The sequence below is a fragment of the Pusillimonas sp. ANT_WB101 genome (genome assembly GCF_008369125.1).
Lineage (GTDB): Bacteria > Pseudomonadota > Gammaproteobacteria > Burkholderiales > Burkholderiaceae_B > Allopusillimonas.
Genome location: NZ_VOAY01000004.1, coordinates 403,700 through 461,370, shown reverse-complemented (window position 1 = coordinate 461,370; position 57,671 = coordinate 403,700). Strand labels below are relative to the sequence as shown.

The following is a 57,671-nucleotide window of genomic DNA, read 5'->3' as shown; positions in this document are numbered from 1 at the left end:
ACGCAGGGCTTCTGGGAATTGGCAGCGGCTACATGAGCACTTTCGGCAATAAGGTCGGCAAGTTGACTTTAGGCCAGCCTATCGGGTCAGACATCGCCTTTGCTACGATCGAGAACACGACATCCTCTGCGGAGGTAGGTTTGGAAACCGCACTAAACGTATTCACCGCCGTATTAGGAGGGGGGACGAATCAGACGCGTGAATTCGTATTTCATGCGGACCCGGATAAATATGCTCTGGCAGCGATTGATGCCTTGGACAAAGCGAATGCCGCCTTGGTGAGCAAGATGGCCGAATTACGCTAAGCGATCTCTTGTGGAGGATGCCGCATGAGGGTCTTGTACCTGTGCGGTTGGGATGGTGTAATCAACCGCTTCAACTGTCCAACTAATTGGGGTCAGTTCAATTTTGGGATAGAGCCAGACTTTCAGGAAAGAAAAAGGGCTAGAGCATTTCTGCGCTAACCCTTTGAATTCTTTGGCGGAGCGGACGGGACTGTTCAAAAACAGCACCCATAAAACCGCTTTCGCTTTGAAATCAATAGGTTAGTAGCGATTGATTAAAAAAACCTGCTACCAAAATCGATACCAGTGGTAGCAAGTTGATCGTACTACGTGAGATAGCAGTTGTACAGTTCTATGATTTATGCAAAAATCACAAAGCATTGTGCATAAATAAAAAAGGAACATAGATATGATGAGCGCTGAAATAACAGAGGCTATTAAGAAAGCACTGAATGAGGCTCCACGAAATGGATATGTTGGCGAGTTGCATCTTCAAATTTTGAAGTATGCACAAGAGTTGCAGGCAGTCGGAGGAAAAGAATTTTGTGAAGAGTTGGGTATTGGAATTGCCTACGGAACAGAATTTAAGAAAATGCTGAAAATATGGCCTAGGTTAAAATCTGCCGGTTTAATTGAAAATAAAATCTAATTTATTTCTTGATAAGACTTGACGTCCAGTCTTTTTTTTGTATATTAAATAATGTCAATGTGGTGGCGTAGCACTACTCAAAAATCCTCGACAGATTTAGACAACATATGTACTACGAATTAAAAGCAACCGAAAGGTTGCTTTTTCTATTGGTCTTGACAATTCAACTTTTTCTATTAATTTGAATAGCACATATGTTGTATACGTCGAAATCTAGTAGTAAGAAAAAAAAACTACACAAGTATTTTCCCGGTTCTAACATATCAAGCAATGTATATTTTTTGTTGTAATGCAGAAGGCACATTAAATTAAAACTGACTGCGAAGGATTAAACCCCTTAATGTTAATTCAACAGAATATAGTAAGGTTGCAACCAGCAAATTAGCGACTAAATAATATGGATAATTAGCGACGGTCAGAATGACTTAATAAATAATTGACGAAATGTGAATGCTGGTAAAGTGGTTAGAACGGATTAGTAGCAAAGCCACAAGGAAGACAATCAGGAGGACCCTGCTACTGTATCAGCAAACGATACGAACCTCCAAAATAGATAAAGTTGCTTTATATCTATCTGGTGCTATGTGGATTAAATCTAATATAGTGGTTCCAGTAAAGTCCAAACTCATAGATTATTTATGATCTACTGGGTAGGGTAAAACTTTGCTGGAACCGTGTGGAACACATGGTTCCCTAACGTCTCCATTATTATAGATAGATAAGTTCTATTATTGATTTAATTTAAAAGTCTGTTAGTTTAATAGTAGTGAAGTAACATTGTTTATAACGAAGGTCTAACAAACTAGGCATACACTCACTATACCTTTCCTACGGAAAAGTGTTCGCCCTTCGGGACAACAAGCCTTTGGCTTGTATGGTGTTACCACCAAAAATAAATATAATAATAAAGGTGGATTTATGACTAATTTATATGTAAGTTTAAGATGTGGGAAAATAAATCAATCCACAGAAACGGCAATGCATAATCATAATATGCGAGTTAGTGAAACGAAAAAAGAAAATAATGTGGATTACTCACGAAGCCATTTAAATAAATTAATTATGGGTAGGTCGGATACAGTCAAAGCAGTCAATGAACGAATAGAAGAAATTGTGCCTAGGAAAGTAAGAGCAGACGCCAATAGAATCTTGGAGTTTGTAATATCAGCAAGCCCTGAATATTTTTATGATTTTGAAAAGTTAAATATTACTCGCAAGCAATGGGATAGCCTTACTCCTGTAAATGATAAAAATTATCATAATAAAGTAAAAAAGGTTTTTGAGACTTTAGATCAAAAAAAACTAGATCAATTTACAGAAAAGGTAAAAGAATTTTGTAAGCAAGAATTTGGAGAAAACCTAATAAATTGTGTTTTACATTTAGACGAAAAAACTCCTCATTTTCATATAGCAATAACCCCGATTGTAAAAAACAGTCTTACAGCTAAAAAATACTTTACACCAATAACAGCAAAAGGTTGGCAAGATAAAATTGGCGATTTATGTGCCCCGCTTGGTTTGTTGCGCGGTGAAGAGAATGACAAAAAGCACGAAAGTTTAAAAGATAATCGTTTAAAACAAGCAGTAAAAAATGGCTATAGAAAAGGGTATAAGGCGGGATATAAAAAAGCATTAGCGAATAGTGATCGATTTGCTAATAAAGTAGAAAATTTTATGAGGCCTGGACAATTAGAAGCAAACCAAGTAGAAATTGAAAATCTGAAAAAAAATGAAATAAAGCTTAAAGAAACATTAAAAGAGGCACAGCAAGATCGCTATCGAGTTATTGATAAAAATAGAAATTTACAAAGAGAGTTAAGAAAGTATGAGCCAATAGAAAAATTAAAGCCTAGTGTGCTAGAACCTCAAAAAGCAACCAAAGAGGCATTATCTACTATCAAGCCCCAGACAACAGCACCAATAATAGTAACCCCAAGCTCTGATAGCGTGGCAGGGGCAGAGGCCTCATTAAACGAGGCTTTAAGTAACTTGAAAAATGCAGAGTTAAAACACGGGATAAATAGCCCTCAGGCAATTAATGCAAGGGTAGCCGTTCAGAGAGCCAAGGAAGCATTAAATAGAGCCAATGAAGCCCGTAGCAAGCCAAAGATATAGGCAATATTGCCTAGCCTTACTTATTAAGCCATAGGCTTAATCAGCAAGGTTAAAATTTGGTCCTAATTATTCCCGTAGTCAGTAATAATTTAAACTGTATCGGACTTACATTTTTCGCTAAATGATCAACACTAAATTTTTTAGCATAGGTTGCTATATTGACGTTTTCTATTTCATGTCCGAAAAATTGACAACGTGGTTCAAATTCGATGCCATTTTTTAGGAAGTGGTCATTAAGAAATTTCCGCAAAGAATGAAAGACTAACTTCCCTCTGTTTATTTTTAGTTCAGCTAAGTGCCTAGCAAATTTTTTGCCAACGGCATTACCTGAACCTTTTCCGTCACGCGACACATACTTGAAAACATTGTCGCCTGAGTTTTTTTCCTTTCGTGATTTAACGAAGGCTATAAACTCGTTATTCATAATTTCTTTGGGAATAGGAACCTCTCGTTTTCCTGCCAGAGTTTTGGAGTCGCGGATAACGATTAGATTATTTCCTTCTTCAGTTTCTTGAAATTGGTCAAATTTCAAGGTAGTAATTTCATTGACACGGCACCCCGTCACCAATCCCAATAAAAGCACATAGTAATAATCTGGGTCTGTTTCTTTTTGGCTCTTGAAATACTCGCTATCAAAAATTTGCTTGATTTCGTTCAGTTCAAAAATACCATAACCATCTGTTAGCTTTTGCTTTTTTGTCATTAATGACATATTTTCAGCAGGGTTTTTCCCCATTAGATAACCTTGCTTGATAGCAAAGTTGAGCAGGGTCTTGATGTAGCCAACCTTGCCGTCTATGGTTCGTGGGACATTCCCTTTGTTTGCCAAAAACTCTTGATACCGTGTCACATCACTAACCATGATGTCAGCAATAAAGCACTTGCTTTGAAAGAAGGCGGTAAATTCTTTGCTGGTATTTCGTAATGCTGTGACTGTGGCTGGCTTAACTTGTCTAAGCAGTATGTATTTGTCGAGTAATTCCAGCAATGTCAGCCCGTGGTGCGTAGCGGGGCGTATGCCCATATTCTCTACAACAGCCCCCTGTGGGGGTGGGGGGGTAGTAGCAGGTGGGCTAGGTTGCTGTTCCTGGACCTTCTTAACCAATGCCAAGGCATCCATAAGCCTACCGTGGTCGTCGGGACCGTCGGCTTTGGCAATGCCTCTAGACAGGTCTAATTCGTATTTTATGAATTTTGAAGGGTCAAGGTCATAGGTCATATCAGCAAGTGTTTTTAGTAATTCACAGGCTCTAATCATAGCCGTATGACGGTCTGCTGTGGCTAACGACCGCTTTACTTGCTTACCTTGTATGCGGGTGTGTAGGTAGTAGAACCTTCCCCGTAGATATACTGGCAAATTTAGCATAGATTGCTACCAAATTTGCTACCACCCAAAAAGACAAAAGCCTTGTAACTCATTGAATTACAAGGCTTTTTTAATCTTGGCGGAGCGGACGGGACTCGAACCCGCGACCCCCGGCGTGACAGGCCGGTATTCTAACCAACTGAACTACCGCTCCGCAGCGGTATTGACTGCCAGATTAACTGGCGTCCCCTAGGGGATTCGAACCCCTGTACCCACCGTGAAAGGGTGGTGTCCTAGGCCTCTAGACGAAGGGGACAGGACAAGCAAGTTGCGAATTCTAGCACAGAGTTAAACTTTCTGCTGTGCGAGTAATCGCGTTTCTTCGTTTTGACTGGTGGAGGTAAGCGGGATCGAACCGCTGACCTCTTGCATGCCATGCAAGCGCTCTCCCAGCTGAGCTATACCCCCGTACTGGCTTGTCTAGCGAAGAAGCGAGATTATGCACGATATTCTCAATGTGTGCAAGTCAGTGTGCGGTTTTTGTTGGTCAAGAGTGAAAATAGTTGGTGGTTGTTGAGTGAGAATGCCTGGCTGGGTGGGAATTTGCGGGCTATGTGAGCGAATACTAAGCATTTTGATGGTATTCCATGGGCGATGAGGGCCTCTTGCCTGGCGCAAGGTGCTCAATGCTCAACCGGGTAGCGCTGATCTTGCACACGTGTGGCCCGGCATGGGTCTAGCGGGGCAGCTTGATCGCGTTCTGGATCGATGTATGGTGATGTGCTGATGTCTTGCATGGTACAGGCTTCATTCGCCCTGAATGCGAGCTTATTCAATGGCAACAATGACAAAGAGCGACGGCAGCACGAAAATGCGCCTCACTGCCCGTTCAGAGGCCGTGAGGCGCATTTAAAACCCGTGTTGCTTGTTGGGTTCTGTGAACGGCTTAACGCGTCGGGCTGGGCTTCTGGGGGCGTCGGCGGGCAGATGCTGCACCCAACCAGAACAACGCCCAGCCCAGTATTAAGGTGTTGCCCCAGCGCACATAGGGGGTCAAACCGCTGGCACCCTGCACTTCGACGTCGAGTACGCCCTTGCTCATGGGCTCTAGCACAGCACGAACTTTGCCATTGGGGTCAATGGCAGCCGTCATGCCGGTATTGGTGCTGCGCAGCATGGGGCGTGCGGTTTCGAGGGCACGCATACGTGAGATTTGAAGATGCTGGCGTAGGGCCCAGGAGTCTCCAAACCACCCCAGGTTGCTCATATTCAGTAATATGGTGGCGCCCGAGCCGTGGTCAGCGCTGGGCTTTACCGATTGGATGATTTCTTCACCAAAAACGTCTTCAAAGCAGATGTCGGGCGCAATGGTCTGGCCGTCTGTCGTAAATAGGGTCTGCCGTACCTGGCCGCGATCGAAGTCACCTAGAGGGATATTCATGGCATCAACAAACCATTGAAAACCGGTGGGAATGAATTCGCCAAATGGGACGAGGTGGTGTTTGTCGTAACGGTCGGCCACCTGCGCTGACATGATGGCGTCAATGGGGGTGTCGGCGTTAAAGGCGATGGCGCTGTTGGTATAGCGGTCGCGGCCATTTACTTGGTCGTGCAGTGGCACGCCCATAATGATGGTGGCATTGCGTTCGCGCGCGACGTTCTGCCATTGTTGCCACAATTCGGGTGCGATGCGGTCTTGCAATAGGGGTATGACGGTTTCGGGCAAGACGATGAGATCAGGCGCGCCGTCAGGCTCGCGCGGTGCCAGCGTTGCCAGTTGCAGATAATCTTTTTGGCTTTGCTGCAAAAACTGTGGGTTGAACTTCATGGACTGGGGCGTGTTGCCCTGAACCAGTCTTACTATTATGGGGTTGCCATGAGGCTGCCACCATGTAGCGTGTGAGAGAACAATGCCCACCAACCCGGCCACCACGGCAAGCCCTACTCCCATGGCCGATTTTGCGCTGTTTTCGTTGCCTTGATCTTTGTCTTTGGCATTGGCATTGGCGAACAGGCCTATGGCGGCAGCTGCAAAGGCGGCCAGCCAGGTTAGCCCATAGACGCCTATTACAGGCGCCCAGCCTGCCAGCAACCCTTCTACGTGCGCATAGCCTAAGTTTAGCCAGGGTAGCCCGGTAAACAGCGTGCCGCGCAGCCATTCAAAAAGTGTCCAGCTCGAGGCCCATATGACTGCCATCATCAATTGGCCGCGGTGGCTGGAAACTGCGTGCCTGTGGCCTTCTGAAAGCCACCATGCCAGGCTAACGGCCAAGGCGGAATAAATGGCCATTGCGGCCGCAAGCAGAAGCACAGCGAAGCCTGCCAGCGGGGCGGCCAGGCCACCATACTCGTGCATGCTGATAAACAGCCAGTACAGGCCGACCGCAAAGTTGCTTATGCCAAACAGATAGACCTTGAGAGCGGCCTGCCAGCCAGAGCTTGAACGGAAAGTGTGATGCGCCAGAAAGGCAAGGCTGAATATCTGCACAAATGGCAGTGCCCACGGCGGCAGCGGCCCTGGCGCGAACGACAGCGCATGAAAGGCACCTAATGCCAGCAGTATGGCTACCAGCGGGGGGCTCAGGTGCCAGAAGCGTGGCGGCTTAGTCACTGCTGTTCAGTGGAGCCGGCGGGGCTGCACGGTTGTGCTGTATATGCAACCAAAGTGCACGTTTGGCGTCAGCGCCCACTACGGTAATGTTGAGCCCTTCATAGTTGATGCTGTCGCCACGCCGGGGTATGCGGCCCAGTTCAGCGGCCAGCCACCCCCCTAGCGTGTCGTAATCATCGTTGGGCAGGTGGGTGTGGAAGGTTTCGTTGAATACATCGATTTCGGTGATGCCCATGGCCCGCCAGCTGTTGGTGCCGGTCTGGAAAATGGTTTTTTCGGCGTCTTCATCGTATTCGTCTTCGATTTCGCCCACGATTTGCTCGAGCACGTCTTCCATGGAAACCAGGCCTGATATGCCGCCATGCTCGTCCACGACAATGGCAAGGTGGTTGCGGCTGACCCGAAAATCATGCAACAACACATTGAGACGTTTGGTTTCGGGGATGAATACGGCGGGTCGCACGAGTGGCCGCAAGTCAATGGACGGGTTGTTGATGGACAGCAGCAAGTCTTTGGCCAGCAAAATGCCGACGATGTTGTCGCGGTCGTCTTCAAACACTGGAAAGCGTGAATGGCCGGTTTCGATGATTTCAGGCAGTATCTCGGCAAGGGGCCGCTCAATGTCGAGCATATCCATTTTTGAACGCGGCACCATGATGTCTGCGACAGTTTGGTCGGCAACATCGAGCGCTCCCGAAATCATGGCATAGGCTTCGGCGTCGAGCACGTGCCGCTCGTGGGCGGCTTCGAGCACCGCCTTGATGCCTTCGCGGTCGACCGGTTCATTAGGCTGCATGAATGCAGTGAGCCTTCTGAACAGGGATTTCGATGAGTTTTTCGCCGGTCGAGGCTCGGCGTCTGGTGAGCTTGGTTCTGACATTGTCCAGGGGACTGGTTTAACGAATCTTTAGGATAACCGATATTGCCGGGTGAGGCGTAGGGCGGCTTATGAGATATATGGGTTTGCAAGCCCCATTTTATGCAGTACAGAGATTTCGAGAGACTCCATGTACTGTGCTTCGTCGGGCTCGATGTGATCGTAGCCCAGCGCGTGCAGTACACCGTGTACTGTCAGGTGTGCCGCATGGGCAAGCAGGGTTTTTTTTTGTTCTGCCGCTTCGCGCAACAGCACGGGCATACAGAGTACGATGTCGCCGCTGGCGGTGCCATCGGGATCTACGCCGTACTCGAACGTCAGCACATTGGTGGCGTAGTCTTTGCCGCGAAAGTCGCGGTTAAGCTGGCGGCCCTCGTCGGTATCGACCAGGCGTATGGTAAGCGTGACAGCGCAGAACACCTCTTGGCCGGCTTCGGCCTGAGCGCGCGCGACGCCCGCAACGGCGTGGCTTGCCCATCGGCGCAGGCGCCAGCGGGGTAGTTCATCAGCCTGTACGGCGTACTGAACTGCCAGCGAAAGCGCTGGGGGCCCTGCTGGCTTGGTACGGCTATGCGACTCAGGCTCCATGGTCGTCTGCCTTTTCGTAGGCGTCTACGATACGCGCAACCAGGGGGTGGCGCACCACGTCACGGCTAGTGAAGCGTGTGGTGGCGATACCCTGTACATCTTCCAGAATGTTTACCGCGTGAACAAGACCGCTGGCGCTGCCACGAGGCAGGTCGACCTGTGAGGGGTCACCGTTGATCACAGCCTTGCTGCCAAACCCTATGCGTGTCAGAAACATTTTCATCTGTTCAGGGGTGGTGTTCTGGGCTTCATCAAGGATGACAAAAGCATGGTTGAGCGTACGGCCACGCATGTAGGCGAGCGGGGCGATTTCTATGGTTTGTTTCTCGAACATGCGTTGAACACGGTCAAACCCCATTAAATCGTACAGCGCGTCGTAAAGAGGGCGCAGATAGGGGTCGACTTTTTGCACCAAATCGCCGGGCAGAAAGCCTAGCCGCTCGCCGGCCTCGACAGCCGGACGCGTTAGCACCAGGCGTTGTACGGACTCGCGCTCGAGTGCGTCAATGGCGCAGGCAACGGCCAGCCAGGTTTTACCGGTGCCTGCAGGCCCAACACCAAAGGTGATGTCATGGCGCAGAATATTGTTGAGATAATCACGCTGGCGTGGGGTGCGTGGCCGCAGGTCAGACTTGCGGGTGCGCAGGTTCAGGCTAAGGTCGTCAACGGGCGGCAGTTCAGGCAGGCTTTCCTGCACAGGAAGCGTCTCTTGCTCTGCTTCGGTTAGCCTACCGGCCCCAAGTTCGACCATGCCCAACTGAATGTCATCCACTGATAACGGTGTGTGGGTAGCGCGTCGGTGGAATAAGTTGAGCGCGTTGGCGGCAGCATCAGCCTGGTCGCCAGTAATGGACAGGCGATTGCCCCGTCGGTTGATTTCTACATCCCACCCTGTGGCGATTTGCTGCAGATTGGCATCCAGTGGCCCCAGCAAGTTGGCAAGGTGCGTATTGTCACCGTCCAGCAACACGATAACGGGCTTTTTTTTGCGTACCGTCTGGCTCATGCAGCGCCCGTTTCAGCGGAGTCGCGCGTGATAATTTCGCCGCGCAACGAGTTGGTCATGGTATGGGTAATACGCACGTCGATCATTTGCCCGATGAGGCGTGGCTGGCCAACAAAGTTAACGATACGGTTGTTTTCGGTTCGGCCTGACAGTTCGCTGTCTGGGTCTCGACGCGAGGGTTTTTCGACCAGGACGCGCTGTGTCGTGCCAACCATGGCGTCGTTGATGGCGGTGGCCTGCTCATTTATGAGTGCCTGCAGACGGTGCAGCCGATCAAGCTTGAGCTCTTTGGGTGTTGTGTCATCAAGATCGGCGGCGGGAGTGCCAGGTCGGCGAGAATAAATAAATGAGAACGACGTGTCAAAACCAACGTCGCGAATGAGCTTCATGGTTTTTTCGAAATCGTCTTCAGTTTCGCCGGGAAAGCCGATAATAAAGTCGGACGACAGTGTCAGGCCAGGCCTCGCGGCGCGCAGGCGACGCACAATGGACTTGAACTCTAGCGTGGTGTAGCCGCGCTTCATGGCAGCCAGTATGCGGTCACTGCCGGCCTGAACGGGCAGGTGCAGAAAAGGCACCAGTTTGCTGAGTGTGCCGTGAGCCTCAATAAGGCGCGTGGTCATTTCTTTGGGGTGCGACGTGGTGTAGCGTATGCGCTCAATGCCCGGAATTTCGTGTACGTATTCGAGCAGCATGGCGAAGTCAGCGATTTCATCAGTGTCGCCCAGCGGCCCGCGGTAGGCGTTGACGTTCTGGCCCAGCAGGGTAATTTCTTTGACCCCCTGGTCTGCCAGGTCAGCGACCTCTGTCAGTACGTCTTCAAAGGGGCGCGACACTTCAGCGCCGCGCGTGTAGGGCACCACACAGAAGCTGCAGTATTTGCTGCAGCCTTCCATGATGGATACAAATGCGGTTGGTCCGTCAACGCGGGCAGGTGGCAGTGCGTCAAATTTTTCAATTTCAGGGAAGCTGATATCTACCTGCGAACGCCCAGTCTGTTGCCGGCGGGCAATTAACTGGGGCAGCCGATGCAGGGTTTGTGGGCCAAATACCACATCGACATAAGGCGCACGCTTGACGATGGCCTCGCCTTCTTGGCTGGCCACACAGCCACCCACACCGATAATGAGACCAGGGCGGGTCTGCCGAAGATGCTGTACTCGGCCCAAGTCTGAAAATACCTTTTCTTGCGCTTTTTCGCGTACCGAACAGGTGTTGAACAGAATGATGTCAGCTTCTTCAGGGTTTTGCGTTAGCTCGGCACCGCCATGTTCACGTAGTACGTCAACCATTTTGTCGGAGTCGTACTCGTTCATCTGGCAGCCGAATGTGCGTATGAACAGTTTGCGTGTGGGTGTGGCGGGCTGGGCCGACTGCTCTGGCTCCTGTGTGACATCAGGTGCTGTGACGCGTATGGTTGCGTTAGAGGCATCGACGGCTGCAGGGGTAGGCGCGGTGGCCGCGTGTCGTTTGAGGGTGGTTTCTTGCATGGTGTGAGCCGTGACGGGTTTATATCCCGGGGGCAATGAGAAATAAAGCAGCTATTGTACCTTCAAGTCCAGCAGGGTAGTGGCCAGCCTTGAGGTGGCGGTTGGCAGGCCCGGGCTGTGGATATTAGCGTGAGGCAGCGGAGGGCGTAGCGAAATCTCGTTTATTGCTTTAAGTATGAATGTTACTGACATCATATATACAAATCAGTAATAATTATATATAAACAGATCATGCGATTACTGACGGAGTGTGCGGTGGTTGAAAAGCAATCAGAGCAATAGAGCGCGATCAGATAGCATAAGGCTTGATCAGCCTGTTGCGAAGCATACGTAGCGAAAGCGAATCCAGGCAGAGTGCTTGCTGGATGCAGTTGGTAAAGATAAACGGCAGGTAACGAGCAGGAGCGAAGTCACTGGTTGTCCAGTGATCCACGCACTGGCTCGATTTTTTTAAGGAGTGGATAAATATGGAACAACTTAATAACCCCGGTCGCCGACGAGTGCTGGCCACGACGGGCGGCCTGGTGGCGATGGCGGGTCTGGGCGGCACACTGTCGGCTAAGGCGCAAGCTGCGGCTGCCAGTGACGCGGCTGCTGCCGCGAAGCCACTTCCCGCCTACGCGGCCTGGAAAAACGCTGACAGCCTGACTGTACACAGCGCAAACACAATGGAAACGCACCGCTGGGCAGTCGGTTCGGGCGGTCTTACGCCGCTCAACAGCTTGTTCGTCCGTAACAATCTCAACCCACCAAGTGAACAGATTACCGAGAAGCCTGATGAATGGGTGCTCGAAGTAACAGGTGTCAAGAATCCGCGCAGTTTCACTGTGGCTGAACTCAAGACGATGGGGCTGACATCAGTGCCCATGGTGTTGCAGTGCTCCGGCAACGGGCGGGCCTGGTTTCCGCACAAGCCTAGCGGCACCCAGTGGACAGTCGGCGCTGCTGGCTGTGTGGTGTTTACGGGCGTACCCGTCAAGGCGATTATCGAGGCGACAGGCGGTGTGGCTGATGGCATGAAGTTCATGACCAGTACGGGTGGCGAAGAAATCCCGGCGGGTCTTGATCCCAACACGGTCAAAGTTGAGCGCTCTGTACCTGTCGACGGCATCGAGGACGCGCTGCTGGCATGGGAAGTGAATGGCGAGGCCTTGCCCCTGGCCCATGGCGGGCCTTTGCGCGTCATTATGCCGGGCTATCTTGGCGTAAATAACGTTAAGTACGTCAAACATCTGGCATTTACCGAAGAACAATCCAAGGCCAAGATCCAACAGGGTAGCTATCGGATGTCGCCGGTTGGCACCAAGGGCGATCCAACCTTTGAGCCAGTATGGGAAATGCCTGTCAAGTCGTGGGTGACGTCTCCGTCCAACCCTGATGAAACCGTAAAGGCCGGCAAAGTGCTGGTTCGCGGTGTGGCTTTCGGGGGCATGACCGAAGCCGAGTCCGTGGAAGTATCGCTGAACGGTGGCAAAGATTGGGAAAAAGCTACGTTCGTAGGTCCTGATTTGGGGAAATACGCATGGCGCGAGTTTGTGCTGGCAACAACCCTGAAGCCAGGCACGTATGAAATCGCAAGCCGTGCCAAAAATGCAGCCGGTGATGTTCAGCCTGAAGAACGCGTGGACAACAATCGCGGCTATCTGAACACCAGTTGGCGTGACCATATGGTTACGATCAAGGTCGCGTAACAGCCGTTGTTTCTGGAGCGGGCCGGTGCGGTGTTGATCGCCCGGCCTGTTTCCATGGTGCCCGGTACTACGTGTTTATGAGGTAGCCGGGTGTCTTCTCTGAATAAGACAGTTTTGTCGGAATTTTTATGAACCAATCAGTAAAGAAGTATGTGGTGATGGCGGGCTCAACGAGCGCTCGTAGGGTGGTGGCGATGTCGCTGGCGGCCGTTGCGCTGGCGGTTGCTCCATGCGTAGGCAGTGCATCTGACATCGATGAGGCCAAACTCGAACAGGGGAAGGCGTTGTTCATGAAAGACGCAGTACCTGCCTGTGCCGTATGCCATACGCTGAAAGACGCGGGTTCTGCGGGCGCGATTGGCCCAAACCTCGACGACCTGAAGCCGTCGTACTCGCATGTTAAAGACATGGTTACACAGGGTGCCGGTATCATGCCGTCGTTTGGTGAAAGCCTGACCGATGAGCAAATCGAAGCGGTCGCGGCCTATGTGTCGCACGTTACGGGTGGTGATCCATCGTAAGTGGTATGCCGTCTTTGCTGTGGAGCATTTTGTAATCAGGCCGTCCCACTTTGGTTGTTAGTCAGTGCCCTACACCAAAAAAAAAGCCGCTGTAGCGGCTTTTTTGTGGCCTGGCCACATTGCAGTCGGCCAGGGTAAGGTGTGTTTATCGATCAGGCGATTTCGGCGCTGGGGTCGTCTTTTTTGGCGGGCTTTACCAGGTCTTCGCGTTTGACACCCAGCCACATGGCGATGGCGGCAGCTACAAATACCGAGGAATAAATACCAAACCAGATGCCGATGGTTAGTGCCAGCGCGAAGTAATGCAGGGTAGGGCCGCCAAAGAAGAACATGGACATGACGACCATTTGCGTGGAGCCGTGTGTAATCATCGTACGCGAGATGGTTTGCGTAATGGCGCTGTTGATGACTTCTTCTGTGGGTGCTTTACGCATCTTGCGGAAGTTTTCGCGGATCCGGTCCATGATGACGACGGATTCGTTGACCGAATACCCCAGCACGGCCAGCACACCCGCCAGTACCGAGAGTGAAAATTCCCACTGGAAGAAGGCGAAGAAGCCCAGAATGATCACCACGTCGTGCAGGTTGGCCACGACCCCTGCGACGGCGAACTTCCACTCAAACCGCATGGCCAGGTACAGCATGATGCCCACGACCACAAAGAGCAGCGCCATGAGCCCGTTGTGCACGAGCTCTTGCCCGACCTGCGGCCCCACAAACTCAACCCGTCGCAGCTCAACGTTGGAGGTTTGTGCTTTGAGGGCCTTTAGAACCGAATCACTTTGTGCGGCCGAGCTTTCGCCTTTGCGCACGGGCAGCCGGATCATAATGTCTTGCGACGTGCCGAAGTTGGTTACCTGATAGTCGGTGTAGCCCAGTGTGTTGATGGCTGAGCGCACTTCTTCGATCTGTGCGGTTTCTTGATAGTGCACCTCCATGACCGTGCCACCGGTAAACTCGATGGAGAGATGAAAGCCTCGCGAAGCGATGAAGAACACCGCCAGAATGAACGTGACGAGGCTGATCAGGTTGAGCACCAGCGCGTGGCGCATGAAGGGGATGGTGCGATGTATGCGGAAAAATTCCATGTGCTTGTCTTGTCTTTGTAGGGTAGGCGGGCGGCGCCCGGGGCGCCGCGCGTAAGTGCTTAGTCTTCTTTCGGTTTCCAGATCTGGCCGATGGATACGGATTTCAGTTTGCGCTTGCGCCCATACCACAGGTTGACGACGGCCCGTACACCGACAATAGAGGAGAACATTGAGGTGAGAATGCCGATGACATGCACCACGGCAAAGCCACGGATGGGCCCAGTGCCAAATGCCAGCAATGCCACGCCAACGATAAGGGTTGTGAGGTTGGAGTCAACAATGGTGCCCCAGGCACGCTCAAAGCCGAGATGGATGGCCTGTTGAGGTGGTAGCCCGGCGCGCAGTTCTTCACGTATGCGCTCGTTGATCAGTACGTTGGCGTCAATGGCCATGCCCAGTGTGAGGGCGATGGCGGCGATGCCGGGTAGCGTCAGCGTAGCCTGCAGCATGGACAATACGGCCATGAGCAACAGAATGTTAAAGAGCAGCCCGGCAGTGGAGAAAACGCCGAACAGCCGGTAGTACGCAATAATGAAGATGGCGATGGCGAGAAAGCCATACAGCGTGGAGTTAAAGCCTTTGGCGATGTTGTCGGCACCCAGGCTTGGGCCTATGGTGCGCTCTTCGATGATTTCCATGGGCGCGGCCAGTGAGCCGGCGCGCAGCAACAGGGAGGTGTCAGCGGCTTCTTGGGCAGTCATGCTGCCGGTGATTTGTACTTGCCCACCTGGGATTTCACTGCGGATAACCGGGGCAGTAACCACCTGACCCTTGCCCTGCTCGAACAGCAGAATGGCCATGCGTTTGTTGATATTGTCGCGGGTAACGTCGCGGAAAATACGCGCGCCCTTGGCGTCGAGCGTAAGGTTGACCGAAGGCTGCTGGGTTTGCTGGTCGCGACCGGGCTGCGCATCTTGCAGGTTTTCGCCGGTCAGGATGACCTGACGGCGTAACAGCAGTGGGCGGCCATCACGATCGGTGTAGCGCTCGAGCCCAAACGGAACTGTGCCTGCCGCCAGCGCAGCCTGTGCCTGGGGCGAATCATCGACCATGCGAATTTCAAGCGTTGCTGTGCGGCCGAGAATTTCTTTGGCCTTGGCAACGTCTTGTACGCCGGGCAGTTGCACAATAATGCGGTCTGAACCCTGCTGCTGGATAATTGGCTCGGCCACACCCAGTTCGTTAATTCGATTGTGCAGGGTCGTGATGTTTTGCTTGAGCGCGTGCGTTTGCACTTGCGTAACAGCAGTCTCGGTCAGCTGGCCTTTCAGGCTGTAGCGGCCGCCGCTGTCACCCGAATTAACGAAGGTCATGTCGGGGTGGCTGCGGCGCAACACGGTTGCTGCTTCGTTGCGGATGTCTTCACTGTTGAACGAGGCGGTAATGGACAAGCCACTGCGTTCTACGCCGCCGGCATCGATTTTTTCGTTACGCAGGTTGCTGCGTACGTCATTGGCGATGGAGTCGTAGCGGCCCGTGAGAGCCCCTTGCATGTCGACTTGCAGCAGAAAGTGCACCCCCCCGCGCAGGTCCAGCCCCAGGTACATGGGGTGTGCCCCCAGGCTGGACAGCCAGTTGGGTGACGCCGAAAGCAGGTTCAGCGCCACCGTGTAATCAGCGTCTTCAGGGTTGGGGTTGAGCGTTTTCTCGATGAGGTCTTTGGCCTTCAACTGAACATCGGTGTTGTCAAAGCGCACGCGTATAGTGCCAACGGGGCCGTTCATGTCAAAACGGTTACCGGTGGATGTAATGTGGGCTTTCGCGAGAATTTCTTCAACCCTACCCAACGTGGCGTGATCAACCTTGATGGTGGATTTGGCGGCGGACACCTGTACCGCGGGCGACTCTCCGAAAAAATTAGGTAACGTGTACAGAAGGCCCAAAATTAGGGCAGCCAGTACGGTCAGGTACTTCCAGAGAGGGTAGCGGTTCATGGTCGGTCAGGTGGCTGAAGCAGGAAAAAAAACCGGAACAACGCGCGGAGAACGCGCGCGTGCCGGTATCAGAGCGCCTTGATCGTGCCCTTGGGCAGGATGGCAGTGACGGCGGAGCGCTGGAAAATGGCTTCGACAGGCTTTTCTGCCAGCGAGCTGACTTCTACGGTGATGTAGCTGTCGGTAATTTTGGTAACTTTACCCAACAGGCCGCCGTTAGTGATTACTTCGTCGCCCTTGCCCAGGTTGGCCACCATATTGCGGTGTTCTTTCTGGCGTTTCATTTGTGGACGAATCATCAGAAAATAGAGGATGACGAACATGAGGATGATGGGCAGCATGCCCATCAGCGCGTTGTCGCCTCCAAGTGAAGCTTGTGCGGTAATCAGTGTCAGTGTGTCGAGTGCTGCCATGGCCATAGGATACTCTCCTGAGATGTTTTTAGGTTAACTCTGTATTGTAGCGGTAACTTTGCTATTCGATGCCGCGAGCACGATCACGGTGAAAATCTTCGCGCCAGGCCTCAAATTGGCCGGTCGTTATGGCTTCGCGCATTTCATGCATGATCGCAAGGTAAAAATGCAGATTATGCATGGTATTGAGGCGAGATCCGGTAATTTCCTTGGATCGCTGCAGGTGATGCAGATATGCTCTCGAAAATTTGCTGCAGGTGTGACATTTGCATGAGGGGTCAAGAGGGCGGGTGTCATCGCGGTAGCGCGCATTGCGAATTTTAATATCGCCGTATCGTGTAAACAACCACCCATTGCGCGCATTGCGGGTTGGCATCACGCAATCGAACATGTCGATACCGCGGCTCACGCCTTCGACCAGGTCTTCAGGCGTGCCTACCCCCATCAGGTAGCGGGGTGCGTTTTCGGGCAAACGTGGCGCCACGTGTGCGAGTACCCGCATCATTTCTTCTTTGGGCTCGCCTACCGACAGGCCGCCGATGGCATAGCCCTCAAAACCGATATCAACCAGACCGGCCAGTGACTCATCACGCAGATGCTCGTACATGCCGCCCTGCACAATGCCAAACAGGGCATTGGGGTTTTCAAGCCGCTGAAACTCGGTGCGCGAGCGCTTGGCCCAACGCAGAGACATGCGCATGGACTGCGCCGCCTCTTCTTCGGTGGCGGGACGGCCTTCGATTTCGTAGGGCGTGCACTCATCAAACACCATGGAGATGTCAGAGTTGAGCGCACGCTGGATGCGCATGGATTCTTCTGGGGTAAGAAAAAGCCGGGAACCATCGATGGGTGAGGCGAACTTCACCCCCTCTTCGGTAATTTTGCGCATTCCGCTAAGACTGAACACCTGAAACCCACCGGAGTCAGTAAGTATGGGCTTGTGCCATTGCATGAAACCATGCAGGCCGTTGTGCTTCTGCATAACCTCGTTGCCGGGCCGCAGCCAAAGGTGGAAGGTGTTGCCCAGAATGATTTGCGCGCCGATGTCGTCGAGCTCGTGCGGCAGCATGGCTTTTACACTGCCATAGGTGCCCACGGGCATGAAGATGGGGGTCTGGACCACGCCATGGTTAAGCGTGATCTGGCCGCGCCGGGCGGCACCATCGCGGGCAAGAAGTTGGAAATGTAAACCTGTCATGGTTGCGGAGTTTCGATAAACATGGCGTCGCCATAACTGAAAAAGCGATACCGGGACTGGACGGCGTGCGCATAGGCGCGCCGTATGGGCTCCATGCCTGCCAGGGCTGAAACCAGCATGAGCAGGGTGGATTGTGGCAGGTGAAAGTTTGTAATCAGTGCGTCCACCCAGGCGAATGTATACCCTGGGGTAATAAACAGGCGGGTGTCGCCTTCTATGGTTGCCAGGGTGGCTTGGGTGAGTGTAGCGGATGCACTTTGTTCGGCCATGGTGGCGTCAGCGCCGGCGACTTTGGCCGGATGAGTGGCTGACGCCTGGGCGGTGCGCTGTTGTGCGGCAGCGGCTTCGAGTGCGCGCACGCTGGTGGTGCCTACAGCAATGACGCGCCCGCCGGCTTTGCGTGTGGCCTGCACAAGGGCGATGGTTTCAGCGGGTACGGAGTAACGCTCGGCGTGCATGATGTGTTCGGTAAGCTTTTGTACGCGCACAGGCTGGAAGGTGCCGGCGCCTACATGCAGCGTTACAAATGCCTGACGTATGCCTTTGTCGGCTAATTGGGCCAGCATGGCGTCGTCAAAGTGCAGGCCTGCCGTAGGGGCTGCAATGGCGCCTGGTTCGCTGGCATATACGGTTTGATAGCGTTCTTCGTCTTCTTGGTCGGCCGCGTGTGTAATATAGGGCGGGAGCGGTATTGCGCCGTGGCGGTCAAGCAGGTCTAGCACCCGTTCGGGGAACTCGATTTCAAACAATTCGCCTTGGCGGCCATGTACGGTGGCCATGAAGGTGTCGGCCAGCCGCAAGCGCGTTCCCGGCTTGGGAGATTTGCTGGCACGCACATGCGCCAGCACGTTGTGGGAGTCGATAATGCGTTCGACCAGCACCTCGACTTTGCCGCCACTTTCTTTTTGCCCGGTTAGCCGGGCTTTGATGACACGCGTGTTATTAAAGACCAGCAAATCGCCCGGCCTGAGCAGTACTGCAAGGTCGGCAAACTGCCGGTCGTGCAGGGCGCTGTGCGGGTCAAGATGCAGTAACCGGCTTTCGACGCGGCGCGTAGCGGGTGACTGGGCAATAAGTTCTTGGGGCAGTTCATAATCGAACTGCGAAAGTTCAAGGCTAGGGTTCACGAAAAATCTTAGATGGTAGGCGCGGCGTGTTCGCCGCTATGCTGTGAGACAGGTATTTTAAGCTGTTGACATCACTTTTCGCTGAAAGCCTGCCTTTCTTTGGTTATGCTCATGATTTTCAGGAGACACCGACCATGTATTTGCCGTTAGCGTCCCAGCAAACAGGCCGCCGTGCGAAAGCGGCCATCGGGTCTGTCGCGACCAGGCTGCGGCAACTGGCGTGGGCGGGTACGCTCTTGCTGCTGCTTAGCCTGGTCGGCCCCTGTGTGCTGGCGCAAGGCCTGCCGCCCGAGTTGGCGACTGCGTGGCGCAACACACGCTTGCCAGAAAGTGCGCTTTCTCTTTATGTAAAAGAGGTCGGCACAGTGCAGCCCATGATTGCCATCAATGCCACTGAGTCACGCAACCCCGCCTCCGTCATGAAAACGGTAACCACCTGGGCGGGTTTGTCGGGGCTAGGGTCAGACTATGTCTGGCGCACGACGATTTTGGCCAAGGACGGCGGCAGAGTAGACGCACAAGGTACGCTGTTGGGCCCACTTTACGTGAAAGCGGGCGGTGATCCGTTCCTGACGATGCAGGATCTCTGGGGGTTGTTGCGTCAGCTGCGGTTAAGAGGCATTAAAAATCTGACGGAGGTCGTGGTAGATCGCTCTTTGTTCGGTGCGGTCACCATAGACCCTGGCGCCTTCGACGGCGCGGGCGACCGTCCCTATAATGCCAGCCCTGATGCCATGATGGTGGGCCTGGGTGCGCTGCGTCTGGTCTTTCAGCCAGATGTGGCGGCGCGCAAATGGGTGCCTGTGATCGACCCTCCGCTAAGGGGCGTGCGGGTTGAAGGCGACATTGCCTGGAAAGACGCTGTCTGTCCCGGCTCACCTTCGGTTTCAACACAGGTGGTTTCTTCTGGCAATGAATTCATTATTCGTGTTTCTGGCGCAGCCGTAGGTTCATGTGGCGAATTCAGCGAGTATCGGCTGGCATTTTCTCAAAAAACGTATTTCGAAGGCTTGTTTCGCATGTTGTGGAAGGAGCTGGGTGGCACACTCGCCAAAAATGTAACAGAGGGTCGCACGCCCGCCAACGCCAAGCCGGTGGTATGGCATGATTCGCGCACGCTGGGTGATGTCATTCGTTATATCAATAAGCACAGCAATAATGTCATGGCGCGAACCTTGCTGCTGACGCTTGGTGCACAGCAATCAGGGCAGGGGGCAACCTCTGCTACGGGGGCTGCTGCTGCGCTGGCGCTATTGCAAAGTCAGGGGGTGGACACACGGGGCTGGGTCATCGATAACGGCGCTGGCTTGTCCAGATACTCACGGCTCACCGCCGCAGGTATGGGAAGCATGCTCGACGTGGCCTGGCGCTCTCCAATGATGCCCGAATTTATATCGTCACTGGCTATTGTTGGGGTTGATGGCACGGTCAGAAGCCGTCTGCGCAACGGCGATGCCCAGGGGCGCGCCCACCTGAAAACGGGCACGCTGCGTGATGCCAAGGCGCTGGCGGGTTATGTCATGGGTGCCAGCGGCAAACGGTATATTCTGGTCAAGTTTGTAAACGACGAGCGTGCTGTGGCAGGTGGTCGGGCCTTTGATGACGCCCTGGTCAGTTGGCTGGCACAACGATGACAGCTCGGGCGGCCTGGGGCCGCCCGGATTGCAACGTGTGCCGATTACAATAATTCATCCGGCAACGTCAGCCGGCCGGTCCGCCAAGGAAGCGACATGCCCATACACGAAATCCGCCATCCTCTAATCCGTCACAAGCTCGGGCTGATGCGCCGCGCCGATCTCAGCACAAAGAATTTTCGCGAAATGTCGCAAGAAATTGCGGCATTACTTACGTATGAGGCCATGAAAGACTTGCCTCTTGAACCAGTCACCATTGAAGGGTGGGCCGGGCCGGTCAATGTGGAAAAGCTGGCGGGTAAGAAAGTGACTGTAGTGCCCATACTGCGCGCCGGCATTGGGATGCTCGATGGTGTGCTCAGCCTGATACCCGGGGCGCGAGTGAGTGCGGTAGGCATTGCACGTAACGAAGAAACACTTGAGGCGCAAACGTATCTGGAGCGCCTTGCTGATCAGATGGATCATCGTCTGGCGCTTATTATCGACCCTATGCTGGCAACGGGTGGCTCTATGGTGGCCACCATAGATTTGCTGAAAAAAGCGGGGTCGCGGTCGATACGCGCCCTGGTCTTGGTGGCAGCACCAGAAGGCATACGTGCCGTCGAGGCGCATCACCCTGACGTTGATATCTATACGGCTTCCATAGACAGCCATTTGGACAGTTCGGGCTATATTATTCCGGGTCTTGGAGATGCCGGTGATCGCATATTTGGCACTCGCCAGAAAACCGATTAGGCCAATGCCGCGGCGCACTGGTGGTGCCTTGTTTGGTAACCAGTGCACATATTTGTTAACGGTTTGCTGATGGATATGATCGGGTGTGGTTTTGAATTTAGGTTAGTATGGATACAGACACATTCTTTCGATGGTGACTATGCGATTAATCGAGTGTTGCAGTATTTTTGTGGCAGCTTGCGGGTTAATGGGGGCTCAAGCCCATGCCGCAGGCATGTGCCAGACGCCGTTCATGCACGACGGCGGTGTTGTTCAGCTTAGTGGCACAGGGGGCGTGCAGCTTGGTGCCAACCTGGCTTTCAGTGACGTCCAGAAAGATGGCAGCGATCACTGTTCTGCGCGGGTAAGGGGTAAAGCCACTTATGGGCTGGCTGGTTTGCCGCCCGGGCAGTCTGCGGTCGACTACTGGATGTCTGTCAATAACGGCAAAATTAACTTCGAACGGTCAGAAAACGGTCGTCGTGTGCCTGTAAACGGTAAGTTTGACCTTCGCATGCTGGGTTTGTTTACTTACGGCGAGCCCATTACTCATCAGGGCCAAACGTTTCCGGCACTCAAGTTTCAGATTAATCTCGACAAAAAGGCCGTCGCGACAGAGCCTATTGTTATCCATACTGGCACACGCACCGTAGGGGCGAAACAAACCCTGCAGACGGCCGCAGGCGAGCAATCGTGCTGGCCGGTCGAATACAGCCGGATCAGCGAAGCGACGCAGGCGTCCTTTAGTGGCATTGTTCTGCCTATTCCAGAAATGAAATCCAAGGTGACAGATTGGTTCTGCCCGGATGTCAATATGGTTATGAAGCAGGAAAGCGCCCAGGGAGGCGTTGCGTCGGTGGTCGAGGTAACCAGGCTCCAATAACGCTGCAGCGGGTCGGCTTCGACGCCAATAATGCAGTATCATCATTTTCATTCAACCCCTAACGTTTCAGGAGTGGGATTATGGCAACAAAGAAAAAAGATGTGCGTACCAGCGAAGAAGAGTTTATCGACAGCGTCAAAACAAGTCTTGACGAAGCCGAAAAGCTGCTGCGCGACGCCGCCGAGGCGTCGGGTGACAAGGCAACTGAAATGCGGGAAAACGCCATGTTGGCGCTCAGGCGCACCCGCGAAGCGCTGTATGACACGCAAGATGCCGTGCTCGAGCGTGGGCGTCATGCAGCGCGTGTTACCGATGATTATGTTCACGACAACCCTTGGCAGGCCATTGGTATGGCGGGCCTGGCTGGTGTGCTCATCGGCGCACTCATTTCACGCCGTTAATCCATGCATGGCGAGAAGCCACGGCTTGCGGGCTGGCGCTTCTCGCCATGATTTCAAGGAGCCCCCGGCTCCAGATTTTCATGGCCTCACGCGGCGATCTCATCCAGAAGGACGGGGTTGGTGCCAAGGCTTGTGGTTAACAACAAAAAAAGGGGCAAGCAATGGCGCTTCGACAATCAGTGGGCGATCTCGCGTCTACCCTATTGTCCATTGTTCGCACGCGCCTCGAGCTTTTTTCACTTGAGGCGTCAGAGCAAAAAAGCCAGCTCATCACACTGCTGGGCATGGCCTTCGCCATGCTGCTATTTCTGACGCTGGCTTTGTTGGTGTTTTCAATAGCGGTGGCATTGTATTTCTGGCCTACCGATCATCGCTATCTGGCCCTGTGTGTGCTGGCGCTGGTGTATGGTGTTTTGGGCTTGGGGTTGCTTCTAACCGTGCGGCACAAGTTGCTGTATTCGCCTATGCCGTTTTCGGCAACCGTTGATGAACTGCGACGAGACCTGGCGCTGGTTGAGCGTCTGCGAGATCCTTCATCGGGTCTGCATGCTAATGACCGCACGGAGCTGCCATGAAGCCCAATCGCCATATTTCGGATAGGTCAGTTCAAATTGAGTTGGTGCGCGCCCGTGCCGCACTTGAGCGGCAAAGCGTCGTACACGCCGTCAGAAACCTCAGTGCTTCCATGAAGCCACGTGCCATTGCCCGCAGTGCATTTCCGCAGCTAACCGGGCGCTCGCTGGCGGGGTGGGCGTTACAGGCGGTTGCGCTGACGCGGCGATACCCTTTGCTGGCTTCTACTGCGTCAGCGGCCTTATCAGGGTTGTCGCGCCGCAGTCGTTGGTGGCGCATTGGTGCAGGCTTGCTCTTGAGCTGGCAAGTGGCCCGCACTATGAGCGGCAAGCACGACGACTGATCTTGCCTCTGGGGCTTATAGCCCCAGCTGCTGCCAGATTGCGTCAACCCGGGCCTTGACACCGGCGTCCATTTCTATGGGTCTGCCCCATTCGCGCTGGGTTTCGCCTGGCCATTTGTTGGTCGCGTCCAGGCCCATTTTTCCGCCCAGACCCGATACGGGTGAGGCGAAGTCAAGATAGTCGATGGGGGTATTCTCAACCAGCACCGTATCGCGCACGGGGTCCATGCGTGTGGTCATGGCCCAGATAACCTCTTGCCAGTTGCGAACGTCAATGTCATGGTCTACCACCACAATAAACTTGGTGTACATAAACTGCCGCAGTACGCTCCATAACCCAAACATGACACGCTTGGCATGGCCGGCGTATTGTTTGCGCATCGATACCACTGCCATACGGTAGCTGCAGCCTTCGGGTGGTAGATAAAAATCAACGATTTCAGGCAGTTGACGCTTAAGTAGCGGCACAAATACCTCGTTGAGGGCCACGCCCAGCACGGCGGGTTCGTCAGGCGGCTTGCCGGTGTACGTGCTGTGATAAATAGGGTTGCGCCGCATGGTTATGCGCTCAACGGTAAAGACGGGAAACCAGTCTTGCTCGTTGTAATAGCCGGTGTGGTCGCCATAAGGGCCTTCGAGCGCCATTTCGTAGTTTGTGTCGGCAGGCCCGTTGACGCCTTCCGGAACCTGTGGCGCGATAGCGCGTGGGTCGGAGGCAGGCAAAATATGGCCTTCAAGCACCATTTCGGCGTAAGCCGGAACCGACAGGTCGCTGCCAAGGGCTTTGGTTAGTTCGGTGCGTGAGCCGCGCAGCAGGCCCGCAAACTGGTATTCAGACAGGCTGTCGGGCACAGGCGTGACGGCGCCAAGAATGGTGGCCGGGTCGGCCCCAAGGGCTACGGCAATAGGAAACGGCTGGCCGGGGTTGGCCAGTGTATGGTCGCGGAAATCGAGTGCACCACCCCGATGCGATAGCCAACGCATGATGAGTTTATTGCGACCGAGAAGCTGCTGCCGGTAAATGCCAAGGTTCTGGCGCCGGGCATTGGGCCCGCGCGTAATGACCAGGCCCCAGGTAAGCAGGGGGGCAATGTCGCCTGGCCAGCAGCGCTGCAGCGGAATTTGCCCGAGATCGACGTCGTTGCCTTCAAGCACAATGTCTTGGCAGGGCGCGCTGCGTATCATTTTTGGGCTCATGTCCCAAAGCGCGGTTTTGAGCCGTGATGCCGTTGAGATGGCCTCGCGCAAGCCCTTGGGAGCCTCGGGCTCGCGCAGCGACGCCAGGAGCTCGCCGGTGTGGCGCAGGGCATTGACGTCTTCCGCCCCCATACCCCAGGCGACGCGCTTGGGCGTGCCGAACAGATTGGTCAGCACGGGCATGGTGGCCGGCTTGCCTTGGTGCATGGGGTTTTCGAACAGCAATGCAGGCCCTTCGGCCCGTAACGTGCGGTCGCTGATCTCGGTCATTTCAAGATCGGTGGAAACGGCAGGGGTCAGCCGCTTTAGTTCACCTGCTTTTTCAAGCTGGGCGATAAAGTCTCTTAGATCACGATATTTCACAGATTTACACCGATCGGGTTACATTCAGGCGAAGTCAGAAGGTTAACATCGACGTTCTGTATTTTATCGGGAAGACCCTATGTCGGTTGCACGATCCGACAATTTACCTGTGCAGTCTCTGTTTATGCGCTCCATGCGTGGGCTTTCGTATCGGCTCGGTGAGCTGGTGCACGTGTGCGCCATTTATCTTGGTATTGCCGTGCTGGTCACTGTTGTGCTTAGCGCCACCATTCCGTCGCTACGTGAGAAAGCCCTTGAAATTCATGAGGCCCTTGAACTCGTGCTCAAGCCTCAAGGTTTTGATGAGGCGCTGTTTGGTGTTTATGGTGGCTATGGGGCAGAGGGTGTTGCCAGCGGCATGGGTACGGCGGCTAATGGGGCGGGTGCTTCCAGTCAGTTGAAAGAAGCGTCCAGCAGCTTTCTGAGTGCCGTCAGGGCGTCAGAGCAGGGGCAGAGGGTGCCAGGCATTACCAATACACAGGCAGACGCCTTGCGTAGCTATATTGCACGTAAATACCGCATTGCCTCGAGCGTGGCCGGAGCACTGATCAATACGGTTTTTCTGGTTAGCCGCGAAAAAGGGCTGGACCCCCAGCTCGTGCTGGCTGTTATTGCCATCGAATCGCGCTACAACCCCTACGCGGAAAGCCATGTGGGCGCACAGGGCCTGATGCAGGTTTTGACGCGAGTGCATAAAGAAAAGTTTGAGGTTTTTTATGATGGCACGGTCGCGGCCATCAGCCCTATAGCCAATATCCGGGTGGGCACACAGATTCTGAAAGACTGCATCAAACGGCGCGGGTCGATAGAGGGCGGGCTGGCGTGCTATGTAGGTGCTACAGGCCCGAGTGATGGCGGGTACGGCGAGAAAGTGATGGCAGAGTGGCGCCGCATCGCGCTTGCCTCAGGTATTCGGGTGACCCGCTGATAGCGAAAGCCAACCCAGGCCTCGATCTAAGAGGCCTGGCTGGTCTTGCTGCCGGCATGCCAGCTTAGAGAGACTCTGAACAAGCCCGAGGTCGAAAAAAACAGATTCAATAAAACCGATCGTTTACGACAGCGGGCTCAAATTGAAACCGACGTGTAAGACCTTTCTTAGGCCAGCTTTTGCAGAAAATCTTCTATGCGTTGCACTGCCTCGTGCAGGCGATCTAGCCCGGTGGCATACGAAAACCGCAAGGTATGGGCCGCATGGGCCTTGCCGAAATCACGCCCAGGTACAGCGGCAACGCTGGCTTCATGCAGCAGGCGGTGAGAAAAATCATCGCTGTCTTGGCTGTAAGCCCGAATATCTGCATAAATATAAAACGCGCCATCAGGTGCGACGGGCACACGCAGGCCTAAACGCTCAAGTTCGGGCAGCAGGTAATCGCGCCGCTGCTTGAACGATAGTCGTCGTTGCTCGTAGATTTGCATGACTTCAGGCTCGAAACACGTTATGGCGGCATGCTGCGCCAGCGTGGGGGCGCAGATGGCCAGGCTGGCCGCCAGCTTTTCGATGGCGGGCAGCATGTCTGGCGGTGCAATCAGCCAGCCCAGGCGCCAGCCTGTCATATGAAAATACTTGGAAAAGCTGTTGATGATGATGATGCGATCATCCAGCGTAAGTGCGCTTTGCGGCGCGTCGCCATAGTAAAGCCCCAGATAGATTTCATCCATGATGATGAAGCCGTCACGCTGCCGGACCTCTTTGATGAGCTCCTTTAAGTCTTCGCGTGTAATACTGGTTCCGGTGGGGTTGCTGGGCGAGGCAATAAGTACACCACGCGTTTCCGGCCCCCAGTGCTCACGGATGTCTTGGGCGCTAAGCTGAAAGCGTTGTTCGGCCGTTGAGGGTATCAGCCTGGGGATGCCGCCTGCAGCGGTGATGAAGTTTTGGTTGGCTGGGTACGAGGGGTCGGGCATGAGCACTTCGTCGCCCGCGTTGATCAACGCCATGGCCGCCAGCATCAATGCGCCCGACGCGCCCGAGGTGATAATTATGCGGGAAGCGTCTACCGATGCACCAAACGACTGCTCGTAATAGTGCGCAATGGCGTCGCGCAATGGCGGCAGACCTGCAGGTGATGTATAGCCGCTGAGCCCGGCCTGGGCGGCGCGATGCATGGTTTCGATGACCTGGGCCGGGGCAGTGAAATCGGGTTCGCCTATGCCCAGGCTGATGATGTCGTGGCCTTGCGCGTTTAACAGGCTGGCCTGCTTAAAGAGTTCCACAGCGTAAAATGGCATAACGAGTTCTGTACGCTTGGCAAGCTTGGACATAGTGCAAAATTCTCGAGCAAAAAGTAAGATTGTAGCGGTTGGCGTGACAATTGGTCAGTCGGTAGGTCAAGCCGCAAAAGGTCTTTCAGACGGTCAGTATTCAGACGAAACAGGGGTTTTGATTCATGCAGTCTACTTCCCGGCGGGCATTTCTTACAGGCCGGCGCCTCGCTCAGACACCATGGCAGGCTTTTTGCCAGTCGATGCGGTCTATCGAAGGCACCTTCTTCGAGTTTGACATGCCCGACGGTCCTGGCGCGGCGCGGCTGGTGCCGGCCCACGCATCGGGGGTGCATCAGGCCCGGTTGTTGTGTGAAAAACATGGGGTTGTGTTGGCGCTTGATGACGTGCAGCACGCGGCTCGGCTTGACGATCATCCCGTGCTGTGGGTAGACCCAGGCCGCAGCCTTGCGCGCTGCGAGCCTCTCGAGCCGGGCAGCAAGCTATGGTTTGTGCAGCCGGGCTGCCTGCTCGGCGAGCTTGAAACCGCTGGCTTTACCCAGTTCGCTGACTTGCCCTGCCACATTACGGTGGCATCGTGGCTGGCTGACCGCGTTTTGTGTGACTGGCCTGTGGGCCAAACCCATCGCTCGGGCCTGGTTCATGCCGCTGTCATGTTGTCCGACGGGCAAACGGTCAACCTGGGGCCATTTGGCGAAAACAACCGCAAGCCACTCGAGGGCGCGCGTTTGCAGCAGCTGGTGCCAGCGCTTTTTAGGCTTGCTGCGGGCGAACATGTCGTCTCGTGTCGTGCGGCCCAGCGATGGCCAGGGCGTTACCGGGTTGATGCCCTGTTGCCGGTTGATGGCCAAACAATAAATCTTGCGCATTTGCTGTTGGGTCATGGTGGCGACCTCGGGTGGGTTGAGTGGTTGGTGCTCGACCAGCAACTGTTGCAGCCAGAGCCAGAGCTGCTCTATGCCGAACGCTATAGCAGCAGCCGGGCCGTGCGTGACGGCCTGGCAGGGGCGGCGGGCGATCTGGATGCGGGTGTCAAGGGGCTGTTTGACCCCGAACAGCGGTTTCCGCATCCGGGCCAGGATCTTTAGGCGGTTGTTTGGCGTCATGCCAGGGAGCGCTCAACAGGCACGATTGGGGCGGCTCACTACGTACTGCCTCAGGGGTATAAGCCCGGCTCAATGCCGCCTATGACGGGTCTGCCGTATGGCAAACGGAAACATGGGGATAAAATAATCTCTCTCCTTACAAATAACCGACGCAGACCCGACCATGGAAGACTCACTACGTACCGCCGCGCTCGAATATCACGAACACGGTCGCCCAGGCAAAATTTCAGTCACGCCCACCAAGCAGCTTTCCAACCAGCGTGATCTTGCGCTGGCTTACTCGCCAGGGGTAGCGGCGGCTTGCGAAGAAATCGTGGCCGATGAGCGGAACGCCGTGCGGTTTACGGGGCGAGGCAATCTGGTTGGTGTGATCACCAATGGCACGGCTGTGCTGGGGCTGGGCAATATTGGTCCGCTGGCGTCCAAGCCGGTCATGGAAGGCAAGGCTGTACTGTTTAAAAAATTTGCCGATATAGACGTATTCGACATAGAGATCAACGAAACCGACCCCGATAAACTGGTGGATATAATCGCCGGCCTCGAGCCTACATTTGGTGGCATTAACCTTGAAGACATCAAGGCGCCCGAATGCTTTACGGTAGAGCGCAAGCTGCGCGAGCGCATGCGTATTCCGGTGTTTCACGACGATCAGCATGGCACGGCCATTTGCGTTACTTCTGCGTTTATCAACGGCCTGGAGGTCGTCGGCAAAGACATCAAGCAGGTCAAGGTCGTGGTGTCTGGCGCAGGCGCGGCGGCACTCACCTGCCTTGACCTCATGGTTGACTTTGGCCTGCCGCTGGCCAATATTTGGGTGTCCGACATCGAAGGGGTGGTGTATCAGGGGCGCACTGTGCTCATGGACCCTGATAAGGCTCGGTTTGCCCAGCCTACCGACGCCAGGGTGCTAGACGACATTATTGCCGGGGCTGATGTGTTTCTGGGCCTGTCGGCCGGCGGGGTGCTCAAGCCCGGCATGGTCAAGAAAATGGCTGCAAGGCCGCTCATTCTTGCGTTGGCCAACCCATCGCCAGAAATTCTTCCTGAAGACGCACATGCGGCACGCGACGACGTCGTCATGGCAACCGGAAGGTCTGACTACCCCAATCAAGTCAACAACGTTCTGTGCTTTCCGTATATTTTTCGCGGCTCGCTCGACATCGGGGCCACCACGATTACCCGCGGCATGGAAAAAGCCGCCGTCATGGCCATTTGCAAGCTGGCGCGCGAAGAACAAAACGATGTGGTGGCAGCGGCCTACGGCACCTATGGTGTTTCGTTCGGGCCTGAGTACTTTATTCCCAAGCCCTTTGACCCGCGCCTGATCGTGCGCATAGCGGTTGAGGTCGCACGGGCAGGCATGGCTGACGGCGTTGCTACGCGTCCTATTGCTGACCTCGAGGCCTATGCCGAGCGGCTGCAGCAGTTTCTGTACCGGTCAGGTTCATTTATGAAGCCGCTTTTTTCCACAGCGAGAAAGCTGGTGCGTGACGGAAGCAAGGCGCGTATTGTGTTCACCGAAGGTGAAGACGAGCGCGTGCTGCGGGCGGTGCAAATTATCATCGACGAGAAGCTGGCCAAGCCGATACTGGTTGGGCGGCCCTCTGTGCTGGCAGATCGCATCAAGCGTTTCGGCCTGCGCATACGTCTTGGCGAAGAGGTCGAGGTAACCAACCCCGATTACGATGAGCGTTTTCATCGTTACTGGACAACCTACTGGGAGCTCATGTGCCGTCGGGGCATTACAAAAGAAATGGCCCGAGTGGAGATGCGCCGTCGTCTTACGCTGATCGGCGCGATGATGGTAAGGCTGGGTGATGCCGACGGCATGATATGTGGTACGGTCGGTACCTATTCCAATCATCTTGAATTTATCGACCAGGTTATTGGCAAGGCACCTGGGGCCAAAATTTATTCTGCCATGAACATTCTGATGCTGGCCGAACGTACTGTTGCGTTGGCCGATACTCACGTCAACGATAACCCCGATGCTGCACAGCTTGCCGACATTACGCTGGCGGCGGTCGCCGAGATGCGTCTTCTGAATATGGTGCCCAAAGTGGCCTTGCTTTCACGCTCCAACTTTGGCACTGGCAGTTCTTCATCGGGTACCAAAATGCAGGAAGCCCTGGCGCTCATACGCGATCGCGACCCTACGCTCGAAATCGATGGCGAAATGCATGGCGACTGCGCGCTTGATGAGGCGTTGCGCAAACGCATCATGCCTTCTACGACGCTGCAGGGCGAAGCCAATTTGCTGGTTTGCCCCAATGTCGATGCCGGTAATATTGCGTATAACCTGCTCAAGACGGCCGCAGGCGGAAACGTGGCGGTTGGTCCATTCTTGCTGGGTGTGAACGCACCGGTGCATATCCTGACCTCCAGCTCTACCGTGCGTCGCATCGTGAACATGGCGGCCCTTACTGTACTAGATGCCAACCGGGCAGTCTGACTCTGGCAACGGGGGGGGCGTTGGCCTGGTTCTGCCAGGTGGCGGGGCCCGTGCCGCGTATCAGGTGGGTGTGCTGTCGGGCATTCTTGAAATTCTTGATCCGCAACGTTCCCCCGGTTTTGCTAACCCTTTCGCCATAATCTGCGGGTCTTCTGCGGGCGCCATCAATGCGGCCGCCCTGGCATGTAGAGCCGATGATATCCACTACGCCGTCAATAGGCTTGACGAGTTGTGGGGCGCGCTGCACACGGGTGATATTTACTATGCTGACGCGCCGCGCTTGCTGCGCACAGGCTTGCGCTGGCTTACGATGGTGGCCGCAGGCTGGTTCATGCCCGGTCTGCATCGTCAGCAGCCGCACTCGCTGCTTGACAATAAACCGCTGGGTCAGCTGCTTACCAGTACGGTTGATTTTGATCGTCTTCAAGGTAATCTTGCCGAAGGCAAGCTGCGCGCGCTGGCCATTACGGCGACGGCTTACACCACGGGTCAGCACCTTACGTTCTATCAGTCAAACGGCACCATAAAACCCTGGCAACGTTCACTTCGGCAGGCCATTCCTTGCCATATCGGCGTTGACCACCTGTTGGCGTCCAGCTCCATTCCATTTATTTTTCCTGCGCAGGCCATGCTGGTTGGTGGGCTGACGCAGTGGTGCGGCGATGGCTCCATGCGTCAGCTTGCGCCCATGAGTCCGGCCATTCATTTGGGCGCCGACAAAATCTGCGTGATTGGTACGGGTCACAAAGATGACACGCACACCAGTGAACAGGCGATAGATCCGGCATATCCGTCTCTGGCCCAGATAGGCGGGCATGCATTGTCCAATATTTTTCTGGACAGCCTGTCGATGGATGTGGAACGAATGCAACGCATCAATGATTTGCTTGCCTTGCTGCCTGAAAATGAACTAAAAAGCCTTGCGCTGCGACCAGTCAGTACTTTTGTGATTACGCCAAGCCGCTCGCTGGACGAGATGGCGCTGGCACATATTCAGCAACTGCCTTACGCAGCACGTACCCTTTTTCGTGTTCTTGGTGTATCGTCGGCCTCTGGCCCGACAACTGGAGGTGCGCTTATCTCGTACCTGTTGTTTGAATCCAGTTTTACCCGGGAACTTATCCGTCTTGGTCGAGCCGATAGTATGAGCCGTGTTGATGAAGTAAAAGCGTTTTTCAAGGAGGCGCAGCAATGAGCCAAGCGCAGTCGTTGCAAACGAAATTGCAAAAAGGCGGTTTGATTGATGTGTCTGCCCACACGCAGCAGCAAGTCCTGGAAGCCGCCCAGGCCGCAGAGATGACGGCGTTTGTTGTCAATTGCGATCGTGCACGCAGCCGTTCTGCGGTATTGCGAGCTATTGCCAAAGCCGTTGATTTTCCTGAGTTTTTCGGCAGTAATCTTGATGCGCTGTACGATTGTCTGTGCGATACGGTGCAGGATCACAAAAACGGCTTGTTTTTGTGGTTTGACCATCTGCATTCGGGCGATCCGGCTCTGGCTGCAGATTCAGAGGCTATTTTGGCTGTATGTGCAGATGCCGCTGATTTTGCCGCCAATAACGACAGCCGGTTTGCGTACGGGGTTGTACACGCGGGCAAACACCCTGACCCTGAACCCGTTAACGAGCCGGTACCTTATGCGGGCAGCAACGCTGAATAAATAAAACTCAGGCCCAGCCCATGATCGCGACCGTGGCTGCGATCAGTGCCAGGCCTGCGGTTTCAGTGCGCAATACACGTGGGCCAAAGTTTACGGGGGTAAGTTGGTGGCGCGCCGCCAGCTCCAGCTCTTCGTCTGACCAGCCCCCTTCGGGCCCCACCAGCAGTGTGATCTCGCCGTTATCTGTGGCTGTTGCAGCCAGTGCCTGAGACAGTGTTGTTGATGCGTCAGGGTGACAAATCACGCGTGTGGCGTCGCCCGGCTCAGCCTGTGTCAGGTACTGGGCCAGTGTGCAGGGTTCACATACCTGAAGCAGGCGGTTGCGCCCGCATTGCTCGCTGGCCGACTGCGCTACGCGATGCCAATGCTCAACGCGTTTGCGCAGGCGTTCGCCTGACAGTTGCAGCACACTGCGGTGTGCAAATATGGGCGCAACAGCGGTAGCACCCAGTTCTACGGCTTTTTCAATTACCCAGTCCATTTTGTCGCCCGAAGCAATGCCCTGAACCAAAGTTAGGCGGCCCGCAATTTCGGCCTCTACGATCTGGTGCTCACCGAGTGCGGCATAGCCACGCTTGCCGTCAATAACAAGGCGAGCAGGGTATTGGCCGCCTAGCCCGTCGAACAGGGTGATGGACGCATCGGGCTTGAGCCGCAGCACGCGGATAGCATGATGCGCCTGCGTATCAGGCAGGGCGACGGTGGTGTGGGCAGCGAGGGGGCCAGAATGAAAAAAACGGGGCGATGACATGAAATGGCGCGAAGGCGGTAGGGTTTTAACGGAATAATACTGTATTCGGCACGACTTGCCTCGAATGGTAAAATCTAGGGCTTTGTCAATCCTGTTAATGTTGAGGCCCGCCTGATTGTGCATGGGCTGCGCCTTTTGCGAGTGTTCGATGAGCCTTACGCCTGCCCAAGATCTAATCATGGCAAACGCCATACGCGCCCTGTCCATGGATGCGGTTCAACAAGCCAATTCTGGCCACCCTGGTGCCCCCATGGGCATGGCTGACATTGCCGAGGTTCTCTGGACACGGCATCTGCGGCATAACCCTACTGATCCGGCATGGCCTGACCGCGATCGTTTTGTGCTGTCGAACGGGCATGGGTCCATGCTTATCTATGCCTTGCTGCATTTAACGGGCTATGACCTTCCCATCGAAGAGCTTCGCAATTTCAGGCAATTGCACTCACGCACGCCCGGTCACCCCGAAGTCGGTATAACTGCCGGGGTTGAAACCACTACGGGGCCACTGGGGCAGGGGCTTGCCAATGCCGTTGGCATGGCGCTGTCCGAAGCCTTGCTGGCGCAAGAGTTCAACCGCGATACCCACGCTATTGTTGATCACCTGACCTACGCATTTGCGGGTGACGGCTGCCTGATGGAAGGCATTTCGCACGAGGCCTGCTCGCTGGCGGGCACGCTCAAGTTGTCCAAGCTTATTGTGTTTTACGACGACAACGGCATTTCTATCGACGGCGAGGTTCAGAACTGGTTTGGCGACAACACGCCCCAGCGTTTTGAAAGCTATGGCTGGAACGTCATTCGCGACGTTGATGGCCACGACGCGGCCTCTGTTGAAGCTGCCATTGCCAAGGCAAAAACGTATGCGGGGCAGGGCGGTGGCCCTACGCTTATATGTTGTCGCACCATTATCGGCAAGGGCTCGCCCAACGCCGCTGGCACAGCCAAGGTACACGGCGCTGCCTTGGGCGCTCAAGAGGTCGATGCCACGCGTGCTGCACTGCACTGGCCTTATGCGCCTTTCGAGATCCCGGCAGAAATCTACGCACACTGGGACGGCAAGTCTAAGGGCGCGCAGTTGCAATCAGCATGGCAGCAGCGCTTTGACGCTTACGCAGCTGCCTTTCCCGCCGAAGCCGCCGAGTTCACGCGACGCATGGCGAGTGAATTGCCCGCTGCTTATGCCAGCCAGGTACACGCCTTTATAGAAGCTACCAATCAAAAAGCCGAAACGGTTGCCACACGCAAGGCTTCGCAGCTTGCCATTACGGCGCTGGTTGACATGCTGCCCGAAATGCTGGGCGGCTCTGCCGACCTTACCGGCTCCAATCTTACTGACTGGAAGGGCGTACACCCCGTACGTGCGGGTAGCAGTCATCTAAATTTCGGGCGCCACATTAACTACGGCGTGCGTGAGTTTGGCATGGCCGCCATCATGAACGGTATTGCGCTCCATGGCGGTTACCTGCCATTTGGCGGTACGTTTCTTACATTTTCAGATTACTGCCGCAATGCCATCCGCATGGCGGCGCTCATGAAGCAGCGTGCCATCTACGTCTTCACCCATGACTCCATCGGTCTGGGCGAAGACGGCCCCACGCACCAGTCGGTCGAACACGCGGCCAGTTTGCGGCTAATCCCCAATCTGCACGTATGGCGTCCTTGCGACACCACCGAAACTGCCGTTGCGTGGGCCTGCGCTATCGAGCGTCCGGTCAGCGTGGGCATGACGGTGCGTGACGGAGGTCCGTCTGCGTTATTGCTGTCACGTCAAAATCTTCAATTCGTGCCACGTGATGGCGATACCATCGCCGCCATCCGTCGTGGTGGTTATGTATTGCGTGATGCCGAGGGCGCGCGCGCCATCATCATTGCTACCGGTTCTGAAGTCGGGCTGGCGCTTGCCGCACAAGAGCAGCTGGCGGCCAAGGGCATTCCGGTACGTGTGGTTTCCATGCCTTGCACCAACGTTTTCGACCAGCAAGATAGCAGCTGGCGCCAGGCCGTGTTGCCCAAGGGGCTGCCGCGGGTGGCGGTTGAGGCCGGTGTTACTGATGGTTGGTACAAATATGTGGGTATTGATGGCGCTGTAGTGGGTATTGATCGCTATGGCGACTCTGCCCCGGGCGGTGCACTGTTCGAGTATTTTGGCTTGACCGCCGGGCATGTTGCCGATGCGGTCGAAAAAGTTCTGTAAATCCCTTAGGAGAATTTGAATGACTATTCGCGTGGCGATCAACGGCTATGGCCGCATTGGGCGTAATGTACTGCGTGCACATTATGAAGATGGCAAGAAACACGATATTCAAATCGTGGCCATTAATGACTTGGGTGATCCCAAGACCAACGCGCACCTTACGCGCTATGACACAACGCATGGCAAGTTTCCGGGCACGGTCGAAGTCGATGGCGACTTCATGGTGGTTAATGGCGACAAAATCCGTGTGCTTGCCGAACGCGACCCTGCCAAGCTTCCTTGGGGTGAGCTAAATGTTGACGTGGTGCTTGAATGCACCGGGTTGTTCACCAGCAAAGAAAAAGCCGGCGCACACCTCAAGGGCGGTGCCAAGAAAGTTATTATTTCGGCGCCGGGCGGCAAAGATGTTGACGCCACCATTGTGTACGGTGTTAACCACAACGTGCTCAAAGCCAGCGATACGGTTATCTCCAACGCGTCATGCACCACCAATTGCCTGGCACCTCTGGTTCAGCCTCTGCACAAGGAAATCGGTTTGGTCAGCGGTCTGATGACCACCATCCACGCCTACACCAACGATCAGGTGCTAACTGACGTGTACCACTCAGACCTGCGCCGCGCACGGTCGGCGACGCAAAGCATGATCCCCACCAATACGGGTGCGGCGGCGGCGGTTGGCCTGGTGTTGCCTGAGCTCAATGGCAAGCTTGACGGGTATGCCATTCGCGTTCCTACCATTAACGTCTCCATTGTTGACCTCTCGTTTGTGGCCGCGCGTGAAACCTCGGTTCAAGAAGTCAACGGCATTCTGAAAGCGGCCGCCGAGTCCGGCCCGCTCAAGGGCATACTTAACTACTGCGATGAGCCGTTGGTTTCAGTTGACTTTAACCATGACCCGGCCTCCAGCACAGTAGATGCCGGCCTGACCAAGGTTTCGGGTTCGCTGGTCAAGGTGTCTTCGTGGTATGACAACGAGTGGGGTTTCTCCAACCGCATGCTCGACACCACAGTCGCTCTTATGGCAGCCAAGTAACGGTTTGCCTGGTGCACAAGGGCGGGGCAACCCGCCCTTGGCGCGTCTGTCTCCGGCTGCCGAGTCTGCCATGTGCATTAAGTGCTGTTTCCGACTACCGAGCCCGCTATCTGCATTAAACGCTGTCTTTGGCTGCCGAGTCCGCCATGTGCATTAAGCGCTGTCTCTGGCTGCCGGGTTCGCCATACGCATTAAGCTCCGTCTCTGACGGCAAGCTTTTCACCCTATTCCAATTAGCCCCCAACGGCGAGGTATCTATCCGTGACTACCGTTAAAACACTTTCCTCTCTGGCCAAGACTGACGCACTCGCTGGCAAGCGTGTGTTTATCCGTTCTGATCTCAACGTACCCCTGAACAACGGTAAAATCACCGAAGACACGCGCATACGGGCATCGGTGCCTGCCATTCGCATGGCGCTAAATGCCGGTGCGGCGGTTATGGTCACGTCGCACCTTGGTCGGCCGACTGAAGGCACGGTAGGCCCGGAAGATACGCTGGCACCTGTTGCCCGACGTATGTCAGAGTTGCTGGGGCAGCCCGTCAACCTGGCTACAAATTGGGTCGAAGGCGTGAACACGTCGCCCGGAACGGTCGTGCTACTTGAAAACTGCCGCTGCAATGTCGGCGAAAAGAAAAACGATGCTGAGCTGTCCAAGAAAATGGCTGCCCTCTGCGATGTGTACGTGAACGATGCCTTTGGCACCGCGCACCGCGCTGAGGCAACCACATACGGCATTGCCCAGTATGCGCCGGTGGCGTGCGCCGGCCCACTGCTCGAGGCTGAGCTCGACGCCCTGGGCCGCGCCCTGCACGAGCCCAGTCGCCCGTTGGTGGCTATTGTTGCGGGCTCGAAAGTTTCAACCAAGCTCTCGATTTTGCAGGCGCTGGCCGAAAAGGTTGACCAGCTGGTCGTAGGTGGTGGCATTGCCAACACCTTTTTGCTGGCGGCCGGCTTGGGCATTGGTAAGTCGTTGGCTGAGCCCGAGCAAATAGATCAGGCACGGGCAGTCATTGATCTCATGAAGAAGCGCGGTGCGGCAGTGCCCATTCCTGTGGATGTCGTCTGCGCCAAAACGTTTAGCGCTGACGCCGAGGCTACCGTCAAGCCGGCTGACCAGGTCGCTGACGATGATCTTATTCTGGATATCGGCCCTGAAACCGCAAAGCAGTTGGCAGGCATTTTGACGCAGGCTGGCACCATAGTCTGGAACGGCCCGGTGGGCGTATTTGAGTTTGATGCATTTGCCGAAGGCACGAAGGTCGTGGCGCATGCCATTGCTGACTCAAAAGGCTTTTCGATTGCGGGTGGCGGCGATACGCTGGCCGCGATTGCCAAGTATCATATTGCTGACAAGATTGACTATATTTCTACAGGTGGTGGCGCCTTTCTTGAGTTTCTCGAAGGCAAGACCTTGCCTGCCGTAGACATTCTGCAGCAACGCGCAAACGGCTAGCTGCAATCACTCACGAGAGGGGACGCTATGATTTACAAGAACTTCATCGGCAATCAATGGGTAAGTGCCCTTGGCGGCCAGGTGCTTCCGGTTCTCGATCCATCTGATGGACAGCTGTTTGCTGAAATCGCCCGCTCGGGCGAAGCTGATATTGACTCGGCGACGCATGCGGCCCGCAAGGCTTTTGAGGGCAAGTGGGGGGCTATGGCGCCCGCCGCGCGTAGCCGCCTGTTGTGGCGACTTAGTGCGGCGTTGCTTGACCATCAAGAAGAACTGGCTCGCCTTGAGTCCAGAGACACAGGCAAACCCATGAAGCAGGCCATGGCCGATGCCGCAGCCATTGCCCGGTACTTTGAATTTTACGCGGGTGCAGTCGACAAGCTGCATGGCACTACGATTCCTTATCCGTCCGATTACACCGTGCTTACGGTGCGGGAGCCACACGGGGTAACAGGGCATATCGTTCCCTGGAATTACCCGCTGCAAATTTTTGGACGCAGTGTGGGTGCGGCGCTGGCCGCCGGCAATGCGTGCGTGGTCAAGCCTGCTGAAGATGCGTGCATTTCATTGCTGCGGGTTGCTGAAATTGCCGCAGAGGTGGGGCTGCCTGCGGGCGCGCTCAACATCGTGACAGGGTTAGGGATTGAAGCCGGTGCAGCGCTTGCCGCGCATCCTGGCATTGATCATGTTTCATTTACAGGCTCACCCGGCACAGGCCGGCAAGTTGCCCAGGCAGCCGCCGGGCACTTTGCGCCGGTCACGCTTGAGCTCGGCGGCAAGTCGCCGCAAATTGTTTTTTCAGACGCCGACATAGAAGCTGGGCTACCGGTCTGGCTTAATGCCATTATTCAAAATGCCGGGCAAACCTGCTCGGCGGGTAGTCGTCTGCTGGTTCAGCGCGCCATATACGCCGACGTGGTGGGGCGGCTATCTGAGCTGTTTCGTGCTACCCGCACAGGTGCCGCCTCGGACGACCCTGATTGCGGCCCGCTGATTAATGCAAAACAGCTGGAGCGCGTACGTACCTTGCTGGGCACTGCTGATGGCTCAGGCATTACCGTTGCAGCCCAGGGGGCGCTCGACCCCAGCGCTCCCAAAACGGGTTTTTATCAGGTACCTACATTGCTCAGTGACGTACCTCCCGATCACAGCTTGGCTCAGGACGAGATCTTTGGTCCCGTGCTGGCGGTCATCCCGTTTGATACCGAAGAGCAGGCCTTGCATATTGCCAACAGTACGGCTTATGGCCTGGTGGCAGGGGTATGGACACAAGATGGCGCACGCCAGATGCGTTTTGCGCGCAAGATCCGGTCAGGCCAGGTGTATATCAACAACTATGGCGCGGGTGGCGGGGTAGAGCTGCCTTTTGGTGGAACAGGGCAATCAGGCTATGGTCGTGAAAAAGGCTTTGAGGCGCTGTATGGTTTTACTACGCTAAAGACCATCGCCATTAAGCACTGATGGCGTTGTCAATGCGCGGGTTGTCCCGCGCATTGACGCCAGACAGCCATGTCGGCCTCAAGAAAGAGGCCCCATGGCTTGGCTGGGCGCGGGGGCATCTCACCACCGGTTCTTTGTCCACGCGTTTTACTCAGCGTCCGCCGCCCAGGCAGCCGGTGCGCGTTTATTTGCAGGCAATACATGTCAGTTTCTACACGTTTTGTTCGCAGTCATCCCGATCAACTGCTGGTTGGGCTTGTATCGGTTTCCGACAGGGCCTCATCAGGCACATACGAAGACCAGGGCATTCCTACTTTGCAGTCGTGGCTTTCTGAAGCGCTGGCCGAGGCACCGCAGTTCGAGCGTCGTCTTATTCCGGACGAGCCGGCATTGATCTCCGAAACCCTGATCGATCTGGTGGATAACATCGGTTGCGATCTGGTGCTTACGACGGGCGGAACGGGGCCGGCACGGCGCGACTGCACCCCTGAAGCAACGCTGGCAGTGGCTACGCGCGAAATGCCGGGCTTTGGCGAGCAGATGCGTCAGATCAGCTTGCGCTTTGTACCTACGGCCATTCTTTCGCGGCAAGTCGCGGTAATCCGTGAAACCGCCGACCACGCAGCACTTATCATTAACCTGCCAGGGCAGCCCAAGGCCATAAAAGAGACACTTGAAGGCTTGAAGGACGCCGATGGCAAGGTGCTGGCAGCAGGTATTTTTGCAGCCGTGCCTTACTGCATAGACCTGATCGGTGGCCCGTACATCGACACACATGATTACATCGTGAAGGCCTTCCGTCCCAAATCGGCCATTCGGGTAAAATGACCCTAATTACTTAAAATATTGATTTCAGGAGCTTAAACAATGGCCTTAGTTTCCATGCGCCAGCTACTCGACCATGCCGCCGAGCATGGCTATGGCATCCCCGCATTCAACGTCAACAACCTTGAACAGGTTCAGGCCATTATGGAAGCGGCGTCTCAAACAGACAGCCCGGTCATTATGCAGGCCTCAGCGGGTGCGCGTAAGTATGCAGGCGAAGGCTTTCTAAAGTACCTTATTCAGGCAGCGGTAGAAACATACCCAAATATCCCGGTTGTCATGCACCAAGATCACGGCCAGTCGCCCGCTATCTGTCAGGGTGCTATTGATCTGGGTTTCTCCAGCGTCATGATGGATGGATCGCTAAAAGAAGATGGTAAAACCATTGCCGACTTCGAGTACAACATGAACGTTACTCGTCGCGTGGTCGAGATGGCCCATAAGGTTGGCGTTACCGTCGAAGGCGAGCTGGGTTGCCTGGGTTCTCTTGAAACCATGAAGGGTGACAAAGAAGACGGTCATGGTGCCGAAGGCACAATGACCATGGAACAGCTGCTTACCGATCCCGAAGAGGCTGCCGAGTTCGTGCGTGCAACGCAGCTCGACGCGCTGGCCATTGCTATTGGTACCAGCCATGGCGCCTACAAGTTCACCCGCAAGCCCACGGGCGACATACTTTCCATCTCGCGTATTAAAGAAATTCATGCGCGCCTGCCCAACACCCATCTGGTCATGCATGGCAGCTCCAGCGTGCCTCAAGACTTGCTCGCCGAAATCCGCGAGTTTGGCGGCGACATGAATGAAACCTACGGCGTGCCTGTCGAAGAAATTCAAGAAGCCATCAAGTTCGGCGTACGCAAGATCAATATCGACACCGATATCCGTCTTGCCATGACGGGCGCCATCCGCCGGTTTATGGCCGAGCATCCTTCCAAGTTCGATCCGCGCGAATACCTCAAGCCTGCCCGCGAGGCGGCCAAGCGTATTTGCCTCGAACGCTACGAACAGTTCGGCACAGCTGGCAATGCCAGCAAGATCAAGCCCATCGCCCTCGACGAAATGGCTCGTCGATATGCTGCCGGCGAACTGGCTCAGGTCGTTCAGTAATGTTTTTGCTGTTTCTCTGACACGCATCCCGCCCGGCCATTGCCGGGCGGGGTGTTTTCTTCTCAAGGATAAACCGTGGCGCAGGCCCTGCATCAATCAACCATTACTTCATTACCCCTGCTGGGCCGTGGCAAAGTTCGCGACATGTATGCGGTAGGCGACGACAAACTGCTTATTGTTGCGTCTGACCGCATTTCTGCGTTTGACGTCATTCTTGATGACCCTATTCCGGGCAAGGGTGAAGTACTTACTGCGCTGACCGAGTTCTGGCTGGGCCGGTTGGGCCACGTGCTGCCCAACCATGCAACTGGTATTGATCCACAAAGCGTTGTTACGCCGGCAGAGCGCGATCAGGTTATCGGTCGTGCCATGGTGGTCAAACGCCTTGAGCCCATTATGGTCGAGGCCGTGGCGCGTGGCTATTTGATTGGCTCAGGCTGGAAAGACTACCAGGCTACCGGTGCAATATGCGGCATAGCCTTGCCCCCGGGTCTCAAGCAGGCAAGCAAGCTGGCTCAACCCATTTTTACTCCTGCCGCCAAAGCAGAGTTTGGATCTCACGATGAAAATGTTGATTTTGATTTTGTCGTAAAGCAGGTAGGCAGCGAGCTGGCTGAAGAAATTCGCATCATTACGCTCAAGCTGTATGCTGAAGCGGCCGAGTTCGCCCGAAGCAAGGGCATTATTATTGCTGACACCAAGTTTGAGTTCGGCCTTGATAAAGCAGGTCGCCTGCATCTGATGGACGAAGTGCTGACACCAGACTCCTCACGTTTCTGGCCTGCCGACCAGTACGCAGAAGGCATTAGCCCACCCTCGTTTGACAAGCAGTTTGTGCGCGACTGGCTCGAAACCCAGCCATGGGACAAAACGCCGCCTGCGCCCAAGGTGCCGGCAGATGTCATTCAGAAGACTGCTGATAAATATCGCGAGGCCTTGACGCGCCTTACCCAGGGCGACTGATACCGCCAGAGGGCATGGTCGGGGCCGCCGCCCTGATCTAACCCATTTTTACCGACACGCATATGACCGAACAGACAGGGCGTTACACGCCAGATCAGACACCACTCACGACTAGCATTGGCCAGGGCACGGCACCCGTGGCCGGCATTATCATGGGCTCCTCCAGCGACTGGGACATCATGAAGCATGCAGTAGCAGTGCTTGAAGAGTTTGGCATTGCGCACGAGGTGCGCGTGGTTTCTGCTCATCGCATGCCGCACGATATGGTTGAGTATGGTGCCAGCGCCACTGAGCGAGGCTTGCGAGGCATTATTGCAGGGGCAGGCGGGGCGGCGCATTTGCCAGGCATGATGGCCGCACTTACGCCAGTGCCCGTTTTTGGGGTGCCGGTGCCGTCGCGTTATTTGCGAGGTGAAGACTCCTTGCTTTCCATCGTACAAATGCCCAAAGGGGTGCCAGTCGCTACTTTTGCCATTGGCGAGGCAGGGGCGGCCAACGCAGCACTTCACCTTGTGGCTTGCGTGGCCACTACCGATGACGCGTTGCGCGAAAAGCTGGTTGCATACAGGGCAAAACAAACCGATGCCGCGCGCGCCATGGTGGTGCCGGTATGACGCGTCCAGCCACAACACCTGTAGTTTCGGGCAGCTGGCTCGGCATGCTTGGGGGCGGGCAATTGGGGCGTATGTTTTGTCATGCGGCACAAAGCCTGGGTTACAAGGTGGCTGTGCTTGATCCCGCTGAAAATAGTCCTGCCGGGTCGGTTGCAGAGTGCCATATCAGGGCGGGTTATACAGACGCAGAGGCCCTGGCTCGTCTGTCGTCCATGTGCGACGCAGTCAGTACCGAGTTCGAGAATGTGCCCGCCGAGAGCCTGCGCATACTGGCGCATGGCACGCGGGTCAGCCCGGGTGCTGACGCGGTGGCCATTGTGCAAGATCGTATTCTCGAAAAAGCCTTCATTCAGGGCACTGGCGTGCCGGTTGCGCCTCATGTGGCCGTGCAAGATCAGGCCGATATTGTCTCCGCGCCCGATGTACTCTTCCCAGGCATTCTCAAGGTGGCCAGGCTGGGTTACGACGGAAAAGGGCAGGCGCGTGTCAAAACGCGCGATGAGGCCCTGGCCGCGTTCAGGCAGTTTGAGGGTGCGAGTTGCGTGCTTGAGGCCATGCTGCCGCTGGCGTTTGAGTTATCTGTTGTCGTGGCCCGAGGTCATGACGGCCAGACCGTACTTTATCCGGCTGCGCGCAATGAGCATCGTGACGGCATTCTCGCTGTATCGACGGTCGATGCGGCCCAAAGCGGCACTGACGTTGATGCGCAGGCCGGTGCCGCCGCCGTGCGGATCGCTGAAGCGCTTGGCTACGTAGGTGTGCTGTGTGTAGAGTTTTTTGTGCTTGAAGACGGTAGCCTTATCGTCAACGAGATCGCACCGCGCCCACACAACAGCGGCCACTACACCATGAATGCTTGCGTAACGAGCCAGTTCGATCAGCAGGTGCGTGCCATGACTGGTATGCCCTTGGGCACTACGCAGTGTCTGGCCAGCGTCGTCATGCTTAACGTAATGGGCGATATCTGGTTTGACGCCGCCAGCGGTCATCAGCGCGACCCCGACTGGGCGTCAGTGCTTGGCGTACCGGGCGCCTGCCTGCATTTGTATGGCAAGATCGAGCCGCGCCGGGGGCGCAAAATGGGGCATATAAATATACTCGGCCACACGCTGGCCGATGCGCAGGCGGCAGCTGGGCAAGTGGCAGCGGCCCTGGGCATTGACTATCAATCATGAATTCGCCCGATATGTCACGCCTCTTGGCGCAGGCAGCACAAAAGCTGGCCGCTGGCGGGCTGGTGGCGTTTCCCACCGAAACCGTTTATGGGCTGGGGGGTGACGCCGAGAACCCTGAAGCTATCGCCGCCATCTATGCGGCCAAGGGCCGGCCTGCTAATCATCCCGTTATTGTTCATGTAGCACCCGAAGCCGACCTGACTTATTGGGCTGCTTCCATACCGGCCGAGGCCCGTGCATTGATTCAGGCGTTCTGGCCCGGTCCGCTTACGCTTATTCTTCCGCGAGCCAGTCATATTCCCGCTGCTGTCAGTGGCGGGCAAAGCAGCGTGGGTCTGCGCTGCCCTTCGCACCCTGTGGCTCAGACATTGTTACGTGAATTTGCGCGCCTGAAGCCGAGTGGTCAGGGTGGGGTGGCTGCACCGTCGGCCAATAAGTTCGGGCAGGTATCGCCGACGCAGGCTGCCCATGTGCGCGCCGAGTTTCCCGAACTGGGTGAAGATCGCCTGATGGTGCTGGAAGGCGGGCCTTCAAACGTAGGCATTGAGTCAACCATTGTGGATGTGTCGCGTCTGGATGACGGCATAGGGCCCGTGTTGCTGCGTCCAGGGCATATTACGGCCGAACAGCTTGCGGATGTGTTGGGCAAGCCGCCTGCGCGGCCCGATGCCACAGCACCCAGGGTGTCTGGCTCGCTCAAGGCGCATTATGCGCCCCACACGCCGTTGCGGCTGGTGACGCGAGCTCAGGTGTTGGCCATGGCGCGGGGTGAGTTAATGCCATCCCGTGCCGAAAATCGTCGCGTGGTGGCACTGGTGTTTGAGGCGCCCCCCGATGCGTCGGCAAGCTACATTGATTGGCGGGTCTGCTCGTGTGATCCAGCACTTTTTGCACGTGACCTCTACGCGGTGCTGAGGGCGCTCGATGCCCAGGATTACAACTGCATCTATATCGAGCAACCGCCTGGCACGGAAGCCTGGCGCGCGGTTAATGACCGTATAGGGCGCGCTGCTGCGGCATTTGGCTGATCCGTTACGTAACAGATTTTTTTTGTGTCAGTGGCTGCCACGTATTGAGGTGGGAGAGCGTGACAGCGATATGTTGGCCAGAGCCAATATTTAGACCCGATGGTCAGAGATCAAAGTCAGAGCCAATAGTCAGAGCCAATATAATGCCTTCTTTACCTATTCGTGCTCACCCAAATTCGCAACAAAATTGCTTCAAGGGTAAACTATAAGGTTGGCCTGTCAATAATAAGTTTAGCCCGAGCCGGCCTTGTCGCCGATTTCATTTTTGCATTGGGCTTACCCGGAGTAGTGTTCATGAAATTCAGTGAATTCAAAGTCGGTATGGTGATTGAGCACCCGCCGGTGATGGTTGATGAGGCCGAAATGCTGGCCTTTGCCAAGGCCTATGACCCCCAGTGGTTTCATGTGGATGCCGAGCGTGCCCATGAGGGCCGATGGGATGGCCTGATTGCCAGCGGTTGGCTGACTTGCTCGCTGGCCATGCGAATGGCAGTAGATGCCGTACTGCATGACTCTGAGTCATTTGGTTCGCCAGGCCTCGAAAAGCTGCGTTGGCTCCACCCTGTGCGGGCGGGTGATGCCTTGCGACTTGAAGCCGTGGTCAACTCGGTGCGTACGTCTGAAACGCGTAAAGAACTCGGCATTGTGCGTTGGGCATGGCGCCTGTACAACCAGCGGGACGAGCAGGTGCTCGACGCTGAAGTTACCAGCTTGTTTGACCTGAAAACATCGACCCAGTAAACCGCCGTGAAATAGCACGGGTGTGGTAGATGCTAATCTGCGAAAGAGCTGGCGACGCCTGTTTGTTGGCAGGCCGTCAGACGCCAGCTGCCGCCCTGAGCGGTCAGGCAATATAAAACGCTGGCCGCTTTGCTCAAACAATAGTGCTTCGTGGCCTGCAATAGGCTGACCACACTTGCCTGGCTAGAATGTGCCGGCCGCAGCGTCTGCACGGCAGATCGACGGGCCAATAAACCCGTTGTTAAAAGTTTGCCATTTAGCCGAAGAACCAGTAGCAGATGCCAATAGAAGCCAGCACGCCCGCCAGATCGGCCAGCAAGGCGCAGCCCACTGCGTGCCGCGCCCGCTGTATGCCTACTGCGCCAAAATAAACAGCCAGCACATAAAACGTGGTTTCGGTACTGCCTTGCACCGTTGCTGCGAGCAGGGCGGGAAAGCTGTCTACCCCAAAATGCTGCATGGTTTCGATAAGCAGCGCACGTGCCGCACTGCCTGAGAAAGGCTTGGCCAGGGCGGTGGGCAGGGCATCGATAAAACGGGTATCCAGGTTGAGCCCCGTGGCAGCCCAGCGGATTGCGTCAAGCGCAGCATCAAGTGCGCCAGAGGCTCTTAGCACGCCAATGGCGCACAGCATGGCGACAAGATAGGGCAACAGGCTTTTTGCGATATCAAAGCCTTCTTTGGCGCCTTCGACAAAACACTCGTAGACGGCAACCTTTTTATACGCCCCGACGATCAGAAACAGCATGATGATGGAGAACAGCGCAAGGTTGCCCGTGAGTGAAGAAAACGTCGCAATCGCAGCCGTGCTGAGCGTGGCCAGTACCGCCATGAACGTGCCCAGTATCAGCACCAGACCGCCCAACCACAACAGAACGACGGGGTCTTGCAGACGGATACGCTGCATGACCGCTACAGACAGCAGCCCCACCAGTGATGATGCCGAGGTGGCCAGCAGAATAGGCAAAAACACCATGGTGGGGTCAGGCGCACCTTGCTGGGCACGGTACATAAAAATAGTGACCGGCAGCAGTGTCAGCGACGAAGAGTTAAGCACCAGAAAAAGAATCTGGGCATTGGTGGCCGTTTTGGGCTCGGGGTTGAGGCTTTGCAACTCTCGCATGGCGCGCAAGCCGATTGGCGTTGCCGCATTGTCCAGACCCAGGCCGTTGGCGGCAAAGTTAAGCGTGATCAGGCCCAGCGCCGGGTGGCCTGCAGGTACGCCCGGCATCAGTCGCCGGAACAGCGGTGCCAGCAGTTGTCCAAGCTTTTCCACCAGACCGGCCGCTTCGGCAATACGCAAAAAACCCAGCCAAAGTGTTAACGTGCCAAACAGCAGAATCATCACTTGCACTGACAGATCAGCCATGTCGAACAGACTGCGTACGATACGACCGAATACCTCGGCGTCATGCAGCACGACCCACTGGAACAGGCCAGAGATCGAAGCGACAATAAAAAAGGCAAGCCAGAGCGTATTGAGCATGGCGGTGTGCAAGGCGTTTGGTTGGCAGCCATGATTGTCGCAGACTTCACTGCCGCCCGTGTTTCGAGGGATAATGGTTTTATCGAATTGTGTTGTTTATGGGGGGCTGTATGAACTGGAGAGCCTGGCGTCGCCGGTGGTTAACCGAGCCGCTGTATCGCATGGGGCGCAAAGCCATGCCATCGCTGTCGGCAACAGAGCAAGAGGCGATTAATGCGGGTGATGTCTGGTGGGACGCGCAGCTATTTTCCGGCAAGCCCGATTGGGATGCATTGCTGGATCTTCCGCCTGTTACGTTAACGGCTGATGAACAGGCCTTTATCGACGGGCCACTGGCTCAATTGTGCAGCATGCTGAACGACTGGCAAATTAACTGGAAAGACGCCGACCTGCCGCCTGATGTATGGGCCTTTATGAAGCAGCAGGGTTTCTTTGGCATGATTATTCCCAAAGAATACGACGGCCTTGGGTTTTCACCGTTTGCGCATTCTGAAGTCGTGCGTCAGTTGTCCGTGCGCTCAGTGACGGCAGGCGTCACTGTCATGGTGCCCAACTCGCTGGGCCCCGGCGAGTTGCTGATGCAATTTGGCACCCCTGAGCAGCGTAGCTATTGGCTGCCGCGTCTGGCGCGCGGTGAAGAAATCCCCTGCTTTGGCCTTACCAGCCCTGAGGCGGGTTCCGATGCGGCATCCATGACCGACACGGGTGTTGTATGCATGCAAGATGTCGAGGGCGAACCCACGCTGGGTATTCGTCTTAACTGGCGCAAACGCTATATCACACTGAGCCCGGTGGCGACGGTGCTGGGGCTTGCCTTCAAACTTTCTGACCCTGATGGCTTGCTGGGCGACGAAAAAGAACCGGGTATTTCCGTGGCACTGGTGCCTACCCATTTGCCGGGTGTTGTTACAGGCCGTCGTCATCTTCCCGCAGGGCAGGCTTTTCTTAATGGCCCGACCGAAGGGCACGATGTGTTCGTGCCCATAGACGCGCTTATCGGGGGGCCTGAAAAGGCGGGGCAGGGCTGGAAGATGCTAATGAGTGCGCTGGCGGCAGGGCGAGGTATTTCGTTGCCATCACTGTCGGCGGCCGCGTGCGTATTTACGGCGCATGTTTCAGGGGCCTATGCGCGTGTGCGTTCGCAGTTTGGCATACCGGTGGGTCGGTTTGAAGGTATTAAAGAGCGCTTGGGCCAGTTGGCCGCCAATGCTTACGTGGTTGAAGCGGCGCGGCGCTGCACAATGGCAGGCCTGCAAACGGGTTTGAAACCGGCTGTGGTGTCGGCCATTATGAAGCTGCATGCTACCGAGCGCATGCGGCAATCGGTTAACGATGCCATGGACATCCATGCCGGCAAAGCCGTTATTGACGGGCCCAGCAACTATCTGAGCAATCTGTACCGTGCGGTGCCTGTGGCCATTACCGTCGAAGGTGCCAATATTCTTACGCGCAACCTTATTGTGTTTGGTCAGGGCGCGGTGCGCGCCCACCCATACCTCATGCGGGAAATTCTTGCGCTCAACAACCCTGATGAGGCGGCAGGCGAAGATGACTTTGATGCCGTGCTCTGGCAGCATCTGGGGCATAGTTTCAAGAACACCCTGCGTGCGACCGGCATGGGCTGGACGGCCGGCCGACTGGGTAGCGCACCCAAAGGCGCGGGTGTGGCGGCGCCTCTGTACCGGGCAATGGGCCGATGGACGTCAGCATTTGCGCTGGTATCCGAAATGGCACTGGTTACGCTGGGCGGTGCACTCAAGCGCAAAGAGATGATCTCGGCCCGTTTGGGTGATGTGCTTTCCGAGCTTTACCTGTTGTCGGCGGTACTCAAACGATGGCGTGATGAGGGTTGTCACGAGGCCGATCTGCCACTGGTGCATATTTGCATGCAGCAAGGTTTTTTGACCATAGACCGACGCATGGATGAAGTGCTAAGCAATCTTCCATCACGACCTGTTGCATGGCTGCTACGGGTGCTTGTGCTTCCACCATGGTCGCGTGCGAAGGCGCCATCAGACCGCACCACCATGGCGTGTGCCGACATTCTGCTCGAACCCTCCACGGCGCGCGACCGTCTGGTGGGCGCTGTCTGGGATGGTCACGACAGCAGCAGTGTTGAACAGCTTGAGCGTGCTTTCCAGCTGGTGGTCGATGCGCAGCCTGTGCTTGACCGCATACGGCAGGGTGGGCTGCACGATTGGCGTGTTGCCCATGAGCGTGGTGCCATTAGCGACGCGCAGGCCAGTATGCTCAAAGCGGCTGAAGAGGCTGTCGCTACCGTCATTGAGGTAGATGATTTTGCGTTTGATGAGCTGGCCCGGGCAAATGTTTAACGGGTGCAACAAACGCGTGCCCAGTCTGACGCTACGGTAAGCCTCTACCTTGCGCCAAGGTAGTGCGCGATGCAAACAAGGCGGCCAGACCAACCCTATGTGGTTGACCTGGCCGGTACGCTGACAGGGTGAGCGATAAGCCCCGCCGCACAGCGTGCGGGCTTTGCCAGTTAATCGTTGCGGTTTTTACGCTGTATGAGCTCGATTTTGTAGCCATCGGGGTCTTCGACGAAGGCGATTACGGTTGCGCCATGTTTCATTGGGCCTGCTTCCCTTACCACGTTGCCGCCTTTTTCTTTGATCTTCGTACAGGCTTCATAGGCATCTTCGACCTCAAGGGCGATATGCCCATAAGCATTGCCCAAGTCATAGCTGGCAGTGTCCCAGTTGTGGGTCAGCTCAAGCACAGCCCCTTCACTTTCTTCTTGGTAACCCACGAAGGCCAGTGTGAACTTGCCATCGGGGTAGTCTTTGCGCCGTAACAGGCGCATGCCCAGTACGTCGGTATAAAAAGCCAGTGAGCGATCAAGATCACCCACTCGCAACATGGTATGTAGAATTCGCATTCGGTTTACTCCTGATAAATTGGGTTGTTCGCAGCCGGAGCGATCAGGCGGGCTGTGTATCAATTGCCCTACAGCAGCGGTAATGAGCCCGGGTCATATTGACGCAGGGCGTCGCGTGCTTTTTCAAAGCCTGGCAATATACGGCCCAGCTCTTGCCAGAAGGCCTTGCTGTGATTCATTTCACGCAAATGCGCTATTTCGTGCGCGATGACGTAATCAATAATGCCATGATCGAAGTGTATCAGTCGCCAGTTCAGCATAATGTTGCCATCACTGCTGCACGAACCCCACCGTGTCGCGGCCGATGACATGCGCCAGCGGCGTATGCTCAGCTGGTTGGCCTGCAGAAAATAGTCGAGACGTTGGTCGAACCAGGTGCATGCTCGCTGTTGCAGCCAGGCATGCACACTGTCACGCACCCGCTCTCGATCGGCATCCATGGGCAGGGCAAGGTTAAGGATATCGCCCTCTGAAGGCATATAGAGTTGCCCGTCAAATTCGGGCGCCTTGCGCGAGCTCTCAAGCGCCAACACAATGCGTCGCCCCAGATAGGGCACCTGGCCGCCTTGCTGCCATTGGGTGTCGGCGGTGGCCAGCTGTTGCTGGCGCGCCTGACGTACCCGCAGTTTGCTGACAATCCATTGATGCTTTTCGATGACGGCCGAATCGATCTGGCCCAATGGCACCCAGCCCGGCGCGGTTACCTGCAGCCCGTCATCATTGATGACCAGGCCTATGCTTTTTCGGCGTGAACGGCGCAGCACGTAGCCGATGTTTTGCGCGGGCGTGGCTACCTCGCGCCAGCGTGCGCCGTCTGGCAGTGTGGGTGGGCGCGGCGTAGGGGTTATGGGCTGTGGGGCCGCGCGCAGTGGAGCGTTCAGGTTAGTGGCCGGGCGCACAGATGCATCAAGCGGGGGGTCAGACGGAAGGCTGCTTGAAGAGGGGTGGTCGGTAAAAAGATCGAGTTGGTTAACTACGCTCATAGCGCTCAGGATTGAGCACCCGCATCTCATTTTCGATCCAGGTGCGAACTTTTTCGTTGACTTGGTCTGCGGTCAGGCCGTCGGGATAGATAAGCGGCCCCACAGATACGGTTACCAGACCCGGCTTTTTGATAAATGCCTTGCGCGGCCAGCATTCGCCGGCATTGTGCGCCACCGGGATAATAGGCGTATTGGTACGCGTAGCAAGCAGGGCACCACCCAGCTTGTATCGGCCCTGATGCCCGGGTGCTGTGCGCGTACCTTCTGGAAACAGTATAGGCCATCGGCCGTCATTAATGCGTTGCTGACCAACGCGAACGACCTGTTCGAAGGCATCGCGTCCGCGTGAACGGTTGATGGGGATCATGCGCAGTAAAGCCAAACCCCAGCCGAAGAAAGGTACCCAGTGCAGCTCGCGTTTATAAACAAAACACAGCTGACGTGGCATATAGGCGATCAGGAACATGGTTTCCCAGGCGGACTGATGCTTGGACAAAAGAATGGCTGGGCCATCAGGCAGGTTTTCGGCGCCTTTTAACTGCCAGCGTATGCCGAGAATAACTTTTGCGGCCCATATGGCCATGCGCGGCCAGCCGATGGTCAGACGGTAACGCCAGCTTAGCGGCAACGGAGCCCACAGAATGCAGGCTATGGCATAGGGGATGACAGTAATGATCAGAAAAAGTTGATACAGGGTTGCGCGCAGCAAAGCCATTATGCGGATTCCTCAGTGAGCCAGGCCTCTACGACCGAAGCCAGGTTGTCGCGAACCTGGGTGCCAGGCGGTAGCTTGCCCTGGTGCTGTGTTTTGGCACCGTTGCCGGTGAGCACCAGCCAGGTCTTGCAGCCTGCGGCTGAGGCCGCCTGCAAGTCTCGCAGGGAGTCACCTACTGAAGGCACACGGGAAAAGTCAATTTCGTAGCGCCGTGCAATGTCGAGAAACATGCCCGGCTTGGGTTTGCGACATTCACAGCCGTCGTCAGGCCCGTGCGGGCAGACAAAGATAGCGTCGATGATGCCGCCTGCCTGTGCAACCTCGCGGCGCAGTTTGGCATGAATGGCGTTGAGCGAGTCCATGCTGAACAGCCCGCGTGCTAGGCCTGACTGATTGGTGGCAATGACGACCCGCCAGCCTGCCTGTGACAGACGTGCAATGGCGTCGAGGCTGCCAGGTAAGGCGACCCACTCGTCTGGCGTCTTGATGAAGTCTTTACTTTCATGATTGATGACGCCGTCGCGGTCGAGAATAGCGAGCTTCACCGGGCCAGCCTCGAAATATCGGCCACCTGGTTCATCAGGCCATGCAGTTGTGCGAGCAGGGCCAGACGATTGGCGCGGACGGCAGGATCGTCAGCCATAACCATGACGTCGTTAAAGAATGCGTCTACGGCGTCGCGCGCCTGGGCCATGGTGGCCATGCTGGCACCAAACTCGCCATCAGCGTACTGGCTACGGGCTTGTGGGCCAAGTTTTGCAATGACGTTGGCCAGGCTTTTTTCAGCTGGCTCATTGAGGCGGCTGTTGTCAATGGCTCCGGGCGTTTCCTCGGCCTTGCGCAGCAAATTGCCAATGCGTTTGTTGGCGGCAGCCAGGCTTTCTGCCTCGGGGCGTTGTGCAAACCCCGCGCAGGCTTCTACGCGTGCTGCTACCTGATGCAAGGGAGGCTGGATGGCGATGACGGCATCGACCACGTTGCGGTCGGCATGCTGAGCGAGCTGATTGCGATAGCGTTCGTAAATGAATGCCTGGATTTCGGTGACGGTAGTGTCGGCGATGACACCCGCTGAGAACGAGCCGGATGCGACCTGCAGAAGTTGGGGCAAGCTGAGTGTGGTGCTGTCGCTGGTTTTGAGAAAACCGCCTGCTTGTAGCTGCTCAAAAGCACTGATAATGCCTAGCGCAGCGCGGCGCAGACCGAAGGGGTCGCGTTCGCCTGTAGGTGCCAGGCCTATGCCCCAGATACCCACCAGGGTTTCGACGCGGTCGGCAATAAACAGTATGGTTGCAGTAAGCGTGCTGGCACTGACGGGCTGGTCAAGATGGATGCGGTATTGGTCACGCAGTGCGCGGACGACCTCATCAGGCTCGCCGTCGGCGGCTGCATAGTAGGCGCCCATAACCCCTTGCAGTTCGGGAAACTCGCCCACCATGTTAGAGCCCAGGTCGGCTTTGGCCAGCAGGGCTGCCCGATCAGCATGCTGTACGTTGGCACCAAGCTGGTCGGCGATATAACGCGCTATGTGTCGCACGCGCTCGGTGCGCTCACGTTGCGAACCCAGTTTATTGTGGTACACGCTGGTGGCGAGATCTTCGACACGGTCGGCCAGCGTAACTTTGCGGTCGGTGTCGAAAAAGAAACGGGCATCGGCCAGGCGTGGGCGCACAACGCGCTGATTGCCTTCGATGATATTGCTTGGATCAGCTGCCAGCATATTGCTGACAATGAGGAAGCGATGAGTCAGGGCACCGCTGTCTGGCTCAAACAAAGGAAAGTACTTTTGGTTAAGCCGCATGGTCAGAATGAGGCACTCAGGTGGCACCTGCAGAAACTGCTCTTCGAACTGGCCGACGTAAACAGTGGGCAGCTCCACCAGGGCAGTGACTTCGTCAAGCAGGGCACCGACCTCGGGGCTGTCGCCCAGGGTGGCGTTGAGCACCTGTGCCTTTTCTTGCAATTGCTGGTTGATCTGCGCCTTGCGCTGATCGAATGACGCCACCACCTTGCCCTGTTCGAGCAACTGCTGCGCGTAGGTGTCGGGCGATGTGATGGAGAAGGGCTGGTCGCACATAAAGCGATGGCCCTGCGTATCGCGGCCGGCGTTAAGGCCCAATGCCTGCACAGCGATGATGGTGTCGCCCCACAAGGCGATCAGGCCGTGCGCAGGTCGTACGAACTTGACGCTGGTGACACCGTCGGCCAGTTGGTAACGCATGACTTTTGGTATGGGCAGGTGCGTGAGGGCATAGTCGAGGGCTTCTTGCAGGCCTTCGGCCAGCGCTTTGCCGCGTGCCACGCCTTTTGCGTACAGATAGTCTTGCTTGCCGTCAGACTCGCGAATAAGCGCCGAAGCGGGCGTGTCTTGCAGGCCTTTGCTGGCGAGCTTTTTGATGAGGGCTGGCGTCATGTTGCCGGCTGCGTCGAGGCCGATTTTGGCAGGCATGAGCTTTTCGGTATAGGGCAGGTCAGGTGCCTGGCCCAGTACGGCGTCAAAGTGCACGGCCAGGCGGCGCGGCGTGGCAAAGTCAGTGGTTTTGCAGTCGGCGGACAGCAACTGGTGCTGCGCCAGCACCTTGCGTAGCCCTTCGGCAAAGGCCTGCCCCAGCTTGTTCAATGCCTTTGGGGGGAGCTCTTCGGTAAGCAGTTCGATCAGCAGGGGTTGCAGCAGTGTTGTGTTGCTCATTTTGCGGTCTCTGCAGTGGACGGGACAAGCATGGGAAAATTTAATTGTTCGCGTGAATCGTAATACGCCTGCGCAACTGCACGCGACAGGTTACGAATACGCCCCATGTAAGCCGCGCGCTCGGTGACGCTGATGGCGCCGCGCGCATCAAGCAGGTTAAATGTGTGGGCGGCCTTCAGGGTGACTTCGTAGGCGGGCAACGCGAGCGGCACGGCAATCATGCGCTGAGCCTCAGCCTCGTAATCATTGAAATGGGCAAACAGCATGGTGGTTGAGGCATGCTCGAAGTTGTAGGCTGACTGCTCAACCTCGTTCTGGTGGAACACGTCGCGGTAGTAGATTTTTTGACCGTGTGCGCCGTCAGTCCAGACCAGGTCGTAAACGCTCTCAACACCTTGCAGATACATGGCCAGACGCTCGAGCCCGTAAGTGATTTCGCCTGTGGCAGGCGTGCAGTCTAGCCCGCCCACTTGCTGAAAGTACGTAAATTGCGTGACTTCCATGCCATTGAGCCACACTTCCCAGCCCAGACCCCAGGCACCCAACGTGGGGTTTTCCCAGTCATCTTCGACAAACCGGATGTCATGTTCTTTAGGGTTGATGCCCAGCGCTTCAAGCGAGCCGATGTACAGATCGATGATTTCGGGCGGTGCCGGTTTCAGTACGACCTGATATTGGTAATAATGCTGCAGCCTGTTGGGGTTTTCGCCGTAGCGCCCATCTTTGGGGCGCCGGGATGGCTGCACATAGGCAGCGCGCCATGGTTCGGGCCCGATAGCCCTCAGAAACGTAGCGGTATGCGAGGTGCCCGCACCGACTTCCATGTCATAGGGTTGCAGGAGCGCACACCCTTGGCGGTCCCAATATTGCTGTAGCGTTAAAATGATTTGCTGAAAAGTGAGCATGAGCGATGGCCAGTAAAGCGAAGTGCCGCAAAAGTGTACGATTTTAACTGGTTCCGCGACAAAGAAGGCCGTTGCCAGGTCTGTGTATGTGTGATGCACGCTGTTTGCCTGGTTTTGCTGTGCTTTTTGTATTCCTGTACTTGCCGAATCAGGCGAGCAGATTTCACGAGGATGGTTTATGTCAGACTTGGTAAAAACAGAAGTCATCGACCAGATGCTGGTCATTACGCTTAATCGCCCCGAGGCGCGCAATGCCATCAACATGGAAGCTGCCCGGCAACTGGCCGCAGCACTTGACCACCTCGACAGCGACGATGACATTGTGCTGGGCGTGCTTACGGGTGGCGGCAACACATTCTGTTCAGGTATGGATCTGAAGGCCTTTGCGCGCGAAGGCCTGCGCCCATACGTGGGCGATCGCGGCTTTGCCGGCATTTGCGAGAAGCCGCCGCGCAAGCCCCTGATTGCCGCCATTGAAGGCTATGCACTGGCAGGCGGCTTCGAAATTGCCCTGGCCTGTGATCTTATCGTTGCCGCCAGCAATGCCAGCTTTGGGGTACCCGAAGTCAAACGCGGTATCGTGCCAGGTTCGGGCGGCATGCTGCGCTTGCCCAGCCGCATCCCTTACCATATCGCCATGGAGGCCGTACTGACAGGCGAGTTTTTCCCGGCTGATCGTATGGCCGGTTATGGCTTGGTTAATCGTGTGACCGAGCCAGGGCAGGCGCTTGAAGGCGCACTGGCGTTGGGGCGTATTATTGCGGCCAATGGCCCGCTGGCCGTGCGTACGGCCAAGTCGGTTGTAAGTGAGTCGCGCGACTGGCGCGAGTCAGACATGTTTGACCTGCAGCGTCCCCGCATTGCCCATATCTTTACCTCGGCAGACGCCAAAGAAGGCGCAACCGCCTTCGCCGAAAAGCGCAAGCCTGTCTGGACAGGTAAATAACCTTTTTTACATCAGCATCACGGCGGGTCAAGATGGCTCGCCCTTTTTACGATTGAGCTTATCTTATGACTACCGTTATTAAAGAGAGTGATCTGATCCAGTCTATTGCAGACGCGGTTCAGTTCATTAGTTTTTATCATCCCGCCGATTTCATCCAGCACCTGGCCCGTGCCTATGAGCGTGAAGAAAACCCTGCTGCCAAAGATGCCATTGCGCAAATCTTGACCAACTCGCGCATGTGCGCTGAAGGGCACCGGCCAATTTGCCAGGATACCGGTGTTGTTAACGTGTTTTTAAAGGTTGGCATGGGTGTGCGCTTTGACAGTCAGCGCAGCATGCAGGAAATCTGTGATGAAGGGGTGCGCCAGGGGTATCTCAACCCTGACAACCCTTTGCGGGCGTCTATTTTGACCGACCCACTGTTTACCCGCAAAAATACACGTGACAACACACCCTGTATTGTCAGCGTCGAGCTGGTCGAAGGCGACAAGCTTGACGTGCAGGTGGCAGCCAAAGGCGGCGGCTCCGAAAACAAAGCCAAGTTTGTCATGCTCAACCCCAGCGATTCGCTGGTCGATTGGGTGCTAAAGACTGTGCCGACCATGGGGGCGGGCTGGTGTCCTCCCGGCATGCTGGGTATAGGCGTTGGCGGTACGGCAGAAAAAGCCATGCTGCTGGCCAAGCAGTCATTGATGGAAGACATCGATATGTACGAACTGCAGCAGCGTGGGCCGCAAAATAAGATTGAAGAGCTGCGTCTGGAGCTGTATGAAAAAGTCAATGCGCTTGGTATCGGCGCCCAGGGCTTGGGCGGCCTGACCACGGTGCTGGATGTCAAGATCAATACGTTTCCGACTCATGCCGCATCCAAGCCTGTGGCCATGATCCCCAACTGTGCCGCGACGCGTCACGTGCATTTTGTGCTCGATGGCTCTGGTTCGGCTGAGCTGACGCCGCCCCCGATGGATACCTGGCCTGATGTGCACTGGGCGCCTGATTACAATAAATCGCTGCAGGTAGACCTGAATACGCTCACGCCTGAGCAAGTGGCAAGCTGGAAACCAGGCCAGACCCTGTTGCTTTCGGGCAAGATGCTGACTGGCCGTGACGCGGCCCACAAACGCATTCAAGACATGTTGGCCAATGGTGAGAAGCTGCCGGTAGACTTTACCAACCGCGTTATTTACTACGTAGGCCCTGTCGACCCAGTGCGTGATGAAGTGGTCGGGCCCGCTGGCCCTACAACCTCAACCCGCATGGACAAGTTCACCGACATGAT

The 57,671-nt window shown here is 55.7% G+C and carries 51 protein-coding genes and 3 tRNA genes (2 of these 54 running past the window's edge); 30 read left to right on the top strand and 24 right to left on the bottom strand.

Annotated elements, in window-relative coordinates; genetic code table 11:
• The 3 genes from FQ179_RS18235 to mobV all read left to right on the top strand — a co-directional run.
• Positions 1–305, top strand: partial view of a hypothetical protein gene (locus FQ179_RS18235; RefSeq protein WP_149398724.1) — the final stretch only. It extends 724 nt beyond the left edge of the window; the window shows 305 of its 1,029 coding nt (coding positions 725–1,029); the start codon falls outside the window, past its left edge; it ends in the stop codon at positions 303–305.
• A gap of 388 nt (positions 306–693) precedes the next feature.
• Positions 694–933 (top strand): transcription factor, encoded by a 240-nt coding sequence (locus FQ179_RS18230; RefSeq protein ID WP_149398723.1) that lies wholly within the window; start codon positions 694–696, stop codon positions 931–933.
• 918 nt (positions 934–1,851) lie between these two features.
• Positions 1,852–3,048 (top strand): MobV family relaxase, encoded by a 1,197-nt coding sequence (mobV, locus tag FQ179_RS18225; RefSeq protein ID WP_149398722.1) that lies wholly within the window; start codon positions 1,852–1,854, stop codon positions 3,046–3,048.
• Between the two features lie 49 nt (positions 3,049–3,097).
• On the opposite strand, the gene FQ179_RS18220 is transcribed toward mobV, so the two are convergent.
• The 9 genes from FQ179_RS18220 to miaB form a co-directional block, all read right to left on the bottom strand.
• Complete coding sequence (locus FQ179_RS18220; RefSeq protein WP_188074653.1) at positions 3,098–4,267, bottom strand: tyrosine-type recombinase/integrase; 1,170 nt, start codon at positions 4,265–4,267, stop codon at positions 3,098–3,100.
• A gap of 224 nt (positions 4,268–4,491) precedes the next feature.
• Positions 4,492–4,568: transfer RNA gene (locus FQ179_RS18215), tRNA-Asp, on the bottom strand.
• A 26-nt stretch (positions 4,569–4,594) separates the two neighbouring features.
• Positions 4,595–4,670 (bottom strand) — tRNA-Glu (locus tag FQ179_RS18210).
• A 76-nt stretch (positions 4,671–4,746) separates the two neighbouring features.
• Positions 4,747–4,822 (bottom strand) — tRNA-Ala (locus FQ179_RS18205).
• Positions 4,823–5,300: 478 nt separating this feature from the next.
• Positions 5,301–6,965: an apolipoprotein N-acyltransferase gene (lnt, locus tag FQ179_RS18200; RefSeq protein ID WP_255475056.1), complete on the bottom strand. Its 1,665-nt coding sequence runs from the start codon at positions 6,963–6,965 to the stop codon at positions 5,301–5,303.
• Positions 6,958–7,845 (bottom strand): HlyC/CorC family transporter, encoded by an 888-nt coding sequence (locus FQ179_RS18195; protein ID WP_149398720.1) that lies wholly within the window; start codon positions 7,843–7,845, stop codon positions 6,958–6,960. The genes lnt and FQ179_RS18195 overlap by 8 nt, the downstream gene beginning before the upstream one ends.
• Positions 7,846–7,911: 66 nt before the next feature.
• Positions 7,912–8,430 carry an rRNA maturation RNase YbeY gene (ybeY, locus tag FQ179_RS18190; RefSeq protein WP_149398719.1) on the bottom strand — a complete coding sequence of 173 codons (519 nt, stop codon included), beginning with the start codon at positions 8,428–8,430 and terminating at the stop codon, positions 7,912–7,914.
• Positions 8,420–9,436 carry a PhoH family protein gene (locus tag FQ179_RS18185; RefSeq protein WP_149398718.1) on the bottom strand — a complete coding sequence of 339 codons (1,017 nt, stop codon included), beginning with the start codon at positions 9,434–9,436 and terminating at the stop codon, positions 8,420–8,422. Before FQ179_RS18185 ends, ybeY begins: the two co-directional genes overlap by 11 nt.
• Positions 9,433–10,926, bottom strand: a complete 1,494-nt coding sequence (gene miaB, locus FQ179_RS18180; RefSeq protein ID WP_149398717.1) for a tRNA (N6-isopentenyl adenosine(37)-C2)-methylthiotransferase MiaB — start codon at positions 10,924–10,926, stop codon at positions 9,433–9,435. Before miaB ends, FQ179_RS18185 begins: the two co-directional genes overlap by 4 nt.
• A gap of 467 nt (positions 10,927–11,393) precedes the next feature.
• Here miaB and FQ179_RS18175 point away from each other — a divergent pair, with 467 nt between their 5' ends.
• Positions 11,394–12,617: a sulfite oxidase gene (locus FQ179_RS18175; RefSeq protein ID WP_149398716.1), complete on the top strand. Its 1,224-nt coding sequence runs from the start codon at positions 11,394–11,396 to the stop codon at positions 12,615–12,617.
• A gap of 128 nt (positions 12,618–12,745) precedes the next feature.
• Positions 12,746–13,138 (top strand): cytochrome c, encoded by a 393-nt coding sequence (locus FQ179_RS18170; RefSeq protein WP_255475055.1) that lies wholly within the window; start codon positions 12,746–12,748, stop codon positions 13,136–13,138.
• A 152-nt stretch (positions 13,139–13,290) separates the two neighbouring features.
• Here the strand turns inward: FQ179_RS18170 and secF are convergent, their stop codons facing one another.
• From secF to queA, 5 genes are all read right to left on the bottom strand, one after another.
• Positions 13,291–14,226: a protein translocase subunit SecF gene (secF, locus tag FQ179_RS18165; protein ID WP_149398715.1), complete on the bottom strand. Its 936-nt coding sequence runs from the start codon at positions 14,224–14,226 to the stop codon at positions 13,291–13,293.
• A 59-nt stretch (positions 14,227–14,285) separates the two neighbouring features.
• Positions 14,286–16,160, bottom strand: a complete 1,875-nt coding sequence (gene secD / locus FQ179_RS18160; RefSeq protein WP_149398714.1) for a protein translocase subunit SecD — start codon at positions 16,158–16,160, stop codon at positions 14,286–14,288.
• 68 nt (positions 16,161–16,228) lie between these two features.
• Positions 16,229–16,573, bottom strand: coding sequence for a preprotein translocase subunit YajC (gene yajC, locus FQ179_RS18155; RefSeq protein ID WP_149398806.1), 345 nt, complete (start codon positions 16,571–16,573; stop codon positions 16,229–16,231).
• A 61-nt stretch (positions 16,574–16,634) separates the two neighbouring features.
• Positions 16,635–17,771: a tRNA guanosine(34) transglycosylase Tgt gene (tgt, locus tag FQ179_RS18150; protein WP_149398713.1), complete on the bottom strand. Its 1,137-nt coding sequence runs from the start codon at positions 17,769–17,771 to the stop codon at positions 16,635–16,637.
• The gene (gene queA / locus FQ179_RS18145) at positions 17,768–18,898 is read right to left on the bottom strand and encodes a tRNA preQ1(34) S-adenosylmethionine ribosyltransferase-isomerase QueA (protein WP_149398712.1); all 1,131 of its coding nucleotides are present in this window, start codon (positions 18,896–18,898) and stop codon (positions 17,768–17,770) included. Before queA ends, tgt begins: the two co-directional genes overlap by 4 nt.
• 134 nt (positions 18,899–19,032) lie before the next feature.
• On the opposite strand from queA, the gene dacB reads away from it, so the two are divergent.
• The 6 genes from dacB to FQ179_RS18115 all read left to right on the top strand — a co-directional run bounded on the left by dacB (position 19,033) and on the right by FQ179_RS18115 (position 23,446).
• A complete protein-coding gene (gene dacB / locus FQ179_RS18140) occupies positions 19,033–20,532 on the top strand; it encodes a D-alanyl-D-alanine carboxypeptidase/D-alanyl-D-alanine-endopeptidase (RefSeq protein WP_149398711.1) in 1,500 nt (499 codons plus the stop codon).
• A gap of 96 nt (positions 20,533–20,628) precedes the next feature.
• A complete protein-coding gene (upp, locus tag FQ179_RS18135; protein ID WP_149398710.1) occupies positions 20,629–21,267 on the top strand; it encodes a uracil phosphoribosyltransferase in 639 nt (212 codons plus the stop codon).
• A 139-nt stretch (positions 21,268–21,406) separates the two neighbouring features.
• Positions 21,407–22,129, top strand: coding sequence for a hypothetical protein (locus FQ179_RS18130; protein ID WP_255475054.1), 723 nt, complete (start codon positions 21,407–21,409; stop codon positions 22,127–22,129).
• Positions 22,130–22,209: 80 nt separating this feature from the next.
• Complete coding sequence (locus FQ179_RS18125) at positions 22,210–22,530, top strand: YqjD family protein (protein ID WP_149398709.1); 321 nt, start codon at positions 22,210–22,212, stop codon at positions 22,528–22,530.
• A 161-nt stretch (positions 22,531–22,691) separates the two neighbouring features.
• Positions 22,692–23,105 carry a phage holin family protein gene (locus FQ179_RS18120; protein WP_149398708.1) on the top strand — a complete coding sequence of 138 codons (414 nt, stop codon included), beginning with the start codon at positions 22,692–22,694 and terminating at the stop codon, positions 23,103–23,105.
• Positions 23,102–23,446, top strand: a complete 345-nt coding sequence (locus FQ179_RS18115; protein ID WP_149398707.1) for a hypothetical protein — start codon at positions 23,102–23,104, stop codon at positions 23,444–23,446. Before FQ179_RS18120 ends, FQ179_RS18115 begins: the two co-directional genes overlap by 4 nt.
• Positions 23,447–23,461: 15 nt before the next feature.
• On the opposite strand, the gene FQ179_RS18110 is transcribed toward FQ179_RS18115, so the two are convergent.
• Positions 23,462–25,006 carry a UbiD family decarboxylase gene (locus tag FQ179_RS18110; RefSeq protein WP_149398706.1) on the bottom strand — a complete coding sequence of 515 codons (1,545 nt, stop codon included), beginning with the start codon at positions 25,004–25,006 and terminating at the stop codon, positions 23,462–23,464.
• Between the two features lie 79 nt (positions 25,007–25,085).
• Between FQ179_RS18110 and FQ179_RS18105 the strand changes: the two genes are divergently transcribed.
• Positions 25,086–25,934 (top strand): transglycosylase SLT domain-containing protein, encoded by an 849-nt coding sequence (locus tag FQ179_RS18105; protein ID WP_149398705.1) that lies wholly within the window; start codon positions 25,086–25,088, stop codon positions 25,932–25,934.
• A 167-nt stretch (positions 25,935–26,101) separates the two neighbouring features.
• On the opposite strand, the gene FQ179_RS18100 is transcribed toward FQ179_RS18105, so the two are convergent.
• Positions 26,102–27,268, bottom strand: coding sequence for a pyridoxal phosphate-dependent aminotransferase (locus FQ179_RS18100; protein ID WP_149398704.1), 1,167 nt, complete (start codon positions 27,266–27,268; stop codon positions 26,102–26,104).
• 125 nt (positions 27,269–27,393) lie between these two features.
• Between FQ179_RS18100 and FQ179_RS18095 the strand changes: the two genes are divergently transcribed.
• The 4 genes from FQ179_RS18095 (at position 27,394) to FQ179_RS18080 (ending at position 32,446) form a co-directional block, all read left to right on the top strand.
• Positions 27,394–28,317: a hypothetical protein gene (locus tag FQ179_RS18095; protein ID WP_149398703.1), complete on the top strand. Its 924-nt coding sequence runs from the start codon at positions 27,394–27,396 to the stop codon at positions 28,315–28,317.
• Positions 28,318–28,498: 181 nt separating this feature from the next.
• Positions 28,499–30,787, top strand: a complete 2,289-nt coding sequence (locus FQ179_RS18090; protein ID WP_149398702.1) for an NADP-dependent malic enzyme — start codon at positions 28,499–28,501, stop codon at positions 30,785–30,787.
• Entirely contained in the window at positions 30,768–31,982 is a 1,215-nt protein-coding gene (locus FQ179_RS18085) for a patatin-like phospholipase family protein (protein ID WP_149398701.1), read from the top strand. The genes FQ179_RS18090 and FQ179_RS18085 overlap by 20 nt, the downstream gene beginning before the upstream one ends.
• Complete coding sequence (locus tag FQ179_RS18080) at positions 31,979–32,446, top strand: barstar family protein (RefSeq protein WP_149398700.1); 468 nt, start codon at positions 31,979–31,981, stop codon at positions 32,444–32,446. The genes FQ179_RS18085 and FQ179_RS18080 overlap by 4 nt, the downstream gene beginning before the upstream one ends.
• Before the next feature lie 7 nt (positions 32,447–32,453).
• Here FQ179_RS18080 and FQ179_RS18075 read toward each other — a convergent pair whose 3' ends face one another.
• Positions 32,454–33,197, bottom strand: a complete 744-nt coding sequence (locus tag FQ179_RS18075) for a 16S rRNA (uracil(1498)-N(3))-methyltransferase (RefSeq protein WP_149398699.1) — start codon at positions 33,195–33,197, stop codon at positions 32,454–32,456.
• 148 nt (positions 33,198–33,345) lie between these two features.
• Between FQ179_RS18075 and tkt the strand changes: the two genes are divergently transcribed.
• The 11 genes from tkt to FQ179_RS18020 all read left to right on the top strand — a co-directional run bounded on the left by tkt (position 33,346) and on the right by FQ179_RS18020 (position 45,772).
• Positions 33,346–35,391 carry a transketolase gene (gene tkt, locus FQ179_RS18070; protein WP_149398698.1) on the top strand — a complete coding sequence of 682 codons (2,046 nt, stop codon included), beginning with the start codon at positions 33,346–33,348 and terminating at the stop codon, positions 35,389–35,391.
• 19 nt (positions 35,392–35,410) lie between these two features.
• On the top strand, positions 35,411–36,424 hold the full coding sequence (gene gap / locus FQ179_RS18065; RefSeq protein WP_149398697.1) for a type I glyceraldehyde-3-phosphate dehydrogenase: 1,014 nt from the start codon (positions 35,411–35,413) through the stop codon (positions 36,422–36,424).
• Positions 36,425–36,685: 261 nt separating this feature from the next.
• On the top strand, positions 36,686–37,879 hold the full coding sequence (locus FQ179_RS18060) for a phosphoglycerate kinase (RefSeq protein ID WP_149398696.1): 1,194 nt from the start codon (positions 36,686–36,688) through the stop codon (positions 37,877–37,879).
• Between the two features lie 27 nt (positions 37,880–37,906).
• Positions 37,907–39,340 carry an aldehyde dehydrogenase family protein gene (locus FQ179_RS18055; protein ID WP_149398695.1) on the top strand — a complete coding sequence of 478 codons (1,434 nt, stop codon included), beginning with the start codon at positions 37,907–37,909 and terminating at the stop codon, positions 39,338–39,340.
• Positions 39,341–39,520: 180 nt separating this feature from the next.
• A complete protein-coding gene (gene mog / locus FQ179_RS18050; RefSeq protein ID WP_149398694.1) occupies positions 39,521–40,147 on the top strand; it encodes a molybdopterin adenylyltransferase in 627 nt (208 codons plus the stop codon).
• A gap of 39 nt (positions 40,148–40,186) precedes the next feature.
• A complete protein-coding gene (gene fba / locus FQ179_RS18045) occupies positions 40,187–41,251 on the top strand; it encodes a class II fructose-bisphosphate aldolase (RefSeq protein WP_149398693.1) in 1,065 nt (354 codons plus the stop codon).
• A gap of 75 nt (positions 41,252–41,326) precedes the next feature.
• Positions 41,327–42,214 carry a phosphoribosylaminoimidazolesuccinocarboxamide synthase gene (locus FQ179_RS18040; protein ID WP_149398692.1) on the top strand — a complete coding sequence of 296 codons (888 nt, stop codon included), beginning with the start codon at positions 41,327–41,329 and terminating at the stop codon, positions 42,212–42,214.
• Between the two features lie 152 nt (positions 42,215–42,366).
• The gene (purE, locus tag FQ179_RS18035; RefSeq protein ID WP_149398804.1) at positions 42,367–42,828 is read left to right on the top strand and encodes a 5-(carboxyamino)imidazole ribonucleotide mutase; all 462 of its coding nucleotides are present in this window, start codon (positions 42,367–42,369) and stop codon (positions 42,826–42,828) included.
• Entirely contained in the window at positions 42,825–44,003 is a 1,179-nt protein-coding gene (locus FQ179_RS18030; RefSeq protein WP_149398691.1) for a 5-(carboxyamino)imidazole ribonucleotide synthase, read from the top strand. The genes purE and FQ179_RS18030 overlap by 4 nt, the downstream gene beginning before the upstream one ends.
• Positions 44,000–45,031: an L-threonylcarbamoyladenylate synthase gene (locus tag FQ179_RS18025; RefSeq protein WP_149398690.1), complete on the top strand. Its 1,032-nt coding sequence runs from the start codon at positions 44,000–44,002 to the stop codon at positions 45,029–45,031. The genes FQ179_RS18030 and FQ179_RS18025 overlap by 4 nt, the downstream gene beginning before the upstream one ends.
• A gap of 294 nt (positions 45,032–45,325) precedes the next feature.
• On the top strand, positions 45,326–45,772 hold the full coding sequence (locus tag FQ179_RS18020) for a MaoC family dehydratase (RefSeq protein ID WP_149398689.1): 447 nt from the start codon (positions 45,326–45,328) through the stop codon (positions 45,770–45,772).
• 256 nt (positions 45,773–46,028) lie between these two features.
• On the opposite strand, the gene FQ179_RS18015 is transcribed toward FQ179_RS18020, so the two are convergent.
• The gene (locus FQ179_RS18015) at positions 46,029–47,258 is read right to left on the bottom strand and encodes a nucleoside recognition domain-containing protein (protein ID WP_149398688.1); all 1,230 of its coding nucleotides are present in this window, start codon (positions 47,256–47,258) and stop codon (positions 46,029–46,031) included.
• A 110-nt stretch (positions 47,259–47,368) separates the two neighbouring features.
• On the opposite strand from FQ179_RS18015, the gene FQ179_RS18010 reads away from it, so the two are divergent.
• Positions 47,369–49,591, top strand: coding sequence for an acyl-CoA dehydrogenase (locus FQ179_RS18010; RefSeq protein ID WP_149398687.1), 2,223 nt, complete (start codon positions 47,369–47,371; stop codon positions 49,589–49,591).
• Positions 49,592–49,761: 170 nt separating this feature from the next.
• Here the strand turns inward: FQ179_RS18010 and gloA are convergent, their stop codons facing one another.
• The 6 genes from gloA to glyQ form a co-directional block, all read right to left on the bottom strand.
• Entirely contained in the window at positions 49,762–50,157 is a 396-nt protein-coding gene (gene gloA / locus FQ179_RS18005) for a lactoylglutathione lyase (protein WP_149398686.1), read from the bottom strand.
• 68 nt (positions 50,158–50,225) lie between these two features.
• Positions 50,226–51,140 carry a M48 family metallopeptidase gene (locus tag FQ179_RS18000; RefSeq protein ID WP_149398685.1) on the bottom strand — a complete coding sequence of 305 codons (915 nt, stop codon included), beginning with the start codon at positions 51,138–51,140 and terminating at the stop codon, positions 50,226–50,228.
• Entirely contained in the window at positions 51,127–51,855 is a 729-nt protein-coding gene (locus tag FQ179_RS17995; protein WP_149398684.1) for a 1-acyl-sn-glycerol-3-phosphate acyltransferase, read from the bottom strand. Before FQ179_RS17995 ends, FQ179_RS18000 begins: the two co-directional genes overlap by 14 nt.
• The gene (gene gmhB, locus FQ179_RS17990) at positions 51,855–52,400 is read right to left on the bottom strand and encodes a D-glycero-beta-D-manno-heptose 1,7-bisphosphate 7-phosphatase (RefSeq protein WP_149398683.1); all 546 of its coding nucleotides are present in this window, start codon (positions 52,398–52,400) and stop codon (positions 51,855–51,857) included. The genes FQ179_RS17995 and gmhB overlap by 1 nt, the downstream gene beginning before the upstream one ends.
• Positions 52,397–54,541, bottom strand: a complete 2,145-nt coding sequence (glyS, locus tag FQ179_RS17985; RefSeq protein WP_149398682.1) for a glycine--tRNA ligase subunit beta — start codon at positions 54,539–54,541, stop codon at positions 52,397–52,399. The genes gmhB and glyS overlap by 4 nt, the downstream gene beginning before the upstream one ends.
• A complete protein-coding gene (gene glyQ / locus FQ179_RS17980; RefSeq protein ID WP_149398681.1) occupies positions 54,538–55,446 on the bottom strand; it encodes a glycine--tRNA ligase subunit alpha in 909 nt (302 codons plus the stop codon). The genes glyS and glyQ overlap by 4 nt, the downstream gene beginning before the upstream one ends.
• Before the next feature lie 178 nt (positions 55,447–55,624).
• Between glyQ and FQ179_RS17975 the strand changes: the two genes are divergently transcribed.
• Both FQ179_RS17975 and FQ179_RS17970 read left to right on the top strand, forming a co-directional pair.
• Entirely contained in the window at positions 55,625–56,392 is a 768-nt protein-coding gene (locus FQ179_RS17975; protein ID WP_149398680.1) for a crotonase/enoyl-CoA hydratase family protein, read from the top strand.
• Positions 56,393–56,457: 65 nt separating this feature from the next.
• Positions 56,458–57,671 carry the 5' portion of a fumarate hydratase gene (locus tag FQ179_RS17970; RefSeq protein ID WP_149398679.1) on the top strand. 313 nt of this gene lie beyond the right edge of the window, so only the first 1,214 of its 1,527 coding nucleotides appear in the window; it begins with the start codon at positions 56,458–56,460; the stop codon falls past the right edge of the window.

Bases quoted from the DNA above. Each gene is read 5' to 3' on its own strand.
- FQ179_RS18025 (WP_149398690.1), top strand. From the start codon at position 44,000: ATGAATTCGCCCGATATGTCACGCCTCTTGGCGCAGGCAGCACAAAAG.
- FQ179_RS17995 (WP_149398684.1), bottom strand. From the start codon at position 51,855: ATGGCTTTGCTGCGCGCAACCCTGTATCAACTTTTTCTGATCATTACT.
- tgt (WP_149398713.1), bottom strand. From the start codon at position 17,771: ATGACAGGTTTACATTTCCAACTTCTTGCCCGCGATGGTGCCGCCCGG.
- dacB (WP_149398711.1), top strand. From the start codon at position 19,033: ATGTATTTGCCGTTAGCGTCCCAGCAAACAGGCCGCCGTGCGAAAGCG.
- FQ179_RS18010 (WP_149398687.1), top strand. From the start codon at position 47,369: ATGAACTGGAGAGCCTGGCGTCGCCGGTGGTTAACCGAGCCGCTGTAT.
- FQ179_RS18115 (WP_149398707.1), top strand. From the start codon at position 23,102: ATGAAGCCCAATCGCCATATTTCGGATAGGTCAGTTCAAATTGAGTTG.
- secF (WP_149398715.1), bottom strand. From the start codon at position 14,226: ATGGAATTTTTCCGCATACATCGCACCATCCCCTTCATGCGCCACGCG.
- FQ179_RS18130 (WP_255475054.1), top strand. From the start codon at position 21,407: ATGCGATTAATCGAGTGTTGCAGTATTTTTGTGGCAGCTTGCGGGTTA.
- miaB (WP_149398717.1), bottom strand. From the start codon at position 10,926: ATGCAAGAAACCACCCTCAAACGACACGCGGCCACCGCGCCTACCCCT.
- mobV (WP_149398722.1), top strand. From the start codon at position 1,852: ATGACTAATTTATATGTAAGTTTAAGATGTGGGAAAATAAATCAATCC.
- FQ179_RS18195 (WP_149398720.1), bottom strand. From the start codon at position 7,845: ATGTCAGAACCAAGCTCACCAGACGCCGAGCCTCGACCGGCGAAAAAC.
- FQ179_RS18090 (WP_149398702.1), top strand. From the start codon at position 28,499: ATGGAAGACTCACTACGTACCGCCGCGCTCGAATATCACGAACACGGT.
- FQ179_RS18120 (WP_149398708.1), top strand. From the start codon at position 22,692: ATGGCGCTTCGACAATCAGTGGGCGATCTCGCGTCTACCCTATTGTCC.
- ybeY (WP_149398719.1), bottom strand. From the start codon at position 8,430: ATGGAGCCTGAGTCGCATAGCCGTACCAAGCCAGCAGGGCCCCCAGCG.
- FQ179_RS18080 (WP_149398700.1), top strand. From the start codon at position 31,979: ATGAGCCAAGCGCAGTCGTTGCAAACGAAATTGCAAAAAGGCGGTTTG.
- FQ179_RS18030 (WP_149398691.1), top strand. From the start codon at position 42,825: ATGACGCGTCCAGCCACAACACCTGTAGTTTCGGGCAGCTGGCTCGGC.
- fba (WP_149398693.1), top strand. From the start codon at position 40,187: ATGGCCTTAGTTTCCATGCGCCAGCTACTCGACCATGCCGCCGAGCAT.
- yajC (WP_149398806.1), bottom strand. From the start codon at position 16,573: ATGGCAGCACTCGACACACTGACACTGATTACCGCACAAGCTTCACTT.
- FQ179_RS18095 (WP_149398703.1), top strand. From the start codon at position 27,394: ATGCAGTCTACTTCCCGGCGGGCATTTCTTACAGGCCGGCGCCTCGCT.
- FQ179_RS18175 (WP_149398716.1), top strand. From the start codon at position 11,394: ATGGAACAACTTAATAACCCCGGTCGCCGACGAGTGCTGGCCACGACG.
- FQ179_RS18125 (WP_149398709.1), top strand. From the start codon at position 22,210: ATGGCAACAAAGAAAAAAGATGTGCGTACCAGCGAAGAAGAGTTTATC.
- mog (WP_149398694.1), top strand. From the start codon at position 39,521: ATGTCAGTTTCTACACGTTTTGTTCGCAGTCATCCCGATCAACTGCTG.
- FQ179_RS18170 (WP_255475055.1), top strand. From the start codon at position 12,746: ATGAACCAATCAGTAAAGAAGTATGTGGTGATGGCGGGCTCAACGAGC.
- FQ179_RS18075 (WP_149398699.1), bottom strand. From the start codon at position 33,197: ATGTCATCGCCCCGTTTTTTTCATTCTGGCCCCCTCGCTGCCCACACC.
- purE (WP_149398804.1), top strand. From the start codon at position 42,367: ATGGGCTCCTCCAGCGACTGGGACATCATGAAGCATGCAGTAGCAGTG.
- FQ179_RS17975 (WP_149398680.1), top strand. From the start codon at position 55,625: ATGTCAGACTTGGTAAAAACAGAAGTCATCGACCAGATGCTGGTCATT.
- gloA (WP_149398686.1), bottom strand. From the start codon at position 50,157: ATGCGAATTCTACATACCATGTTGCGAGTGGGTGATCTTGATCGCTCA.
- FQ179_RS18230 (WP_149398723.1), top strand. From the start codon at position 694: ATGATGAGCGCTGAAATAACAGAGGCTATTAAGAAAGCACTGAATGAG.
- FQ179_RS18015 (WP_149398688.1), bottom strand. From the start codon at position 47,258: ATGCTCAATACGCTCTGGCTTGCCTTTTTTATTGTCGCTTCGATCTCT.
- glyQ (WP_149398681.1), bottom strand. From the start codon at position 55,446: ATGCTCACTTTTCAGCAAATCATTTTAACGCTACAGCAATATTGGGAC.
- FQ179_RS18185 (WP_149398718.1), bottom strand. From the start codon at position 9,436: ATGAGCCAGACGGTACGCAAAAAAAAGCCCGTTATCGTGTTGCTGGAC.
- FQ179_RS18000 (WP_149398685.1), bottom strand. From the start codon at position 51,140: ATGAGCGTAGTTAACCAACTCGATCTTTTTACCGACCACCCCTCTTCA.
- gap (WP_149398697.1), top strand. From the start codon at position 35,411: ATGACTATTCGCGTGGCGATCAACGGCTATGGCCGCATTGGGCGTAAT.
- FQ179_RS18020 (WP_149398689.1), top strand. From the start codon at position 45,326: ATGAAATTCAGTGAATTCAAAGTCGGTATGGTGATTGAGCACCCGCCG.
- upp (WP_149398710.1), top strand. From the start codon at position 20,629: ATGCCCATACACGAAATCCGCCATCCTCTAATCCGTCACAAGCTCGGG.
- FQ179_RS18100 (WP_149398704.1), bottom strand. From the start codon at position 27,268: ATGTCCAAGCTTGCCAAGCGTACAGAACTCGTTATGCCATTTTACGCT.
- FQ179_RS18085 (WP_149398701.1), top strand. From the start codon at position 30,768: ATGCCAACCGGGCAGTCTGACTCTGGCAACGGGGGGGGCGTTGGCCTG.
- FQ179_RS18105 (WP_149398705.1), top strand. From the start codon at position 25,086: ATGTCGGTTGCACGATCCGACAATTTACCTGTGCAGTCTCTGTTTATG.
- glyS (WP_149398682.1), bottom strand. From the start codon at position 54,541: ATGAGCAACACAACACTGCTGCAACCCCTGCTGATCGAACTGCTTACC.
- tkt (WP_149398698.1), top strand. From the start codon at position 33,346: ATGAGCCTTACGCCTGCCCAAGATCTAATCATGGCAAACGCCATACGC.
- FQ179_RS18055 (WP_149398695.1), top strand. From the start codon at position 37,907: ATGATTTACAAGAACTTCATCGGCAATCAATGGGTAAGTGCCCTTGGC.
- FQ179_RS18220 (WP_188074653.1), bottom strand. From the start codon at position 4,267: ATGACCTATGACCTTGACCCTTCAAAATTCATAAAATACGAATTAGAC.
- secD (WP_149398714.1), bottom strand. From the start codon at position 16,160: ATGAACCGCTACCCTCTCTGGAAGTACCTGACCGTACTGGCTGCCCTA.